Below are 54,525 nucleotides of genomic sequence, written 5' to 3' on the forward strand. Positions count from 1 at the left end.
TACGAGATCCTATGACTCGTCTCGTGGGCTCGGAGATGTGTATAAGAGACAGGCCCCACCCGCACCGCCGCCTTCGCCTCCAGCCCCCCCTGCGGTGTCGCTGCCGTCGAGCAACGCCGACTACCTTCAGAACCCGAAGCCGGTGTACCCCGCCATGAGCCGGCGGCTCGGCGAGCAGGGCAAGGTCATCGTGCGGGTGCTCGTGGGCGTCGACGGCATGCCCAGGGGCGCGGAAGTCAAGAAATCCAGCGGCTTCGATCGGCTCGACGAAGCCGCCGTGGAATACATCATGAAATGCCGGTTCGTGCCCGGCAAAGTCAACGGTGTGGTGCAGGCCATGTCTTATGACGCCCCGGTCAACTACGTACTGAACTAATTTTTCTCTGGAGCAACTTCGTATGGATTCCCAATTTGGCTTGATGAACGTCTGGAACCAGGGCGACTTCGTGACCAAGGCCGTGGCGGTGCTGTTGATCGGCATGTCCCTCGCGTCGTGGATCGTGATCATCGTCAAGGCGCTCGACGTCATTCGCTACAAGCGCCTCGCCAAGCACTCGCAAGACTTCTGGCACAGCGAAGACTTCGCCACCGCGCTGAACAAGCTCGGCACCGACGACAGCAACCCGTTTCGCGCGCTGGCACTCGAAGGCCGCGAAGCCGCAGCGCACCACCGCAACACGAAGGTCCACCTGCACGACACGCTGGACGTGAGCGACTGGATCACGCGCTCCCTGCGCAACGGCATCGACGCATTCACCGCGCGCCTGCAGACCGGCCTCGCCATCCTGGCGTCGGTGGGCTCCACTGCCCCCTTCATCGGCCTGTTCGGCACGGTCTGGGGCATCTACCACGCGCTCATGAGCATCGGCTCGGCCGGCCAGGCGACCATCGACAAGGTGGCCGGCCCGATCGGTGAAGCACTGATCATGACGGCGCTCGGCCTGGCCGTGGCCATTCCGGCGGTGCTGGGCTACAACGCGCTGGTGCGCGGCAACAAGTTCGTGCTGACCAAGCTGAATGCCTTCGCGCACGACCTGCACGCCTACTTCGTGACCGGTGCCCGCGTGCAAAGCGGCGGCAACGAAGCGATCGTGGTTCCGCTCAAGAAGGGCTGAGCATCATGGCTTTCGGAACACAAGACGAACCCGACGAGGTGATGAACGAGATCAACATGACGCCGCTGGTCGACGTCATGCTGGTGCTGCTCATCATCTTCATCATCACCGTGCCGGTGATGAAACACGCCGTCAACATCGACCTGCCGCGCGCCACCAGCGAGCCCGAACAGCCGAAGCCGCAGAACATCCTGTTCAGCATCACGGCAGACGGCAGCTACTACTGGAACGAAGACAAGATCGACGACAGCGCGCTGCCCGCCCGACTGGCCGCCGAGGCCGCCAAGGACCCGCAGCCCGAGCTGCACATCCGCGGCGACAAGGCCGTGCGCTACGAGCGCGTGGCCAAGGCCATGTCCGAAGCCCGCGAAGCCGGCGTGCGCAAGATCGGCTTCATTACGGAACCTGACGCGAAGTGACCTGAATCGCGATTGAAAAAAATCAATCCCGACGATTGACTTTTTATTGCGAATCATTATCATTCAGTCATCGCTTCGACAAGGGAACTCCAGATGCCAGCCACTCCGAATGCCTTTTCTGTTCTGAACCATCCTTCGCTCGACCAATCGGGCGGCGGCCATGCGTCCATCCAGGCAACGCGTCCGGCGCCGCTGGTCGAAAGCGCGGAGCTTCTGAAGGGAAGCAAGACCGTTGGCATCATGCACAACGGTTCCCTGTACCGGCTGCAAGCCACCAAACTTGGCAAGCTGATCCTGACCAAATAGGTCGTTCAGTTCGCCCCTCCCGAGCAAGTTTCATCGTGGGGCGACTCAAGGAGATTCATCTCCGAAGGGTCGTTTTTTGCTAGCCAACGGTTCGCCGACTAGCCAAGCTTTTTTTCACGCTGAAGCATCCAAAAGAAAACGCCGACCTCGAAGTCGGCGTTTTGCTTTGTGCGAGAGAAGGATCAGAGGCCGAGCGCGGCAATGCCTGCCTTGGCGATCTGTGCATCTTCGTTGGACTTCACGCCGCTCACGCCCACGGCGCCGATCACATGGCCGTCCTTCACGATCGGCACGCCGCCTTCGAGCAGGCCCTGCACTTCGGGCGCCGTCAGGAACGCGGTGCGCCCGCCGTTGATGATGTCTTCGTAGACCTTGCTTTCACGGCGGCCCATGGCGGCGGTGTGCGCCTTGGCGGGCGCGATGTGCGAGGACAGCGCAGCGGCGCCGTCCAGGCGCTGCAGCCACAGCAGGTTGCCGGCATCGTCCGAGATGGCGATGGTCACGGCCCAGTTGTTCTTCAGGGCCTCGGCTTCGGCCGCGGCGGCAACGGCCTTGACGTCGGCGAGTTCGAGGAATGATTTGGTCTTCATGGTGTGCTCGGGTTGCGTAAAAACCCGACAGCATAACGGCCACGCCGCCAGCAGTGCCTTCGCGCCGGTGCCAAGCTCGGAAACAAGCTGCACGCGGTCTTTACCGGCACCCGCTCTTGCAGCCCCCTAGAATGCGCCCCAACTGCGTCTTCGCAGCAACCACAGGAGCTCCGGCCATGAACGACCGCGTTACCACCCTAGACACATCCACTGGCTACGGCCAGCCGCTGGCGCAAGCGGAACGCCAGCGCGTGCTGCGCAACACCTACTGGCTGCTCGCGCTGAGCCTGCTGCCCACCGTGCTCGGCGCATGGGTCGGTGTAAGCACGGGCCTCACGCGTTCGCTCACCGGAGGACTCGGCCTCATCGTCTTCCTCGGCGGCGCATTCGGCTTCATGTTCGCCATCGAAAAGACCAAGAACTCCGCCGCCGGCGTGCCCGTGCTGCTGGGTTTCACCTTCTTCATGGGCCTGATGCTGTCGCGCCTGATCGCGATGGTGCTCGGTTTCAAGAACGGCTCGGAACTCATCATGACGGCCTTCGGCGGCACCGCCGGCGTGTTCTTCGTGATGGCCTCGCTGGCCACGGTCATCAAGCGCGACCTGTCGGGCATGGGCAAGTTCCTGTTCGTCGGGGCGATGGTGTTGATGTTCGGCGCCATCATCAACGTCTTCGTCGGTTCGAGCACCGGCATGCTGGTGATCTCGGTGGCCGCCATCGGCATCTTCTCGGCCTACATGCTCTATGACCTGAAGCAGATCATGGACGGCGGCGAAACCAACTACATCACCGCCACGCTCGCGCTGTACCTCGACCTGTTCAACGTGTTCCAGAGCCTGCTGGCCCTGCTGGGCATCTTCGGCGGCGAACGCGACTGAGCGGATCAGAGCCCACCCGTAAAAAGAGCCCCGAGGGGCTCTTTTTTCATTCCAGCTCGAAGACCGCGATCGACTCGACGTGCGCCGTGTGCGGGAACATGTTCACCACACCCGAGAACGTGCAACGGTAGCCCGCCTGGTGCACCAGCAGGCCGGCGTCGCGTGCCAGCGTCGACGGGTTGCAGCTCACGTACACGATGCGCTTGGGCGGCGTCCAGCCGTCGGTGCGCAGTTCGGGCTGCAGGTGCAGGTCGGCCAGAGCCTTGGCGAGGGCGAAGGCGCCTTCGCGCGGCGGGTCGACCAGCCACTTGTCGGCGCTGCCGTCGGCCACCAGCATCGCCGGTGTCATCTCGAACAGGTTGCGCGCTACGAAAGTTGCAGGTGACAACGCACGGCGGGCGGGCGTTGCGGGCTGATTTCGCAAGAAGTTGTCGGTGGCGCGCGCCACCAGCGTGTCGCTCCCCTCGATGCCCAGAACCTCGCGCGCCTGGCTCGCCAGCGGCAAGGTGAAATTGCCCAGGCCGCAGAACCAGTCGATCACGCGCTCGTCCGGCTGCACGTCGAGCAGGCGCAGCGCCTTGCCGACCAGCGCCCGGTTGATGTGCGGATTGACCTGTGTGAAGTCGGTGGGCTTGAACGGCATCGTGACGCCGAACTCGGGCAGCCGATACGCCAGCGGCGCGCCGCCCTCTTCCAGCAACTTCACGGTGTCCGGGCCCTTGGGCTGCAGCCACCACTGAACACCCTCGTTGTGGGCCGCAAAGGCCTTCAGCCGGTCGACGTCGGCGTCCGACAGCGGTTCGAGGTGGCGCAGCACCAGCGCGATGGTGCCGAGCTTCGTGGAGTCGGGTGCGTCGCCGCAGGCCAGCTCGATCTGCGGACAGGTCTGGCGTGCGTCCATCGAGCCGATCAAGGCGCGCAACGGCATCAGCATCTCGCTGATCTGCTTGGGCAGCACCGGACACACCTGCATGTCGGCCAGGTAGCGGCTCTTGCGCTCGTGGAAGCCGATGAGCACCGTGCCCTTCTTGACCACGTGGCGCACCGAGAGTCGCGCACGGTAGCGGTAGTGCCATGCCGGCCCCTCGAGCGGTCGCAGCACGTTCTCGGGGTGCACCTTGCCCAGATGCCACAGGTTGTCTTCCAGCGCGCGCTGCTTCACGGCCACCTGGGCGGCCGCGTCGAGGTGCTGCATCTTGCAGCCGCCGCACGCACCCGTGTGCAGGCCGAAATGCGGGCAGCCGGGACGCACCCGCTGCGACGATTCTCGGCGGATGGCCGTGACCGTGCCTTGCTCCCAGTTGTTCTTGCGGCGGTGCACATTGAACTGCACTTCCTCGAAGGGCAATGCGCCTTCGATGAACACGACCATGCCGTCGGCTTTGTGGGCAACGCCCTGAGCGTCGAGGTCGAGCGACTCGACCTGCAACCACTCTTCACCAGGATTCGCGGGGACTTTCGCGGGCGTTTTGTTTTCTTCGATGGGTTCCGTCATCCCCCGATTGTCTCAGCGTGGACAGCCTCGCTAGAACAACGCGTCCCGCCCGACGCCCGAGCGCGTGAGCTGGCGGCGCATCTTGGCCAGTGCCTCGTTCTGGATCTGCCTGACCCTCTCGCGTGTGAGGCCCAGGCGCACGCTCAGCACCTCCAGCGTTTCGGGCTCGCGGTCGTGCAGGCCGTAGCGGCCTTCCAGCACCTCGCGCTCGCGCGCATCGAGGGCATGCACCCACTGGTCGAGCAGGCGCTCCACCTCGTGTGCGTGCGTCACGCCGGTCGGGTTGCCCTGCTCGTCCTCGGAGGCCACGGTGTCGGCCAGCGTGAAGCCATCGTCGCTGCGCGCATCACCTGCGTCCAGCGAGCGCGGCGCTTCGGACAGGGCCAGCAGGTCGGCCACGGACTGCACGTCGCGTCCAAGCAGCGCAGCAATGTCTTCCACGCGCACGCCGTCGGGCCGGTTCGCAAGGAATTCAGCGTCGCCCTCCAGGGTGCGGCGCGCACGCAGTACCTGGTGCAGCTCCCGCACCACATGCACCGGCAGCCGGATCGCACGGGCCTGCGTCATGACCGCACGTTCGACGGACTGGCGGATCCACCAGGTTGCATACGTTGAAAAACGAAAGCCGCGTTCGGGCTCGAACTTGCCAATGGCATGCATCAACCCGAGATTGCCCTCTTCGATGAGGTCCGACAGCGGCACGCCACGCCCCAGGTAGCTCTTGGCGATATTCACCACGAGCCGCAGGTTGTGCTCGATCATCGACTGCCGGGCGGCGAAATCGCCGGCTCGCGCGGCGCATGCGGCCTGGTACTCCTGCGCCGGCGTGAAGAGCTCTGTGCGCCGAACCTGGCGCAGGTAGATGGTCAGCGCATCCGCGCCTTCGCCGCCGATCGACTCGCTCGAGGCATCGCGAGGCGGTGCACTGTCAGTGCCCAACGGATCGGCCGCCGTGCCGGCGGCAGATGCGTTCTCGTCGGACGGGTCCCGGCGACTGCCCTTGCCCGCCAACCCGCGCACAGGCAGTGTGCGACGGGAGCGAGGGGCAGCCATGGCATCACCGGCCGGGGAGGTAACGCGAAGGATCGACGGGCTTGCCCTGGCGGCGGATCTCGAAATGCAGCTTCACGCGGTCGGCGTCGCTGTTGCCCATCTCGGCGATCTTCTGGCCCTTCTGAACCGACTGGTCTTCCTTCACGAGCAGCGTCTGGTTGTGCGCATACGCCGTGAGGTAGGTGTTGTTGTGCTTCAGGATGATCAGGTTGCCGTAGCCACGCAGGCCGGCGCCCGCATAGACCACACGGCCGTCGGCGGCGGCCAGCACCGGGTCGCCCGCCTTGCCGCTGATGTCGTAGCCCTTGTTCTTGGCTTCGTCGAAGCCCGCGATCAGCGAGCCGCTCGCGGGCCAGATCCAGCCAAGGTCTTCATCCCCCGAATTGCCTGTGCCTGGCGCCGACGGCGACGCCGTGACCGGCGGCTTGACCGGGCTGCTGGCCGGTGCCACAGGCGCCAGGACTGCAGGCGGCGTGACCGGCTTGGTCGTGGCGCTTTCGGAAGAAGGCGCACTGGCCGGCGGCGCCACGGCTACGGCCGTTCCACCCGGCGGGATCACGCGCAGCACCTGGCCGACTTCGATGAGATCGGGGTTGTCGATGTTGTTCCAGCGAACGATGTCCTGCCAGCGTTGACCCGTGTCCGCGCCGATGCGGCGGATGGTGTCGCCGGGGCGAACCGCGTAGTAGCCGGGCTTGCCGTAATTCTCGATGCCTGCCAGCGGCTTGCCGTTGGCATCCGTGGTGATGGGCGGGCCGCCGGGCACTGTGGCGCTGGGGGCGCGCGTCATGGTGCCGCGGTCTTCGACCGGTGCCGGCCCACGCGGTGTGGAACAGCCCGCGATCACGAGCACAAAGGCCAACGTGACGCCAGCGAACCAACTCCGATTGCCAAAACCCTGCATTTGTTATTCCTTCAAGCGATGCCTGATTTTAGGGGGACAAAGTGAACCGCCTCAAGAATGAGACGCTCCAGTCCCCGGGGGGTCTTGTCGATGACGACGAGGGCCTGGCCACCGCTGGCGGAATGTGTAGGAGCCACGATGCGGCCCCCCACCGCGAGCTGATCGATCCAGGCTTGCGGCACGGCTTCGCCGCCCGCGGCAGCGATGATGCCGGCATAGGGCGCGCCCTTCGCGTAGCCGATCATTCCGTCGCCCAGCATCAGGTGCACCGTGGCCAACCGGAAGGGCCGAAGATTCAGGCGGGCGCGCTCGTGCAGGCCGCGCAGCCGCTCGATGCTGTAGACCTCGGAGGCCACGTGATTCAGCACAGCGGCCTGGTAGCCGCAGCCGGTGCCAATTTCGAGCACGCGGCCCAGTTTGTCTTGCGGTTTTCCGGCCAACGCGGGCGCGCCGAGCAACAGCTCGATCATGCGGGCCACCACGCTGGGCTTGGAGATGGTCTGCCCGAGCCCGATCGGCAGGCTCGTGTCTTCATACGCCTGGTTGACCAGCGCGCTGTCGACGAAGCCATGCCGGTTCACCGCGCCCATCGCACGCAACACGCGCGGATCGGAAATGCCCTGCGCCGCGAGCTTCTGCACCATGCGCGCGCGCACCGCGTCTGAGGCCATCGAAGGCGTGGACGGCACCATCGGCTTGGCCGGCACGGCAGGCATGCGCCCGCGCGTGGCGGCCGAGGCGGTGGGAGTCAGGCGAACGGGAAAGCTGGGCCGCTGCGTGGCCATGTCAATTGCCGAACCGGGCCACGGTCTCGCGCCACTGGCCGAGGTTGGCGTGGTCGGTCAGATCGATCTGCAACGGCGTCAACGCAATATGGCCAGCCGCGGTGGCGTGGAAGTCGGTGCCCTCGCCGCTGTCCTTGGCGCCACCTGCGCCGGCGATCCAGTACATGGTCTCCCCGCGCGGGCTGTCCTGCGTGATCACCTTCTCGGCGGCGTGACGGCGACCGAGCCGGCAAACCTTGACGGGCTTCAATTCATCGAGGGGCTTGTTCGGCACGTTCACGTTGAGCAGGAATGCGCTGCCGCCCAGCATCCGCTCACGCTCGATCTGCTGCACCAGACGCCGCGCCACCTGAGCAGCCGCATCCACGTGGGCCCAGCCCTTTTCGATCTGCGAGAACGCAATGGCCGGAATGCCGAACAGGTAGGCCTCCATGGCCGCGCCGACGGTGCCCGAATAGATGGTGTCGTCGCCCATGTTGGCGCCGTTGTTGATGCCGGACACCACCAGGTCGGGCCGGTAGTCGAGCAGGCCCTTGAGCGCGATGTGCACGCAGTCGGCCGGGGTGCCGGTCACGTAGCGAAAACCGTTGTGGGCTTCGCGCACATAGAGAGGTGCGGCCAGGGTCAGCGCGTTCGACTTGGCGCTGTTGTTGTGCTCGGGGGCAATCACCTCGACATCGGCGATGTCCTTGAGTGCGTCGTGCAATGCGACGATGCCCGGCGCCTGGAAGCCGTCGTCGTTGGAAATGAGTATCTTCATGGTGTCCTGGATCGCTCGGATTGTAGGCGTCGGGTGCGTCGCAGCAGGGACAAGCCCGCCTCGGCGCGCCGCCTATCATCGCCCGCATTCATTGCCCCCACCCGACTCACACGAAGGAGACTCGAGCATGCACGCATGGCTTTGCGAAAACCCCACCGGCGTCGACGCGCTGACCTGGAAGGAACTGCCGACACCGACGCCGGGCCCGGGCCAGGTGCTGATCGAAATCAAGGCGGCGAGCCTGAATTTCCCCGATCTGCTGATCGTGCAGAACAAGTACCAGATGAAGCCGCCCCTGCCCTTCGTGCCCGGCTCTGAATATGCCGGCGTCATCCAGGCAGTCGGCGAAGGCGTGACGCACCTCAAGGTCGGCCAGAACGTGGCCTGCCTGTCGGGCACTGGCGGCTTCGCCACGCATACGCTGGCCCCCGCCGCACTGTGCATGCCGCTGCCCGAGGGATTCGGCCACGTCGATGCGGCCGCGTTCATCATGATCTACGCGACTTCGTGGCATGCATTGATGGACCGCGCACAACTCAAGGCCGGTGAAACCGTGCTCGTGCTCGGCGCGGCCGGCGGCGTGGGCACCGCGGCCATCCAGATTGCCAAGGCCGCCGGCGCCAAGGTCATTGCGGCAGCCTCCACCGACGAGAAATGCGAACTTTGCCGCTCCATTGGCGCTGACGCGACGATCAACTACACCACGCACGCGCTGCCCAATGGGTTTCGCGATGCCGTCAAAGCCGCGACCGACGGCAAAGGACCGGATGTCATTTACGACCCGGTCGGTGGTGACTTTGCGGAGCCGGCGTTTCGCTCGATTGGTTGGCGCGGGCGCTATTTGGTCGTCGGTTTTGCGTCCGGCCCCATTCCGTCGCTGCCATTGAATCTGACGCTGCTGAAAGGCGCGTCCATCGTCGGCGTGTTCTGGGGCGATTTCGCCCGGCGCGAGCCCAAGGCCAATGCGCAGATGATGGCTGAATTGGCGCAGTGGTACGGCCAGGGAAAGATCAAGCCGGTGATCGACAGCACGATGCCGATGGCCGAATTGAAGGCTGCGTACGCGCACATGGGTTCACGCGGCGTCAAGGGAAAACTCGTGATGGTGAACTGAGTACGCTCAGGTCGGCATCCAATAAAAAAGCCCGCATGAGCGGGCTTTTTTATTGGGCACCTGCCCAAGGAGGCCGACAGGCACTTACTTGATTTCGTAATCGGTCAAAGATTTGCCAGCCGCCAATGCCTCGGTCACCCAACGCGGCTTGCGGCCACGTCCACCCGACCAGGTTTCGCCCGTCGGGCCGCGGTACTTGGCCGCGGCTTTGGCCGGTGCAACGCCTGCTGCGCGCTTGACGGCACCCACTCGCCCACCCAATTTCAAGTCGGAGGCCGTCAATCCGTATTCGGCAATCTTCTTGCGAAGCTCTTCGATCACACCAGCGCGTTCTTGGTTGCGCATGTCTTCGGCTTGCTTGCGCAATTGCGCAATCTGCTCGTCATGCTTCTTGATCTGGGAATTGATATCGGCGAGTGTCGAAGCCATTTGTTGGACTCCAGAAATTGAAAACGAGCGGATTCTAATTCAGTTTACTTTTGGCACAAGTGTAAAGTCGAACAAAAAAAAGGAATCCTCATTGCATCAATGCAACAACTCGCAACACGAGTGCACCACTGAGGGCGCTTATATGCAGGTAAAAACGGAAGAAGCTGAAGGAGCACGCACCCCAAAAAGAGCGGTCCGGAAATGACAACGCCGGGGCAGGCCCGGCGGTGCGATCCCTTGAGTGCTATTGAGCAATAGCCTGAAGGAAATATCTTTTGGGGTGGCTGATGGGACTCGAACCCACGACGACCAGAATCACAATCTGGGACTCTACCAGCTGAGCTACAGCCACCATAGAGCCTCAGATTATAGCGTTAAAAATCCGGATTTCGACATCTCTCTTCGAAAGACGCGGTTTGAACGCCACATCAACCGGCAGCCGGCGCCAAGGGGCCGCTGGAGGTCACTGCATCCTCGATCTTGATCGATCCGTCGGGCCGCTCATGCGTGCCGATCAGCAGCCCGCTGGCAATGGCATGTGCGCGAAGCGCTTCGACAACCTCGTCCCGCCCCGGCGAATCGGAGAAATCCGGCGCTTGCCCCAATGCGAACAACTGAAATGCATAGCGATGCACGCCGTGACCAGGCGGCGGATCGGGCGGCAGCCATGCGGCCTGCAATGCCGAGTTGCGACCGACGTTCAAACCCGTACCTTCATTGCCCGGACTCGGAATCGACGCTTCCGCCAACAAGCCATCCGTCGGGGGGAGATCGACCACGATCGCATGCACCAGCGGATTGGGTGTCGGGGAATCCGCGTCCTCGACAATCAAAAGAAGCGACGCAGTTCCCGCCGGTAACCCGGTCCAGCGCAACGGCGGCGAAACGCCCTCGCCATCGGGGGCATCGGCGGTACACCGAGGCGGGAGCGGCCCATGATCGACGAAGGCAGCGCTTGTGATTTCGATCGACGCCATGCCTTCGCGCATGCCGAGCGTGTTGAAGACGATCTCGTCCAGACCGGCACGCACGCCGTGCAGCGCGTGACCAATGACATCAGGCAGTTTTTCCAGCATGTCCAAGGTTTAACCCCGCACCGCAAATGCACCTGTAGGACGCCACGCAGCCTGATGGTCACGCAGTCTCGCAGTGACGCAGACAGGCACAACATCCGACCCGCTTTTTCATCGGCATTGGCGGACATGTGCGCCAAAATCGCTCCGCTATCATCAAAACCGATGAGGCATGGCCTGCCGGTACTTCCAATTCACCCTAAAAGGAATTTCTTCATGAGCATCGTCTGGACCATCCTGATCGGGTTCGTCGTGGGTCTTGTGGCGCGCGCCGTCAAACCGGGCGACGACTCCGCGGGCTTCATCGTCACCACCCTCATCGGCATCGCGGGTTCCTTAATCGTCACGTACGTCGGGCAATCCATGGGCTGGTACACCGCGGGCCAGGGCGCAGGCTTCATTGCATCCGTGCTGGGCGCGATCGTGCTGTTGGTGCTTTACGGTCTCATCAAGCGCAAGAGCTGATGGCCTCGCGGCCGCCCCGCGTCAAGCGGGCGACCGCTACGGATGACGTGCCGCGCCGCGTCAAGCGGACGACCGCTACGGATGACGTGCCGCGCCGCATCAAACGGGCGGCCGCCACAGACGCCTTGCCTCGCAAAGCACGCGCCAGGCATCATGTGTATGTGGTCGAGCTCGACGACCGCGTCTGGAATAACGGCCGCTTCCGTCGCGCCAACCCGGACTACCAGCTCGGCAAGCCCTTCGTCTATGTCGGCATGACCGGCCTGGACCCCGACATCCGTTTCGACAAGCACAAGGCCGGCATTCAAGCCAACAGCTTCGTGCAGGCCTTCGGCTTGCACCTGCTCCCCGCGCTGTACGAACGCTACAACCCGTTGACCTACGAGGACGCACGCCTGATGGAGGTCGACCTCGGCATTGCGTTGCGCAAGGCGGGCTACGGCGTGTGGCAGGCCTGAGGCCTTCAGGCGTAGGTGACCCAGTCCTCGTACGCCGGGCCGTCCAGGTGCGGCAACGTGTTGTAGGTGACGAGCATGTGCCGCTTGGGAGTGAAAGCGAACTCCGTCACCGACGAATTACGGATCCGCAGGTTGAGCTCGATCGTCGTCTCCGCAGTCGTGCCGAGCACATGCCCGACCGCTGTGCTGATGGGTCCGCCGCTCGACACAACCAGCACCTTTGCACCGTGATGCTTGTCGCGCACATGGTCGAGGGCTGTCGTGACGCCTGCCAGGAAATCGACATAGCTCGGCATGCCGACCGGCGCCGTGCGGCCATTCATCCATGCCCCCAGGCCCTCTCGCAACAGGCGGAAGTGATGACGGTACATCTCGGGTGAGTCGGGCTTTTCGAGCTTGCCCTCGTGGATGCCGGCGATGACCGCCTCGCTGTCGTACTCGTTGAGTCCGGGCCATGGCAGCACATCGTCGCGCGCCAGGTCCAGGCCCTTGGCAATGCCCTCCCATGTCTGCCGATGGCGCTTCAAGGTGCCGGTGATGACGGCATCGAAGGTCATGCCGCGCTCGCGCCAGTATTCGCCCAGGCGCACCGCCTGCCGGTGCCCGAGCTCGCTCAGGTTGTCATAGTCCGCAGCGCCGAAACTGGCCTGCCCGTGGCGCACGAGATAGAGGGTTCCCATGCGGGCGATTCTGGCAAGAAGCGCTGGCCTGGCTTGTCCCTCGGGCGACCGGTTCGGGCGCACCAAATGAAAAAAGCCCGAGCCGATGGCCCGGGCTTTTTCGCAAACGAAGCGCTGGATCAGCGGCCCGCGGCAACAGGCAGCGTGTCCGCCGGCTTCGGCACCAGGATTTCTGCCTTGAAGCGATCCTTCAGCATGCTGTAGTACGCGGCGTCCTCCGCGGCGGCCACCGACTGGCCGACCTGCGCCTGTTCCTGCTTCGCGAGGTCCGGCGCCGGGGGCGTGCGCGGCACGACCTTGGTCACGCGAACCACGGCATAGCCTTGCGCGCCGAGATCCACACCCACGAGCGCGGGCAGCTTGGCGGCGTCGGCACGCAGCGCGGCGTCGATGACCGGCAGCGGCTGCGATTGCGCTTCGCGGCGCGACACCGTCATCGGCGCGCCGAAGGTCGCACCATCGGCCTTTGCCGTCCACGCCGCGAGCTTCGCCTCGCCCTCGGTCTTGGCAAGCACCGCGGCGCGTTCGGTCACGAGCTGCGCGCGGATCTTGTCCTTCACATCGGCCAGCGGCACCGGATGCGCCGGCGTGTACTGCGTCACACGGCCCGATGCAAGCTGGCTGGAACCGACCTCGATCGCCTCGGTGTTCTGCTTGCGCTGCAGCGAGTCGGGCGCGAACAGCGCGTTCAGGAAGTTGCGGCTGGCCAAGGGGCCGGTGGCGCCGGGTGCTGGCGTGCGCGGCACATTGGTGGCCGTCTGGATCGTGAGCTTGAGCTTCTCGGCCGCCGGCTTGAGGCTGTCGGGCGTCTGGTACACGGCATCGGTGAAAACCTCCGCGGCCTTCGCGAATTCCTGCGTGGCCTGCTGCGCGCGCACCTCGTTCTCGATGGTGGCTCGCACCTTCTCGAAAGGCGGCACCACGGCGGGCTTGATGTCGGTCAGCTGGATGATGTGGTAGCCGAACTCGGTTTCGACGATGCCGCTGATCTCGCCCTTCTTGAGCGAGAACATCGCGTCCTCGAAAGGCTTGACCATCGCACCGCGCGTGACGAAGTCGAGGTCGCCGCCCTTCTCCGCGGAACCCGTGTCCTGCGAGTTCTTTCGCGCCACGTCGGCAAAGCTGGCGGGCGTCTTCTTCACTTCGGCCAGCAATTGCTCGGCCTTGGCCTTGGCCTTTTCGCGGTCGGCAGCGGGCATGCTGGACGGCGCGGTGATCAGGATGTGGCTCGCACGGCGCTCTTCCTTGGTGCCGAAGCGCGCGGTGTTCTGGTCGTAGTAGGTCTTGAGGTCGGCATCGCTCACGACGAGGTTCTTCTTGGCGGCCTCCAGGTCGAGCACGAGGTACTCGATGCTGGCCTGCTCGGGCGCCTGGAACTGGGCCGTATGGTCCTTGTAGTAGGCCTCGACGTCGGCGTCGCTCACCGTCACCTTCGACGCGAAGCTCTCGGGGCTGAAGCGCGCCACCTGGATCTCACGGCTGTCGTAGAACGCGTTGATGGTGGTGGCGGCCAGCGCGGGCGTGGTGAAGGCAGTGCCAGAAACGCCCAGCAGCACCTGCTGCGTGGCCATTTCCGATCGCACACCCGCTTCATACTGCTCGGGGGTACGGCCGGTCACGCGCTGGAAGGCTTCACGGTCGAACTTCCCGTCGGGCGTACGGAACGCCGCCAGGCCTGGGTCCTGCGCGAAGATGCGCGACAGGCGATCTTCGGACACCGACATGTTCGCCTTGGCGGCCGCAGCGGCCAGCACCCGGTCGCGCACCATGCGCTCCAGCGTGGCGTAGCGCAGGGCGTCGGAGTCGAGGACCGTCGGGTCGACGTTGGGCGACTGCTGGCGAATGCGGTCGGTTTCCACGCGGTGCTGCTGGTCCCACTCGGGCTTGGTGATCGGCTGGCCGTCGATGCGGGCCACCTTCTCTTCGCTGCCGCCCTGGTAGCGCTCGACACCGAAGAGCACGAACGAGGGAATGATCAGCAAGAACAAGAAAATCATGACGATCTTGTTGTACTTGCGGAAGAAATCAAACATGCTTGAACACTCTTTTTCGACGGATGTCGGACGGCAATAAAAAAGGCGAACTTGCGGTTCGCCTTTGCATCGGGTGGGTGGTGGGTGCTGAGGGGCTCGAACCCCCGACCTACGCCGTGTAAAGGCGACGCTCTACCAACTGAGCTAAGCACCCCACCGGGAATACTCTCCGAGTCTAACGTCTTAGTTCAGCGCGTCTTTCAGCGCCTTGCCCGGACGGAACTTCGGAATCTTGGCGGCCTTGATTTTAATCGCCTCGCCGGTACGGGGGTTTCGGCCGGTGCGGGCCGCGCGCTTGCCTACTGCGAAAGTGCCGAAACCGACGAGCGAAACCGAGCCGCCCTTCTTGAGCGTGGTACGAATAGCGCCGATGGTGGATTCGAGCGCACGCGTTGCTGCTGCTTTGGAAATATCGGCGTTCTTTGCGATGTGCTCAATCAGTTCGGTCTTGTTCACAAGGGCCCCTTGTAGAAAAAAAGTTGGTCGGCTTCCGTCAGCTGCGACCTGGCCGCGACGTGTGCGACTCGAGAGCCTGGCAGGCCTGACGCCTCGGCAGCGCACTGCCATCGAGGATTACAACCACTGGTCTGCAGGGTGTCAATAAGACACGAGGCCATGCAGATCAGCGGAGCGCGCGATTCTAGGGGCGTTTCGTGAAGCGCTTTTTCGCAGCGGCTTGATGCGGTTCAGAGTGCCTCGGCAATCGCCTTGCCGAGGTCGCTGGTGCTGGCTGTCCCACCGATGTCCGGGGTGCGCGGTGCTCCGCTTTGGGGCGCGAGCACCCGCTCGATGGTCGAGAGAATGGCATCGTGCGCCTGCTTGTGGCCCAGGAACTCCAGCATCATCGCGCCGCACCAGATCTGCCCGATCGGGTTCGCGATGCCTTTGCCCGCGATGTCGGGCGCCGAGCCGTGCACCGGTTCGAACAGCGATGGCGTGGTGCGCTCCGGGTTCAGGTTGGCGCTGGGCGCGATGCCGATGGTGCCGGTGCACGCGGGGCCCAGGTCGGACAGGATGTCGCCGAACAGGTTGCTCGCCACCACCACGTCGAAGAAGTCGGGCCGCTGCACGAAGTGCGCGGTGAGGATGTCGATGTGGAACTTGTCCAGCGTGATGCCCGGATAGTTCTTGGCCATCTCCACCACGCGCTCGTCCCAATAGGGCATGGTGATCGAGATGCCGTTCGACTTGGTGGCGCTCGTGAGGTGCTTCTTCGGCCGCGACTGCGCGAGCTCGAAGGCGAACTTCAACACCCGGTCGACGCCCACGCGCGACATCACGGTTTCCTGCACCACGATCTCGCGCGGCGTGCCCTGGTACATGCGCCCGCCGATGCTCGAGTACTCGCCCTCGGTGTTCTCGCGCACGATGTACATGTCGATCTCGCCGGGCTCGCGCGGCGTGCCGTCGCGGCGCACCACGGGCGCGATGATGCCGGGCATCAGGCGCGCGGGACGCAGGTTGATGTACTGGTCGAATTCGCGGCGGAACATCAGCAGCGAGCCCCACAGCGACACGTGGTCCGCGATCTTCTCGGGCCAGCCGACCGCGCCGAAGAAGATGGCGTCGTGCCCGCCGATCTGGTCCTTCCAGTTGTCGGGCAGCATCTGTCCGTGCTTCTCGTAATAGTCCCAGCTCGAGAAGTCGAAGTGGTCGAACTTCAGGTCGATGCCGAATTTGCTGGCCGCCGCTTCGAGCACGCGCAGGCCCTCGGGCGTTGTTTCCTTGCCGATGCCGTCGCCGGCAATGACTGCAATTCTCTGAGTGCTCTTCTGGGTGCTCATGGTGTGGCTCCTGCGTGTGCTTGTGAGGAAGATGAAAAGAAGGCCAGCGCCTCGGCGAGCAGCTCGTCCGGCGCTTCTTCGGGAACGTAGTGGCCGCACGGCAAGGCACGGCCCGACACATCGGCCGCGCGCTCGCGCCACAGCGCCAGCACGTCGAAGGCCTTGCCCACCGCGCCATGCTCGCCCCACAGCACGCGCAGCGGCTGCGCCAGTTGCCGGCCGGCGGCGATGTCGGCGCGGTCGTGCACGAGATCGATGGTGGCGGAGGCGCGGTAGTCCTCGCAGATGGATTCGGCGGTGCCCGCGATGCTCGCGCAGCGCTCGTACTCGGCCAGCACCTCGGGCGCGAACGGCGCGAGCCCCGCATGGCGCCTGCCCATCACGCTGCGCACGTAGCGCACCGGGTCGGACGCGATCAACGCTTCGGGCAGCGGCGGCGGCTGGATCAAAAAGAACCAGTGCCAGTAGGCCTTGGCGAAGGCTTCTGACGTTTGCTCGTACATCGCGAGCGTCGGGGCGATGTCGAGCAGCAGCATGCGCTCCACAGCTTCGGCGTGGTCTGCCGCCAGCCGGTGCGCCACGCGTGCGCCGCGGTCGTGCGCCAGCACGCCGAAGCGCTCGAAGCCGTGGTGCCGCATGGCGGCGAGCGCATCGAGCGCCATTTCCCGCTTGCTGTACGCCGCGTGGTCGGCGTCGGCCGCGGGGCGACCCGAGTCGCCGTAGCCGCGCAGGTCGACAGCGACCACGGTGAAGCGCTCGGCCAGCGCCGGCGCCACGCGGTGCCAGATCGCATGCGTCTGCGGATGACCGTGCAACAACAGCAGGGGTGCGCCACTGCCGCCGATGCGCCCATGGATGCGCACACCGTCGCGCTCGATGTCAAAGGTGGGAAAGGAAAGAAAGGAGGCTGTCACGGCGACGATTGTGCGTTGCACCTCGGCGATCATCAAGCAACAATCGGCCAATTCATACTTTCCATTCCGGCATGAATCCTCCTTCGATGGACCGCGGCGACCTGGCCCTGGTGGTCGCCATTCGCGACCAGGGCAGCCTCGCGGGCGCGGCCGCAACGCTCGACGTGGTGCCTTCCGTCGTCACCAAGCGGCTTGGCGCGCTGGAGGCACGGCTGGGCCAGCGGCTGTTCGATCGCACCACGCGCCGGCTCAGCGTCACGGCCGAGGGCGAGGCGGTCTGCCTGCATGCGCGAACGCTGCTCGACGGCTTTGCCGCGCTCGAAAGCGAGCTCGGCGAGCGCCAGAACGAATTGAGCGGCACCGTGCGCCTGGCCGCCACCTTCGGCTTCGGCCGGCGCTGGCTCGGGCCGGCGCTGGCCAACTTCCAGGCGCGCCACCCTGCCCTGCAGATCGACCTGGTGCTCACGGAACAGTTGCCAGACCTCGGCGCCGAAAGCTACGACGGCGCGGTGTGGCTCTGGGCCGTGCAGCAGCGCCACACGGCCGACTGGGTCTCGCGGCGCATCGCGCGCAACCAGCGCGTGCTGGCCGCCTCACCCGGCTACCTGGAGCGCCGCGGCACGCCGGCCAGCGTCGAGGCGCTGGCTTCGCACGACTGCCTGGTCGCGCGCGAGAACGGCGACGCCGGCCCGCGCCAGCACGCGCTCTGGACCCTGCGCCATGCGCGCGACGGCAGCACGGCGCGGGTGCGCGTGCAGGGCCCGCTGGCCAGCAACTCGGGCGAGATGGTGCGCGACTGGTGCCTGGCCGGGCACGGGGTCATGCTGCGCAGCCTGTGGGACATCGCGCCGCAGCTCGCAACGGGCCAACTGGTGCGCGTGCTGCCGCACTACGCCATGCCGGACGCGGACATCCATTGGGTCGCTCCTTGGCGCCCGAAGACACCGCGCCGCGTGCGACTGCTGGTCGACCACCTCGTGGAACAGTTTCGCGGCGAGCCCTGGAAGCCGGCCAAGGCCGGCGCGCGCTGACCAGACGCAGGCCATGACAGCGGCCGCTCAGCGGGCGCTGCGCACCACCAGGCTCACGCCCGCGGCGGTGAGCGCGATGCCCAGCACCGTGATCCACGTGATCGGCTCCGAGAACAGCAGCCACGCCATCACCGCCGTGCAGGGCGGCACCAGGTACAGCAGGCTGGTCACGGCGGTGGCCGTGCCGCGCTGGATCAGCATGTAGAGCAGCGAGCTGCCGCCCAGCGACAGCGCCAGCACCGACCAGGCCATTGCGCCGCCCGAATAGGCGTTCCATTCGATGCCCTGCGACTCCATTGCCGCGAAAGGCAGCGTGACCAACAGCGCAGCCGCCATCTGCACCGCGCTGGCACTGCGCACGTCGCAGGGCGCGACGAAGCGCTTCTGGTAGAGCGTGCCCGCCGTGATGGAGACCAGCGCCATCACCGCCAACCCCATCGTCAGCGCATTGACCTCGGCGCCCTGCCCGAGCTTGCGCGACACCACCAGGACCAGCCCCGCGAAGCCCAGCGCGAGCCCGGCCCACTGCCTGCCTGCAATGCGCCCGCCGTTGAACGACATCCACACCGCCGTCAGCACCGGCTGGATGCCGACCAGCAATGCCACCAGCCCCGCGCCCATGCCGGCGTGCACCGCGGCCCAGACGCCGCCGAGGTAACCCGCCTGCATCAGCACGCCGGTGACCGCCAGGTGCGCCCATTGCGCGCGCGCCTTCGGCCACGCAACCCGGGCCAGCGCGACCCACAGCCCGAAGCACGCCAGCGACAACGCATAGCGCACGGCAAGAAACTTGAGGGGCGGCGCATACGGCATGCCGTAGCGCGCGACGATGAAGCCGGTGCTCCAGATCAGCACGAACACCGCCGGCATCGCACGCAGCCAGCCTGCGTGGCGCGCCTCGGCGGCGGAGCTCATTTGGTGCGGGCCCGAATCTCGGGAATGGCCTTCTGCAGGTAATAGACCATCGACCAGACGGTGAGCACCGCCGAGATCCAGATCAGCCACTGGCCCCACAGGCCGGTGTCGATCACCTTGAACAAATGCCCGTCATAGAGCAGGAACGGAATGGCCACCATCTGCACGGTCGTCTTGACCTTGCCGATCATGTGCACCGCCACGCTCTTGCCGGCGCCGATCTGCGCCATCCATTCGCGCAGCGCCGAGATGGCGATTTCGCGGCCGATGATGATCAACGCCACGAACACGTCGGCACGCTGCAGGTGCACCAGCACCAGCAGCGAGGCGCACACCAGGAACTTGTCCGCCACCGGATCGAGGAAGGCGCCGAACGCCGAGGTCTGGTTGAGCTTGCGCGCCAGGTAGCCGTCGAGCCAGTCGGTGGCGGCGAAGACGATGAACATGACCGTGGCGATCAGGTTGCGCATCGGCTCGGCGATCGGCAGGTAGAACACGCCGACGATCAAAGGGATCGCGACGATGCGCGTCCAGGTCATGATGGTCGGTAGGGTCCAGAACATCTCTTGATTGTGTCACGGTGGCATTAACCCTCGACCGCAGGTCTCGCCCCGTCGCCGTCAGTGCAGCGCCTTGTAGATCTCTTCCGCCAGCTCGGAGGCGATTCCCTCCACCGACGCGATGTCTTCCACGCTCGCCGCCGCCACGCCCCGGATGCCACCGAAGCGCTGAAGCAGGCGCGCGCGCCGCTTGGGCCCGATGCCCGGAATGTCCTCGAGCTGGCTGCCGCCCACGCGCACCTTCGCGCGCTTGGCGCGCATGCCGGTGATGGCGAAGCGGTGCGCCTCGTCGCGGATCTGCGCCACCAGCATCAGCGCGGCGGAGTCCTTGCCCAGGTAGACCTTCTCGCGGCCGTCGGCGAACACCAGTTCTTCGAGACCGACCTTGCGGCCCTCGCCCTTCTCCACGCCGACGATCAGCGACAGCGGCAGGCCCAGCTCGCTGAACACCTCGCGCGCCATCGACACCTGGCCCTTGCCGCCGTCGACCAGCACCAGGTCGGGCATGCGCAAGGTGCGGGCCTTCGGCGGCGCGTCGCTGCCTTCGCTCTCGGCATCGCCCGGCGGCAAGGCCTCGGTCTCGGCGGCCATCGCCTCGGCCAGCTTGCCGTAGCGGCGGTGCAGCACCTGTCGCATGGCCGCGTAGTCGTCGCCAGGCGTGATGCCCTCGATGTTGTAGCGGCGGTACTCGCGGTTCTGCATCGCATGGTGCTCGAACACCACGCAGGAGGCCTGCGTGGCCTCGCCCGCGGTGTGCGAGATGTCGAAGCACTCCACGCGCAGGTCGTCCAGGTCGTCCGACGCCAGCTCCAGCGCATCGGCCAGCGCGCGCGTGCGCGCCTGCTGCGAGCCCTCTTCGGCGAGCAGCCGGGCGAGTTGCAGCTTGGCGTTGGTCTCGGCCATCTCGAGCCAGTGCCGGCGCTGCTCGCGCGGCTGGAACACCGCCGTCACGCGCGCGCCGGCCTGCAGCGAAATGGCCTCGATCAGCTCGCGGCTCACCTGCTGGCTCAGCACCAGCGTGGCCGGCACCGGCACGTCGATGTAGTGCTGGGCGATGAAGGCCTCGAGCACCTGCACCTCGATCGGGTCGTCGGCGGCGGGCGTCCCGCCGTCGTCGTCCAGCTCGCCGTGATGGATCTGCGCCGCGTCTTCCACGTGCACCGGAAAGTACGGCCGGTCGCCCAGGTGCCGTCCGCCGCGCACCATGGCCAGGTTCACGCAGGCCTTGCCGCCCTGCACCTGCACGGCCAGGATGTCCACGTCCTTGTCGGATGCGATCTCGATCGACTGCTGGTGCAGCACGCGCGAGATGGCCGACATCTGGTTGCGCAGCTCGGCCGCCTGCTCGAACTCGAGCTTCTCGGCGTGCGTGGTCATGCGCTGTTCGAGCTTGGAGAGCACGAGCTGCGTGTCGCCCATCAGGAAGGCCTCGGCACTGGCCACATCGTGCGCATAGTCGTCGGGCGCGATGTGCCCCACGCAGGGTCCGCTGCAGCGCTTGATCTGGTAGAGCAGGCACGGCCGCGTGCGGTTGGCATACACCGTGTCCTCGCAGGTGCGCAGGCGGAACACCTTCTGCAGCAGCTGGATCGACTCCTTCACCGCCCAGGCGCTCGGGTACGGACCGAAGTAGCGGTGCTTCTTGTCGACCGCGCCGCGGTAGTAGGCCAGCCGCGGGAACGTGTGCGACGCGATCTTCAGGTAGGGGTAGCTCTTGTCGTCGCGAAACAGGATGTTGTAGCGCGGCTTGAGCGTCTTGATGAGGTTGTTCTCGAGCAGCAGCGCCTCGGCCTCGGAGCGCACCACGGTGGTCTCCATGCGCACGATCTTCGAGATCATGTGGCCGATGCGGGTGCCGCCGTGACTTTTCTGGAAATAGTTGGCAACCCGCTTCTTGAGGTTGCGCGCCTTGCCCACATAAAGCACCGCGCCGGCCGCGTCGAAGTAGCGGTAGACGCCCGGCAGTTGCGGCAGGGCCGCGACTTCGCTGAGCAATTGATCGGAATGCACGTCTGACATGGCGGCTATTGTGGCGCGCGGCGCGAAGGCCTTGCGCCGCGCGGGACGGTCACGCCTTGACGGCGTCGACGGGGGCGCCCACGGCGCCGGTGACGCGGCCCATGAACGCCAGGATGCGCCGGCTCACGTCGACGCCCTCCTCGTGCAGCACCCAGTGCCCCGCACCCTCGATGCGCTGCAGCTCGCCCTGGTCGCACAGCGCGATGCTGGGCGCGGCCATCTCGATGCCGAGCGCCTCGTCCTGCACGCCCCACAGCAGCAGCGTGGGCATCGGAATGCGCGCGCCGGCATGGATGCGCGAACGGCTGCGCATCAGCGCGCGGTACCAGTCGAGCATGGCGGTCAGCGCACCGGGCCGGCGCCATGCTTCGCGGTACAGCGCCAGTTCGGCGTCGGAGAAGGCACCGGGCCGGCTGCTCTTCGTCAGCACCCGCGCCAGCCCGCGAAAGTCGCGGCGGCTCAACAGCCTTTCGGGCAGGCGCGGAATGCGGAAGAAATGCATGTACCAGCTGCGCAGGCGCTGCCGCCCGGTCGACATGTGCCGCAGCATCACCGCCAGGTGCGGCGAATTCACGATGACCAGCCGCTCGACCAGTTCGGGGTTGCGCGCCGCCACGCGCCAGCTCACCGCGCCGCCCCAGTCGTGGCCGAGCAGCGTCACCGTGTCGCGGCCCGTGCTGCGGATCAACGCGCAGACGTCGTCGGCCAGCGTCTCGAGGTCGTAGGCGTCCACGCCCTGCGGCTTGTCGCTTTCGCCGTAGCCGCGCTGGTCGGGCACCCAGACGCGGTAGCCCGCCGCGGCCAGCGCGTCGATCTGGCCGGCCCAGCCGCGCCAGAACTCCGGAAAGCCGTGCAGCAGCAGGGCCACCGGGCCGTCGACCGGGCCGGCCTGCACCACATGAAAACGAAGCCCGTTCGCCTGGACGAAGGTGTGCTCGCAAGCGTCGCTCATCGTGCGGTCCTGAGCAGCGGGTTCTGCGTCTTCATGGTCTCTCTCTGCGATGGTCGTTGTGCCGGCCAGCATAGCTGGCACCTGCCGGAACACGGGCACACTCGCGGCCATGCAATCCAGGCGATGGGACATCTTCTGCAAGGTCATCGACAACCACGGCGACCTCGGCGTCTGCTGGCGGCTCGCCTGCCAGCTGGCCACGCTCGGCGAGCGCGTGCGCCTGTGGATCGACGACCCGGCGGCGCTGCGCTGGATGGCGCCCTCGGGCCACGACGGCGTGCAGGTGATCGACTGGTGCGACGCGGCGGCCGTGCACGCAGCCGTGTCGGCGCCGGCGCCCGACGTGCTGGTCGAGGGCTTCGGCTGCGAGCCGGCGCGGGAACTGGTTGCACGCTTCGCCGAAGCGCCGGGCCAGGCCTGGATCAACCTCGAATACCTGTCGGCCGAGCCGTACGTCGAGCGGCTGCACGGGCTGCCCTCGCCGGTCTTCAAGGGTCCGGGCGCGGGGTTGAGCAAGCGCTTCTTCTATCCGGGCTTCACGCCCGCCACCGGCGGCCTGCTGCGCGAACCCGGCCTGATGGAACGGCGGGCGCGCTTCGACCGCGCGCAGTGGCTGGCCGCGCAGCAGATCGCATGGACGGGCGCCGAACGCTTGGTCTCGCTGTTCTGCTACGAGCCGCCCGCGCTGGCCGCGCTGCTGGAGCAGTTGGCGCAAGGCACCGAACCCACCCGCCTGCTCGTGACGGCGGGTCGTGCCACGCAGGCGGTCCAGGCGATTCTTTCAGATGAAAACCCAGCAGTACGCGCACCCACCTTGCAAGGTGCGCTATCAATTTCATACCTCCCGTACCTGACCCAGGCCGACTATGACCACCTTCTGTGGGCCTGCGACCTGAACTTCGTGCGCGGGGAAGATTCGTGGGTGCGCGCGCTCTGGGCGGGCGCGCCGTTCGTCTGGCAGATCTATCCGCAGGACGACGACGCGCACCACGCCAAGCTGAACGCCTGGCTCGACTGGCTGGGCGCCCCGCCCTCGCTGCGGCTTTTTCACCACGCGTGGAATGGCGTCGACAACACCGCCCTGCCCCCGCCGCAAACACAGGGCCCATGGCACGAAACGGTGCTGACGGCCCGCACGCGGCTGCTCGCGCAGAGCGACCTGGTCACGCAACTGCGGGAATTGATCGCCCAAAAAAGCTAAAATAGCGGGCTTTGCGGATTTCGGCCCGGATCTCGACGATCCGAGATGCTCTCCGCGAAACCTGCTCAACCCGCCGTTAGACCTGTACCGCGGGGCCAGACAAACCGGCAAATGTCGAAACGTCGCCGATGGCCCCGTGCACCGAGCGGCCAACATCCAGAGACCCTGTTATGAAAATCGCTCAAGAAATCCGCGCCGGCAACGTCATCATGCACGGCAAGGACCCGATGGTCGTCCTGAAGACCGAATACAGCCGCGGCGGCCGCAACTCCGCCACCGTGCGCATGAAGCTCAAGAGCCTGATCGCCAACTTCAACACCGAAGTGGTCTTCAAGGCCGACGACAAGATCGACCAGATCGTGCTCGACAAGAAGGAGTGCACCTACTCCTACTTCGCCGACCCGATGTACGTGTGCATGGACACCGAATACAACCAGTACGAAGTCGAAGCCGAGAACATGGGCGACGCCCTGAACTATCTCGAAGACGGCATGGCTGTCGAAGTGGTGTTCTACGACGGCAAGGCCATCTCGGTCGAACTGCCGACCAGCGTCGAACGCGAGATCACCTGGACCGAGCCGGCCGTCAAGGGCGACACCTCGGGCAAGGTCATGAAGCCCGCCAAGATCGCCACCGGCTTCGAAGTGCCCGTTCCCCTCTTCGTCGCGCAAGGCGACAAGATCGAAATCGACACGCGCACCGGCGAATACCGCAAGCGCGTCTGAGGCCCTGAGGCTGCGGCCTCACCACTGCCCCTCCCCCCGAAGAGGCTCCGCAAGGAGCCTTTTTTGTCGTCTGGGCACGCGGTTTGCAACGCTGCACAATCACTCGTGTACATCTGTCTGGTTTCTTCATGAACAACACGCACAACCTTCACGACAAACGCCTGGCCGACGCCTGGGCCACGCTGCACTCCCATGCCGACAAGGGCCTGCCGCTGGACCCCGATCCGTCGCGCATCGCCTTCGCCGACCCGGAGTTCCTGCTGCGCCGCGAAACGCGCGGCATCCGCATGCAGCTGGAGCTGATGAAACCCGACCTCGAGCAGCGCGCCCATGGCATCGAGAACACCGTGGTGGTGTTCGGCAGCGCGCGCTTCCGCAGCGAAGAAGACTCGGCCGCCATGATCGCGCAGGCCGATGCCGCCGGCGACACCGTGGCGTCCGAGCGCTGGCGCCGGCTGGCGCGCAACTCGCACTACTACGAGAAGGCGCGCGCCTTCGGCAAGCTGGTCGCGCAGTACAGCAACGACAAGGAGCCGCAGGACAAGCTCTTCGTGTGCACCGGCGGCGGCCCCGGCATCATGCAGGCCGCCAACCGCGGCGCGCATGAAGGCGGCGGCCTCTCGGTCGGCCTGGCCATCGCGCTGCCGATGGAAGAAGAAGCCAACCCCTACGTCACGCCGGCGCTGAGCTTCAAGTTCCACTACTTCGCCATCCGCAAGATGCATTTCATGATGCGTGCGAAGGCGCTGGTGGCGTTCCCGGGCGGCTTCGGAACGCTCGACGAACTGTTCGAGGTGATCACGCTGGTGCAGACGAAGAAGTCGAAGCCGGTGCCGATCGTGCTGTTCGGCTCGGACTACTGGAAGCGCATGATCGACTTCGACTTCCTGGTCGACGAAGGCGTGATCTCCCCCGGCGACGTGAAGCTCTTCGAATACGTGGACGCGCCCGAAGACGCCTGGACCGCCATCAAGCGCTTCTACAAGCTCTGAAACAGGGCTGAGTTCCGTCGGCGCCGACGTCCTCGGCCGGGCGCGGCGCCAGCCCGGGGCCCTGTCAGACCTTCAGGCCCCATGTGGCGCGCGCGCCGAGTGCGACCACGCCGCCCACCACCCAGAAAACGCCGCCGATGCCGATCACCGCGCCGAGCGAGCCGAACAGCATCGGCATCGCGACGCTCGATGCATTGATGGTCATGAGCCGCAAGCCCAGCGCCTCGCCGTGGCGCGCGTGCGGCGTGATCTGGTGCAGCATGCTCATCACCATCGGCTGCACCGCGCCCAGCGCAAAGCCCAGCACCACCGAACAGACGCCCATGGCCAGGGCCGAATCGAGCAGCGGGTAGATCGAGAACACCAGCGCCGTCACCATCGACGAACTCAGGATCACGCTGCGTTCCGATGCGCGCGAGGCGATCACCGGCAGCACGATGCGAATGAGGGCGGCCGCAATTGCAAAGGCGCCGAGGATCGAGCCGATCACCGAGGCGCTGATGCCCCGGTCGTGCCCCAGCACCGGCAGCACGAAGGCATGCACGTCCCAGCTCGACGACTGCAGCCAGTTCACGAACAGCAGGCGTCGGAACATCGGCTCGCGCAGCAGGTCCCAGGCGCGCGTGGGCACGGCGCCCGCCACCGGGGGGGTGGGCGGCGGCTCGTGCGCACCGCGTGCGAGCAACCAGCACAGGATGGGCAACGCCGCCATCACCGCGAACGCGATGCGAAAGGCGAGCATGTCCGCGGGGGCACGCCCCGCATGGTCGATCAGCATGCCGGCCAGGAACGGCCCGACGAAGTTGGCCACCGCGGGCGCGATGGCCAGCCAGCTGAACACGCGCTTGAGCTGCGTCGGGTCGTGCGCCGAGCGCCCCACGTGCCGCTGCAACGCAATGACCGTTGCGCCTGTCGCGCCACCGGTCAGCAAGGCCGCCAGGCACATCACCGGGAAGATGGGAAAGATCACCACGAGCCCCGCGCCCGTCACCGCCGCAATCACCGACAGCCACAGCGGCCGCTTGAAGCCATGCCGATCGGCAAAGCGCCCGGCGGGCAGTGCCAGGAACACCTGGGTCAGCGCGAACAGCGAGATCAGCACGCCGACCGCCGCCGCGCTGTAGCCCTGCTGCAGGGCCAGCAGCGGCGTGGCCAGGCGCATGCCGGCCATGGTCGCGTGCAGGCATACCTGGGCGCCGATCACACGCAGCAGTTCGGAGCCTTTCACGGGGTGTCTTCGCCCTCGGTATCGGTGTCGGTGTCGGTGTCTGTGCCGGACGTGGTCGGCAGCAGCGCCTGCGACTGCGCCTCTGGCAGGGCCTCGACCTTGCGCAGCGCCAGGCGCATCTGCTTGGCGCGCGTGTCGGCCTTGTCGAGCGTGTCGGAGGCCTTGGCCACCTGTTCCTTGATGCGCGCGACCCATTCGCCGTAGCGCTCGAACTCGGTCTTGACCGCACCCAGCACCTTCCAGACCTCGGAGGCCTGCCGCTCCAGCGCCAGCGTGCGAAAGCCCATGTGCAGGCTGTTGAGCATGGCCAGCAAGGTGGTCGGGCCGGCCAGCGTCACGCGATGCTGGCGCTGGATGGCGTCCATCAGTCCCGGCCGGCGCAGCACCTCGGCATAGAGGCTTTCGACCGGCAGGAACAGGATGGCGAAGTCCGTGGTGTGCGGCGCGGCCAGGTAGTTGTCGGCGATCGACCTGGCCTCGGTGCGGATGCGCGCCTCGAGCGCCTTGGCGGCCTGCTCGGCGCCGGCGGCGTCGGCGCGTTCATGCGCATCGATGAGCCGTTCGTAGTCGTCCCGCGGAAACTTGGCGTCGATGGGCAGCCAGACAGGCGCGCCGTCGTCGCCACGGCCTGGAAAACGGATCGCAAAGTCCACCCGCTGCCCGCTGCGCGGCTTGGTCTCGACCTGCTTGGCGTACTGGTCGGGCGTGAGCACCTGTTCGAGCAAGGCTTCGAGCTGCACTTCGCCGAACACGCCGCGCGTCTTCACGTTGGTCAGCACGCGCTGCAGGTTGCCGACGCCCACGGCCAGCGTCTGCATTTCGCCGAGCCCCTTGTGCACCTGCTCCAGCCGGTCGGCCACCTGCTTGAAGCTTTCGCCGAGCCGCGCTTCGAGCGTGCTCTGCAGCTTCTCGTCGACGGTCTTGCGCATCTCGTCGAGCTTGGCGGCGTTGCTCTGCTGCAGCTGCGCGAGCTGGGTCTCCATGGTCGAACGCACTTCGGACAGGCGGCGCGCATTCGAGTCACTCAGGCCTTGGAGCTGCGTGTTGAGCGTGTCGGCCAGCGTCTTCTGCAGCGACGCGAGCTGCAGCGAGAACGCGTCGAGCTGCGCGTTCTGCGTGCGCGTGGCTTCGGCGCCCTGCTGCACCAGCGAGCGCTGGAAGGTGGCGAAGGCCTGCGCGGTTTCCTGGCGCGCGCCGCGCGAACTCTCGGCGATTTCGTGGCGCAGTTCGCGTTCGGTGCGTTCGCTGGCGGCGCCCATTGTGGCCAGCACGCGCAGCAGGTCGCCGTGGTCGGGCGCGGGCTGTCGGCGTGCGAGCAGCCAGATCACCAGCACCAGCTGGACGACCGCGAGTGCAGCCAGTCCGATGAGGATCAGGTCGGAATAGGAATCCAAGGTCGTGGTGCGGTGCCGCTGCTTGCTGTGGTGCCGTGTTTACTTGCTTGCCGGCGGAACGGGCGTCACGGGGGTCAGGGGACCCTTGCCGCCGAAGTACGCGATGAGGTTGTCCGCCGCCAGGTCGGCCATGGCGCGGCGCGTGGGCACGGTGGCGCTCGCGATATGCGGCGTGAGCACCACGTTGGGCACGCTCAGCAGGTCGGGATGCACCTTGGGCTCGCCCTCGAACACGTCCAGCCCCGCGGCGGCGATGCGCTTCTCGCGCAGGGCCACGGCCAGCGCAGCGTCGTCGACGATGCCGCCGCGCGCAATGTTGACGAGCGTGGCGCTGGTCTTCATCAGCGCAAGCTCGGCCGCACCGATGGTGTGGTGCGACGCCGCCGAGTACGGCACCACCAGCACCACGTGGTCGGCCGTCTGGAGCAGCTCCTGCTTGCTCACGTAGCTGGCCTTGCATTCGGCCTCGAGCGAGGCGTCGAGCCGCGACCGGTTGTGATAGATCACCTTCATGCCGAAGCCGTGCGCGCCGCGCTTCGCGATGCCCTGCCCGATGCGCCCCATGCCGATGATGCCGAGCGTGGAGCCGTGGATGTCGGAGCCGGCGAACATGTCGTAGCTCCACTTCTGCCACTTGCCCGCGCGCAGGAAGTGTTCGCTCTCGGTGATGCGGCGCGCGGTGGCCATCAGCAGCGCGAAGCCGAAGTCGGCCGTGGTCTCGGTGAGCACGTCGGGCGCGTTGGTGCCGAGCACGCCGCGCGCGGCCATGGCATCGACGTCGAAGTTGTTGTAGCCCACGGCCATGTTGGCGCACATCTTCAGGTCGGGGCAGGCGTCGAGCACCGCGGCGTCGATGCGCTCGCTGCCGGTGGTGAAGGCGCCCTGCTTGCCTTGCAGCCTTGCAATCAGTTGCTCCTTGCTCCAGCCTTCGTCGGCCTGGTTCGACTCGACCTCGAAATGCTGCGACAGGCGCTCGAGGGTCTCGGGGAAGATCGCGCGTGCGACCAGGATCTTGGGCTTGCTCATGGTGTTGTCTCTGCTCGGAAAGTGGGTCAGCGGAAGAAGAGGAAGGTGGCAACGACGAACAGCGGAACCAGGATGGACCCCGACCACGCCATGTAGCCGAAGAAGCTCGGCATGCGCACGCCGCGGCTCTCGGCGATGGCCTTGACCATGAGGTTGGGCGCGTTGCCGATGTAGGTGTTGGCGCCCATGAACACCGCGCCGGCCGAGATGGCGGCCAGCGTGCTGGCGTAGGTGGTCATGAGGGCGGACGGGTCGCCGCCTGCCGTGTTGAAGAACACCAGGTAGGTCGGCGCGTTGTCCAGGAACGAGCTCAACAGGCCGGTGGCCCAGAAGTACATCGCCGGGTCGGGCTGGCCGTCGGCGCGCGTCACGGCCGAGACGATGGCGCCGAACGGGCCTTGCGTGCCGGCCTTGAGCATCGCGATCACCGGGACGATGGTCAGGAAGATGCCGGCGAACAGCTTGGCCACCTCGGCCATGGGGCTCCACTCGAACTGGTTGTCGGCATGCACCTTGGCCGCGGTGATCTTGAGCGAAAGCAGCGTGATCGCGATGAGGCCCACGTCGCGCACCAGGCCCGGCAGGCCGACCTGTGTGCCCAAGACGTCGAAGCTCACCGCCGACTTCCAGAAACCGCTGATGAGCACGAACGCCACCACGCCGCCCAGCAGCCAGAAATTGACGGCACCATCGAAGCCGATGCGCCGCGTGTCGGGCGTCGGATCCACCGGCAGCACGCCTTCCTTGCGGTAGTAGTAACGGTCGATGCCGTAGAACAGCGCGAGCAGCGCCCCCACGACGAACAGCGTATCGGGCAGGATGTTCTTCGCGGTCCAGAAGAAATCGACGCCCTTCAGGAAGCCCAGGAAGAGCGGCGGATCGCCCAGCGGCGTGAGCGAGCCACCCACGTTGGAGACGATGAAGATGAAGAAAACGACCACGTGCACCCGATGCGGGCGGTTGTCGTTGGCACGAATGAGCGGGCGGATCAGCAGCATCGACGCCCCCGTGGTTCCCATGACGCTCGCGAGCACGGCGCCTATAGCCAGGATGCCGGTATTGAGCCCGGGCGCGCCGTGCAGGTTGCCGCGGATGTGAATGCCCCCCGCCACGGTGAACAGCGCCGTGAGCAGAATGATGAAGGGGATGTATTCCTCCACCAGGGCATGCACAAGCTGCTCGCCGGCCAGCGCAACCCCGTAGGTCGCCGCAAACGGCAGCAGGAAAGCCAGCGCCCAGGCGGCGGCGATCTTGCCGTAGTGGTGATGCCAGAACGTGGGCGCAAGAAGCGGAAACAGTGCGATCGACAGCAGGATGCCGGCAAACGGCGCGCCCCACAGCGGCGAGAGCCTGCCGCCGTCGAAATCAGCGGCCGAAGCCAGGACGGGAAGCAGCGCCAGCGCGGCGGCCGCACTCAGTCGAATCGTTTTTTGCATGGGGGGCTGTACCGTACCAGACCGGGGCGCGGTGCGGGGCAGTACAGCCGTCAGCTGGCAGGTTGTTCGATCTCGAAGACCTGGCGCAGGTAGGCGAGGTATTTTTCGTCTTCGCACATGTTCTTGGACGGCGTGTCCGACAGCTTGGCCACCGGCTGGTCGTTGCAGTGGATCATCTTGATGACGATCTGCAGCGGCTCGTAGCCCAGGTCGTTGGTGAGGTTGGTGCCGATGCCGAAGGCCAGCTGGCAACGACCGCGGAACTGCTGGTAGAGCTCGATGGTGCGCGGCACCGTGAGGCCGTCGCTGAAGATCAGCGTCTTGGTGCGCGGGTCGACCCGGTTGGCGATGTAGTGCGCGAGCATGCGCTCGCCCCACTGGAACGGGTCGCCGCTGTCGTGGCGCGCGCCGTCGAAGAGCTTGCAGAAGTACAGGTCGAAGTCGCGCAGGAAGGCGTTCATGCCGTACACGTCCGACAGCGCGATGCCCAGGTCGCCGCGGTACTCGCGCGCCCAGCTCTCGAAGCCGAAGATCTGGCTGTCGCGCAGCCGCGGGCCGAGCGCCTGGCAGGCCTGCAGGTACTCGTGCGCCATGGTGCCCAGCGGAATCAGGCCCAGCTTCATGGCGTACAGCACGTTGCTGGTGCCCGCAAGCTGCGGCAGCCGTGCGCCCGGCGCGGACTGCACCGCGGGCGAGGTCACGGCGCCGAGCCGGCCGGTCAGGGTTCGCAGCACCTCTTCGTGCCAGTCCTTGGAGAAGCGGCGGCGCGTGCCGTAGTCGGCGATCTTCAGGTCGGTGAGACCTTCGTCCTGCAGCTGCGAGATCTTGGTCTCGAGGCGGCGGCGGCCTTCTTCGAGGTCGGGCTTCTTCTGCGTATTGCGAAAGTACACCTCGTTGACGATGGCCAGCACCGGAATCTCGAACAGGATGGTGTGAAGCCACGGACCCTTGATGCGGATCTCGAGTTCGCCCGAGGGCTGGGGAATGATGTTGATGTACTTCTCGTTGAGCCTGAACAGGCCGAGGAAGTCGACGAAGTCGCTCTTGATGAAGCGCATGGAGCGCAGGTAGGCAAGCTCGGCGTCGCGGAACTGCAGCGAGCACAGGCTGCGGACCTCGTCGCGGATCTGGCCGGCGAACTGCGCCAGGTTCACGCCGGGGTTGCGGCACTTGAAGCGGTACTCGACGCGGGCCCCCGGGAAGTGATGCAGGACCACCTGCATCATCGTGAACTTGTAGAGGTCGGTGTCGAGCAGGCTGTGAATGATCATGGTGCTGGGCGCTGTGCGCAGGCGATGCGGAGTCTCAAACTTTCGGCGGCCGCTGGATTATCACGGGGCGCGTCGGCCTCTGCCTACGGGGGCTGACCTGCACGTCCTACCGGCAGGGGGAATCCACTTGGCGACAGTGATTTCACGGCGGCAAAAGCAGAGCGCCGGAATCCACTGAACCAAGGAGATTCTTATGAACAAGGACACCATCGAAGGCAACTGGAAGCAACTCAAGGGCAAGGTCAAGGAGCAATGGGGCAAGTTGACGGACGACGACTTCGACGTCATTGCGGGCAAGCGCGATCAGTTGCTCGGCCGCATCCAGGAACGCCACGGCATCAGCCGCGAGGAAGCTGAAACGCAGGTCAAGGCATGGGAATCGCGCGATGGCCGCACGCCCGATGCGCTGTGGTTCGAGCGCTATTGAGCGCACCGCCACCGCCTCCCCGCCTGACCCACTGAATTCAATCCAATTCCCGAAGGACCCACTCTCATGAAAAAACATCTCCTCGTGATGGCCCTTGCCTCCACCTGTTTCATGGCCACGCAAGCCAGCGCCATGACCAAGGACGAATACAAGGTCGCCAAGGAAAAGGTCGAGGCCGACTACAAGGTCGCCAAGGCCCAGTGCGACACGATGAAGGACAACGCCAAGGACGTCTGCCAGAAGGAAGCCAAGGGCAAGGAAGACGTCGCCAAGGCCGAGCTCGAGCAGCAATACCAGCCGAGCGACAGCCACGCCCGGAAGGTGGCCGAAGAGAAGGTGAAGGCCACCTACGAAGTCGCGAAGGAAAAGTGCGACGACCAGAAGGGCGACGCCAAGTCGGCTTGCCAGAAACAGGCCAAGGCCGACGAAGCCCAGGGCAGGGCCGACATCAAGGCCATGAAGAAGACGATGTAAGGGTCTGAAGCCTCGGAAAAGAACAACGGCGCCCTCGGGCGCCGTTTGTCATGGGGCGTCGGTCAGACGCGAAGCGAGTCGACCACCTGCTGCAACGCGTCGGGCAGCGGCACGGGGCGCTGCGTGGCGCGGTCCACGTACACATGGATGAAATGGCCTTGCGCTGCAGCCGCCTCGGAGCCTTCGGCGAACAGCGCGATTTCGTAGCGCACGCTCGAACGGCCAGCCTGCGCCACGCGAATGCCCGCTTCCACGGTCTGCGGGAAAGCGATCGGGGCGAAGTAGTTGCATTGCGTCTCGACCACGAAGCCGATGGTCTGGCCCTGGTGAATGTCGAGCGCGCCGCGTTCGATGAGCAACGCGTTCACCGCGGTGTCGAACCAGCTGTAGTACACGACGTTGTTGACGTGGCCGTACATGTCGTTGTCGGCCCAGCGCGTGGGGATGCTGCGAAAGGCGCGGTAGCTGCTGCGCGCGTGGGGAGTGGGTTTGGTGGGGGCGCTCATCGCGCGGCATTCTGCCAGCGGCCGCGGCGCTCGATGGCCGCATTGAAGACAGTCGGACACGCCCATGCACGGCCCGTTTTTTGGCCACGCGGCCAAATTTAGAAGAAGGCTTCTAAATTGCTGCATAGCAGCAAAAACCCCTTGATCGCAAAACTCAGCTGCCTATACTTGAGGCCATGCTGCAGCGCAACATAGACGGCGAGACAGCGCAACGTGACCCGACCACTCAATCCCTTCTGGAGATACCAAATGGCCCTGACCGCTGACCAAATCCTCGCCGCCCAAAAAGCAAACCTCGAAACCCTGTTCGGCCTGACCACCAAGGCTTTCGAAGGCGTCGAGAAGCTCGTCGAACTGAACGTCACTGCTTCCAAGGCCGCCCTGGCCGAAGCCCAGAGCACCGCCCAGGCCGCCCTGAGCGTCAAGGACGCACAAGAACTGCTGACGCTGCAAGCCAGCCTGTTCCAGCCGCTGGCCGAAAAGACCGCCGCCTACAGCCGTCACCTGTACGACATCGCCCAAGGCACCGGCGCCGAGTTCTCCAAGGCTTTCGAAGCCAAGGCCTCTGAAGCCCAGCAAGCCTTCGTCGGCCTGGTCGACAGCGCTTCCAAGAACGCCCCCGCCGGTTCGGAAACCGCCGTCGCCGTCATGAAGAGCGCCGTGGCTGCCGCCAACAACGCTTTCGAATCGGTTCAAAAGGCCGTCAAGCAAGCGTCGGACGTCGCCGAAGCCAACTTCAATGCCGTGTCGTCGCAAGCCGTTGCCGCTGCGAAGACCGCGACCGCTTCGCGCAAGCGCTGAGCCGCCGACCACCACCAGTTGTCTCCTTGGGTCCTCACGGATCCAATTCAGGGCCTCATCCTCGGATGGGGCCTTTTTTTTTCGTCTTCGATAATGACGGCCTCATCTCAGGAGACTTTCAATGCAGATCGACGGCAAGGTTTTTATCGTGACCGGTGGCGCTTCGGGCCTCGGCGAAGGCACGGCGCGCATGCTGGCGGCCAACGGCGCCAAGGTGGTGATCGCCGACATGCAGGCTGACAAGGGCGAGGCGGTTGCCAAGGACATCGGCGGCGTCTTCGTCAAGTGCGATGTGAGCCAGGAGGCCGACGGCCAGGCCGCGGTGGCCGCCGCGCTCAAGCTCGGCAAGCTGGTGGGCCTGGTCAACTGCGCGGGCATCGCGCCGGCCGAGAAGACCGTGGGCAAGAACGGCCCGCACGCGCTGGCGGTGTTCAGCAAGACCGTCACGGTCAACCTGATCGGCAGCTTCAACATGATCCGCCTGGCGGCCGACGCCATGGGCAAGAACGAGCCCGAATCCACCGGCGAGCGCGGCGTGCTCATTTCCACCGCCTCGGTCGCGGCCTACGACGGCCAGATCGGCCAGGCCGCCTACGCCGCCTCCAAGGGCGGCGTGGTCGGCATGACCCTGCCCATCGCGCGCGACCTGGCGCGCAGCGGCATCCGCAACATGACCATCGCCCCCGGCATCTTCGGCACGCCCATGCTGTTCGGCATGCCGCAGGACGTGCAGGACGCACTGGCCGCCAGCGTGCCCTTCCCTTCGCGCCTGGGCACGCCAGAGGACTACGCCAAGCTGGCCAAGCACATCATCGAGAACGACATGCTCAACGGCGAAGTGATTCGTCTGGACGGAGCGATTCGACTGGCTCCCCGCTGAGCTCACCCTTCGGTGGCTTCACGCTGCCGGTGCGGTCCAGGCGCTCGTAGTTCGCGATCACCTGGGCCCCCAGCAGCACCAGCGTGGCCGCGATCTCCAGGCTCAGCAGCACCACGATCGCCGTGGTGAGCGAGCCGTAGACCACGTTCACCTGCGACAGCGTCGAGAAGTACCAGATCAGCACGCGCCGCGTGAGCTCCCACAGCAGCGCAGCCGTCACCCCGCCCAGCAACGCATGGCGCAGCGACATGCGCCCGGCCGGCATCACGAGGTAGAGCGAGGTCAGCATGAAGATCTCGCCGCCCAGCCCCAGCAGGTAGAGCAGGAGGCCCGAGATGCCCGACAGCGACCAGCTGCGTCCCAGCAGGTCGACGCTTTCCCGCCCCACCAGTTGCAGCGCACCCGACACCAAGGTGACCAGCAGCAGCCCGACGCACAGGCACAGGATGTAGACGTAGGGCATGGCCACCGACACCAGGAAGTGGCGCTTGTGGTCGGCCTTGCGGTGGTGAAAGATCACCGCCATCGCGCTTTCGAGCACGCTGAAGGCCAGCGAGCTGAAGAAGATCATGGTCACCAGCAACACCGGCCCGAGCACGTCGCGGTGGTCCAGGAAGCTCGACAGCTCGGTCACGATGGCCTTCGACTGGCCCGGCAGCAGCCACCCGAGGTACTGCCCGATGGTGCGCAGCAACTCCGCCTGGTCGATGACGTGCGACAGCGCAATCACGCTCACGATCAGCAGCGGCACGATCGACAGCAAGGCGTAGTAGGCCACCGCGCCTGCGAGCAAGAGCCCCTGGTTGGCGCGAAATTCCTTGAGCGCCTCCCAGCCGAACCGCAGGGGGTGGCGCAGCAGCGGCGCGGCGTGTTGCAGGGGGTTGGGCATCGTCTTGCGTGGATTTCGGACGCTTTCAGTATGCCGTCGGCCCGCAGGCATGCCGCCGCTTGCGTATGATTTGCCGCTCTTCGCCTACATGACCATCCCCGCTTCATTCATCCAGGAACTCATCGCGCGCGCCGATGTGGTCGAAATCGTCGGCCGCTATGTGCAGTTGAAGAAGGCCGGCGCCAATTTCATGGGGCTGTGCCCGTTCCACGGCGAGAAATCGCCCTCCTTCTCCGTCAGCCCGACCAAACAGTTCTATCACTGCTTCGGCTGCGGGGTGCATGGCAACGCCATCGGCTTTCTCATGGAGCATGCGGGCATGGGCTTCGTCGAGGCGGTGCACGACCTGGCCGGGCAGTATGGCCTGCAGGTGCCCGAGGACGACGCCTCCCCCGCCGAGCGCGCCCGCGCCGCCACCCAGCGCCAGAAGCAGGCCACGCTGACCGACGTGCTCGAAAAGGCCGGAGACGCCTACCGCAAGCAGTTGCGCCAGGCGCCGGGCGCCATCGGATACCTCAAGGGCCGCGGCGTCTCGGGCGAGGTCGCCAAGCAGTTCGGCATCGGCTACGCGCCGGCCGGCTGGCGCTCGCTGGCCAGCGTGTTCCCCGACTACGACGACCCGCTGCTCGCCGAAAGCGGGCTGGTGATCGTCAACAACGAGGAAGGCCAGCTCAGCGAAGCCGAGGCAAAGCGCTACGACCGCTTCCGCGACCGTGTGATGTTCCCCATTCGCAACGTGAAGGGCGAATGCATCGGCTTCGGCGGCCGCGTGCTGGGCGACGAAAAGCCCAAGTACCTGAACTCGCCCGAAACCCCCGTGTTCAGCAAGGGCCGCGAACTCTACGGCCTGTACGAGGCGCGCGCCGCCTTCCGCGACCGCGGCTATGCCCTGGTCACCGAGGGCTACATGGACGTGGTGGCACTGGCCCAGCTCGGCTTTCCGAACGCGGTGGCCACGCTGGGCACCGCCTGCACGACGGAGCACGTGCAAAAGCTCTTCCGCTTCACTGAGTCGGTGGTGTTCAGCTTCGACGGCGACGCCGCCGGCCGCCGCGCCGCGCGCAAGGCGCTCGACGGCGCCCTGCCCTACGCCACCGACGTGCGCAGCATCAAGTTCCTGTTCCTGCCGGCCGAGCACGACCCCGACAGCTTCATTCGCGAACACGGTGCCGAGGCCTTCGCCCGCTTCGTCACCGAGGCCACGCCGCTGTCGCGCTTCATGCTCGAGGCTGCCCGCGAAGGCTGCGACCTGACCACCGCCGAAGGCCGCGCGCACATGACCAGCAACGTGCGTCCGCTGTGGAGCGCGATGCCCGACGGCGCGCTCAAGCGGCAACTGCTGAGCGAAATCGCAACGCTGGTGCAGCTCGACGCGCCGGCACTGTCGGACCTGTGGGCGTCCACGCCCGGCCCGCGCAAGGCCGGCGGCGCGCCCGCACAGCAGCGCCACAACGAGCCCGGCGGCTACGACAGCGGGAGCGGCGACGACCACTACCCCGACATGCCCCCGCCGCAGGAGTACGACCCGTCGCGCTATGAAAGCGATAGCAAGCCCAAGTTCCAGCAGCGCAAGTTCGTCAAGGGCAAGCGCTGGGGCGGCAAGTTCGAGGAGCCCATCGAACCCCTGCGCGGGCGCGGCGCCCCCCCGAGCCGCCCGGACGTCGCGGTGCGGCTGCTGCTGTCGAACATGGCGCAGTGGGACGCGCTGTCGCACGAGCTCCACGTGATGCTGTGCGAGTTGCCCGGCCTGCACGGTGCGCTGTTCACCTGGCTGGACAGCCAGCTGCACGAACACGGCGTGCAGCCGTGGGCGGCGCTGCGCGAAGGCATGCGCGAGATGGATTTCGAAGCATTGGCCGAGCGGCTGATGTCGGTGTCCGAGGCCGGCCCCGCGCCCGAGGGCGAGGAGGCCCAGCACCTGGCCGAAGCCGCGCGCGAACTCGCCAGCGTGCTCGATTTCATGCTCGACGATTGCCTCAAGGCCCAGCAAAGCGAGGCCATCGCCGCCGTCGGCAAGGACCCGAAAGCCCTGGAGCGCTACAAGGCGCTGGAAACCCGGCGGCTCGAATTGCGGGCACGAATTCGCTCTTCCGGTGCAGAAACCACTTGAAATTTTCGCAACGGGCTATAATGTAGGGCTTCGCAACTGGCGAAATTAGGCAAGAGCGACAGCAGCACCTCCGGGCCGACCCTCAGCGCAACGCACTCCACCGGTAAATTCCGGCGGAAAGGGTCAATAACCGCAAGGACTGCACACCAAATGTTCGCCCGACATCTTGCCTGTTGAGGAATTAATTCCTCTTTCCCAATTGTTTTAGTCCGTGCCTGTGCACGGGCTGTGGTGGCGCCGTCCGTGTGACGGTGCGCCTGTGATTTCGCTTGTCTTTTCTTTCCGTAACGAGGTCGTATGCCCAGTTCAAAGAAGCCTGCTCCTTCACTTGCCAAAAGCGTCGCCACCAAGCCCGCAGCAGAAAAACCGTTGAAAGCCGGCGCCAAGCCAGCAACTAAGACGGGTGCCGTCGCATCCAAAGCGGCAGCCGCAACGAAAGTGAAAACCGTGCCCACGAAATCGACCTCTCTCGACGATCCCAAGAAGGCAGCCGCCCCAGCCGCCAAGAAAGCCGGCCGCCCGCCCAAGGCCGCCGGCGCTGCCGCGCCCGCCACCGGCGCCAAGCGCGGCCGCAAGCCCAAGGCCGACAAGGACGCGCCCGAGAACGACATCGACCTGTCGGACATCGAGGAAGACATTGCCGGTGACGAGCCCGTCGCGGCCACGACGACCGAAGAGAAGGTCAAGCCGCTGCGCATGAAGATCAGCAAGGCGAAGGAACGCGCCTTGATGAAGGAGTTCGGCCTCGACGAGACCGTGCTCTCCGAAGAAGACCTGGCCAAGCGCCGCTCGCGCCTGAAGACCCTGATCACGCTGGGCAAGACCCGCGGCTACCTCACGCACGGCGAAATCTCCGACCACTTGCCCGACAAGCTGGTCGACGCCGAGACCATGGAAGTCGTGGTCACCATGCTCAACGACATGGGCGTGGCGGTGTACGAGCAGACGCCCGACGCCGAGACCCTGCTGCTGAACAACACCGCGCCCACCGCCACCACGGTGGAAGAAGCCGAGGAAGAAGCCGAAGCGGCCCTGTCCACGGTGGACAGCGAATTCGGCCGCACCACCGACCCGGTTCGCATGTACATGCGCGAAATGGGCACGGTCGAGCTGCTGACGCGCGAAGGCGAAATCGAGATCGCCAAGCGCATTGAAGGCGGCCTGATGGCCATGATGGAAGCCATTTCGGCCTCCCCCGCCACCATCGCCGAAATCCTGCGCCTGGCCGCTGAAATCCGCGAAGGCAAGGTCGTCATCTCGACCATCGTCGACGGCTTCTCGAACCCCAACGAGGCCGACGACTACGTGGCCGAAGAAGACTTCGACGAGTTCGACGAGGAAGACGACGACGACGGCAAGGGCGGCTCCAAGGCCCTGACCAAGAAGCTCGAAGAACTCAAGAACGAGGCGCTCGCGCGTTTCGACCGCATCGCCGGCATGTTCGAGAAGGTCCACAAGATCTACGACAAGGAAGGCTACGGCACCCCCGCGTACGTCAAGGCCCAGGAGTCCCTGTCCGAAGAGCTGATGACCATCCGCTTCACGGCCAAGACCATCGAGAAGCTGTGCGACCTGGTTCGCACGCAGGTCGACGACGTGCGCAAGAAGGAACGCGAGCTGCGCCGCATCATCGTGGACAAGTGCGGCTTTCCGCAGGACGAGTTCATCCGCGACTTCAGCGGCTACGACAAGAACGGCAACCGCATCGCGTCGAACCTGCTGAACCTGAAGTGGGTCGAGAAGCAGGCCGCGGCCAACAAGCCCTGGAGCGCCGTGCTCGCGCGCAACATTCCGCCGGTGCAGGAACTGCAGCAGCGCCTGGCCGACATCCAGTCGCGCGTGGTGGTGCCGCTGACCCAGCTGAAGGACATCAACAAGCGCATGAACGAAGGCGAATCGTCTTCGCGTGACGCCAAGAAGGAAATGATCGAGGCCAACCTGCGCCTCGTGATCTCCATCGCCAAGAAGTACACCAACCGCGGCCTGCAGTTCCTCGACCTGATCCAGGAAGGCAACATCGGCCTGATGAAGGCGGTCGACAAGTTCGAATACCGTCGCGGCTACAAGTTCTCGACCTACGCCACGTGGTGGATCCGCCAGGCCATCACCCGCTCGATTGCCGACCAGGCGCGCACCATCCGCATTCCGGTGCACATGATCGAGACGATCAACAAGATGAACCGCATTTCGCGCCAGCATTTGCAGGAGTTCGGCTTCGAGCCCGACGCCGGCATCCTGGCCGCGAAGATGGAGATTCCGGAAGACAAGATCCGCAAGATCATGAAGATCGCGAAAGAGCCGATCTCCATGGAAACACCCATCGGCGACGACGACGATTCGCACCTGGGCGACTTCATCGAGGACAGCAGCAACACGGCGCCCATCGAAGCCGCGATGCAGGCCGGTCTTCGCGATGTGGTCAAGGACATCCTCGACAGCCTCACGCCGCGCGAAGCCAAGGTGCTGCGCATGCGCTTCGGCATCGAGATGAGCACGGACCACACGCTGGAAGAAGTCGGCAAGCAGTTCGACGTGACCCGCGAGCGCATCCGCCAGATCGAAGCCAAGGCGCTGCGCAAGCTGAAGCACCCGAGCCGCAGCGACAAGCTGCGCAGCTTCATCGACACCCTGTAATCCGGGTTCGCTGAAGCCAAAGCGCCCGCCTTGCCCCTCACCGGGGCGGCGGGCGCTCTCTTTTTTGCAGACGACACACCCACACGTACAACGGAGCTGCCCTTTCCATGAATCCCGACGCAGACAAACTCTGGAAGGCCCCGCGCTGGGCGCTTGCCGTGCTGCTGGCCGTGCTGGGCATGCTCGGGCCCTTTTCCATCGACACCTACATCCCGGCCTTCTCGGGCATTGCGCAGTCGATCGGCGCGACGCCGGCCGAGATGCAGCAGACGCTCTCGGCCTACCTGTTCGGCTTCGCGTTCATGAACCTGTTCCACGGCGCGCTGTCGGACAGCTTCGGGCGCCGGCCGGTGGTGCTGTGGGGCCTGGCCGTGTTCACCATCGCCTCGCTGGGCTGCGCGCTGTCGCAGAACATCACGCAGCTGGTGCTGTTCCGCGGCCTGCAGGGCCTGTCGACGGGCGCCGGCATCGTGGTCTCGCGCGCGGTGATCCGCGACATGTTCCCGCCCGCCGAAGCGCAGCGGGTCATGAGCCAGGTGACCATCTATTTCGGCGTGGCGCCGGCCATCGCCCCCATCGTGGGCGGCTTCCTGTTCGTGCACGCGGGCTGGCACGCCGTGTTCTGGTTCCTGGTGGCGGTGGGCGTGGTGCTGTTCGCGGCCAACTACAAGCTGCTGCCCGAAACCCTTCACAAGGACCACCGCCAGCCGTTCCAGGTGCGCCACTTGATGCGCGGCTACCGCGACCTGTGCTCCGACCCGCGCTTCCTGCTGCTGGCCTTTGCGAGCGGCGTGCCCTTCAACGGCATGTTCCTCTACGTGCTGGCCGCGCCCGCGTTCCTGGGCGACCACCTGGCGCTGCAGCCGCAGCAGTTCTTCTGGTTCTTCCTGCTGACCATCGGCGGCATCATGCTCGGCGCGCGTGCCAGCGGGCGCATGGCAGGCAAGGTGGCACCCAAGCGGCAGATCCGCGACGGCTTCCTCATCATGCTGGTGACCTCGGTGGTCAACGTGGTGGCCAACTTCTTCTTCGACGCGCACGTGGCGTGGGCGCTGTGGCCGCTGGCGGTATTCGCCTTCGGCTGGGCGCTGATGGTGCCGGTGGTCACGCTGCTGGTGCTCGACCTGCATCCCGAGCGCCGCGGCATGGCCTCGTCGCTGCAGGCCGTGATCGGCTCCACCGCCAACGGCGTGGTGGCCGGCGCCATTGCGCCGCTGGTGATGCATTCGACGCTGGCGCTGGCGCTGACCTCGCTGAGCATGCTGGTCATCGGCCTGGTCGCCTGGGTATGGCTGCACGGCCGCTGGCCCGAGATCGGGCGGCTGGTGGCCCACGAAGGCTGACAACGCAGCGCGCGGCGATGCGGTTCGATGCATTCCTGGCCCATGCCCGCGCTTGGCTGCCGGGCCGCACCACCGTCGATGCGCGTGAACGTGTGCGCGCCGTCGCGGGCGCCGGGCTCGGCCTGCTGGTCACGGCGCTGCTGTCGCATTGGCTGGCCGGCCCGCTGCATGCCAGCGTCTGGCTGATCGCGCCGCTGGGCGCCAGCGCCGTGCTGGTGTTCGCAGTGCCGGCGAGCCCGCTTGCGCAACCCTGGGCGGTGATCGGCGGCAACACCTTGTCCGCGCTGGTCGGCATCGCCTGCGCCAACTGGATTCCCGAGCCCGCCACGGCGGGCGCGGTGGCGGTGGCCCTGGCCATCGGCCTCATGTTCGGCGCACGCTGCCTGCACCCGCCCGGCGGTGCCGCGGCGCTGCTGGCGGTGCTGACGCACACCACGCACTTCTCGTCCGCCCTCTTCCCCTTCTTCACCAACTCGCTGCTGCTGGTGCTGGCCGGCGTGGCCTACAACTCACTCACCGGGCGCCGCTATCCGCACGTGCAGGTGGCACGCGCACCGGCGGCCGACGCGCGCTTCAGCCAGGCCGACATCGACGCCGTGCTGGCGCGCTACAACCAGGTGCTGGACATCAGCCGCGACGACCTCGAATCGCTGATCCAGCAAACCGAGCTGGAGTCGTACAAGCGGCGCCTGGGCACGTTGCACTGCGCCGACATCATGTCGCCTGCTCCCGTGTCGGTGGAGTTCGGCACGCCGCTGCAGGAGGCCTGGGCGCTGATGCACGAGCGCCGCATCAAGGCCCTGCCGGTCACCGACCGCACGCGCCGCGTGGTCGGCATCGTCACGCAGGCCGACTTCTTCCGGCAGCTCGACCTGCAGCACCACGAAGGCATTGCGGGCAAGCTGCGCGACCTGATCCGCGCCACGCGCACCGTGATGTCCGACAAGCCCGAGGTGGTCGGCCAGATCATGACGCGCCAGGTGCGCGTGGCCAGCGCCGACCGGCCCGTGGTCGACCTCGTGCCGTTGTTCTCCGAGGGCGGGCACCACCACATTCCCATCATCGACGGCGAGAAGCGGCTGACGGGAATGATCACGCAGTCGGATTTCGTGCGGGCGTTGTACCGGGCAGTAGGCCCGGCATAGGGCCTTTGGTATTTCTCCCTACCCTCCCGGGGGAGGGTCGGGGTGGGGGCACGACGGCCTCCACGACAACGCAGCGCCTCATCGAAGGCCGCTTGCCCCCATCCCCGCCTTCCCCCGGGAGGGGAAGGAGCAAGACCTTCACTCCAGCACCACGTTCGCTTTTTTCACCAGCGCCGCATAGCGCGCAGCCTCGCTGCGGAAATACGCCGCCGCCTGCGCCGCCGTCGTCGGCTTGATGACGTTCCCCTGCTTGTCCATCGCCTCGCGCACCTCGGCGCTCGTGAACGCAGCGGCCACGGCATCGTGCACGCGCTGGATGTCCGCCGCCTGCATCTTCGGCGGGCCGATCACCGCGAACCAGCCTTCGACCGCGTAGTTCGGCAGTCCCTGCTCCGCGATCGTCGGAATGTCGGGCGCAGCCGGCGAGCGCGTGGCGCCGCACAGGCCGATGGCGCGCAGCGCGCCGCTCTTGATGTGCGGCTGCACCGCCGGCAGGGCCACCACGCCCATCTCGACCTGCCCGCCGATCATGTCGGTCACCATCGGGCCCGTGCCCTTGTACGGAATGTGCCGCGCCTTCACGCCGGCCTCGTCCATGAACATCTCGCCGGCGAGGTGAATGATGGTGCCGTTGCCCGACGACGCGTAGTTGTAGCCGCCGGGCCTGGCGCGCAGCAGCGCCACCAGCTCGGGCACGTTCTTCGCGGGCAGCTTGGGGTTGGCCACCAGCACCAGCGGCGTGGCGCCGACCACGCTGATGGGCGTGATGTCGTTGATGGCGTCGAACGGCATCTTCTTGAACACCGCCGGGTTGATCACGTGGTTGTTGGACACCATGCCCAGCGTGAACCCGTCGGGCGGCGCCTTGACGATGGCGGCCGCGCCGGTAATGCCCCCCGCGCCGGGCAGGTTCTCGATCACCACCGGTTGGCCGAAGGCCTTGCCGAGCGCCACCGAGGCGGCGCGCACGATGGTGTCGACGCCCGAGCCCGCGCTGATCGGCAGGATGAAGCGAATGGGCTTGTCCGAACCCTGCGCCAGCGCGGGGCAGGCGGCCACGGCGGCGGCGCACGCGCCGAAGCCGAGGACCGTACGGCGGTTCAGACGGTTCAGACGGTTCATCGAGGAAAGTGTGGGATTCATGGTCTTGTCTCTCTTTATTTGTGTTCGGAAGAATCGTCGCGCGCAGCTCAGGCCACGGCTGAATCGGCCTGCAGGGCGTCCACCTGCTCGCGTGCATAGCCCAGCTCGGCCAGCAACTCGCGCGTGTGCTCGCCCAGCGTCGGCGGATGCAGCCGCACGCCGAGCCGGTCGCCGCCCAGCGTGATCGGGAACAGCGTGGTCTGCGCCATTTCCCCGGCACGCTCGCCGTCCGGCAGGCGGATGTCCGCGAGCCCGCCTGTGGCCTTGAGGTGCGGATCGTCGTACAGGTCCTGCGGCCGCACGATCGGCGCGAAGGGCAGGCCCCTGGCCTCGAAGATCGCCGACAGTTCCGCCGCCGACCAGTCCGCCAGGCGCGCGCGCAGGTCGGCCAGCAGCGTCGGGCGCATCCGCACGCGGTCGTTGTTGGTCAGCAGCGCCGGGTCGGCCTTCAGGTCGGCGAAGCCCAGCGCGTCGCAGAAGGTCTTCCACTGCGCGTCGCTCACCGCGGCCAGAAAGATCTGCTCGCCGTCCTTCACGGTGAACACGTCGTACAGCGCCCAGGCCGAGATGCGGTCGGGCATCGGCGCCGCGGCCTGCCCGGTGATGGCGTACTGCAGCATGTGCTGTCCGACCAGGAACACGTTGTTCTCGAACAGCGCCGACTGCACCTCCTGGCCCTTGCCGGTCTCGGCGCGCTGCATCAGCGCGGCGATGGCGCCGATGGCGCCGAACATGCCGCCCATGATGTCGTTCACGCTGGTGCCCGCGCGCAGCGGGTCGCCCGGCCGGCCCGTCATGTAGGCCAGCCCGCCCATCATCTGCACCACCTCGTCGAGCGCCGTGCGGTGCTCGTACGGGCCGGGCAGGAAGCCCGTGTGGTTCACATAGACGAGGCGCGGGTTGAGCTTGCCGAGTGCGGCGTAGCCCAGACCGTACTTGTCCATGGTGCCCGGCTTGAAGTTCTGCGCCACCACGTCGGCCGTGGCGCACAGGCGCAGCGCGGCTTCCAGCCCCTGCGGGTGGCGCAGGTCGAGGGCGATGCTCTTCTTGTTGCGGTTGAACATGGGAAAGAAGCCCGCGCCCGCGCCCAGCAGGTGCCGCGTGCGGTCGCCGTCGATGGGCTCGACCTTGATCACCTCGGCGCCCAGGTCCGCCAGCACCATGCCGCAGGTCGGGCCCATGACCATGTGCGTGAACTCCACCACGCGGACGCCGGCCAGCGGCAGGCGTTTTTCCTCGGTGGTTGCCGTGCTCATGCCGCGACCCCTTCCGCAACCGCGAAGGTCTTCGGAAAGCCCGCGCGCCACACCGTGCCCTGCAGCGTCTCGCCGTCGAGCCACCCGGCCACGCGCCGGCGCAGGTCGAGCAGCTTCGGCAGGTCGACGCCGGTGGCCACGCCCATGCTCTGGAGCATGAAGACGAGGTCTTCGGTATCGACGTTGCCGCTGGCGCCGGGCGCATGCGGACAGCCGCCGATGCCGGCCAGGCAGGCGTCGAAGCGCGTGATGCCGACCTCCAGCGCCGCGTACACGTTCGCCAGCCCCATGCCGCGCGTGTCGTGGAAATGCCCGCACCACAGCCGGTCGCCCGCGATGCGCAGGGCGCGCTCGAACAGGCTGCGCACCATGGCCGGATCGGCATAGCCGACGGTGTCGGCCAGGCTCACGCGGTCGGCGCCGGCATCGAGCAGCGCCTGCATCAGCCGCAGCACTTCGTCAGGCTCGACGCGGCCCTGCAGCGTGCAGCCGAAGGCCGTGCCCACGCCGCCGTCGATCAGCGTCTTAGAGCCCGCCGCGTCGCGCGCCGCGCGGATGCGGCCCACCTCGGCCACCACCTCGTCGGGCGTCTTGCGCAGGTTGGCCAGGCTGTGCGCATGGCTGGCCGAGAGCGGCACGATCATCAGGTCGGCATCGCCCGCAATGGCACGCTCCGCACCCTTGAGGTTGGGCACCAGCACCGAGGCGAAGAGCCCCGGCAGCGTCTTCGCGAAGGCCAGCAGTTCGGCCGTGTCGGCCAGTTGCGGGAGCAGGTGCGCGGGCACGAAGGAGCCGACCTCGATCTCGCGCTGGCCGGCGGCGTGCGCGTCGCGGATCCATTCGAGCTTGCGGGCGGTGGGCAGCACACGGGCGATGCTCTGAAGGCCGTCGCGCAGCCCCACTTCGCGAACGACCGCGCGCGGCGGCAGGAAGGGGTGAATCAAAACTTTGTCTCCGTCGTGAGGGTACGGCGTCGATGTTAGAAGTTCCCGTTCGGTTCAGAAGGTATATTTTGGAAGCCGTTTGCTTCCAATACGGAACACCACGAAAACATCTAGGAGAGCACATGCGCGACCTCGACCTCACCTCCCTGCGCCTGTTCGTTTCCGTCTGCGAAACCCGCAGCATCGCGCGCGCCGGCGAGCAGGCCAGCATCGTCGGCTCGGCCATCAGCAAGCGGCTGGCCCAGCTGGAAGACGCGGTGGGCACGCCGCTGCTGCTGCGCAAGCGCCGCGGCGTGGTGCCGACGCCGGCCGGCGAAACCCTGCTGGAGCACGCGCGCGCCATGCTCGGCAGCGCGAACCGCATCGAGCGCGACATGGCCGCCTATGCGGGCGGCGCGCGCGGCCATGTGCGCATCCTGGCCTCGGCCTCGGTCATGGCCGAGTCGCTGGCCGAAGACGTCGCGGGCTTTCTGCAGGACCCGGCGAACCGCAACATCCGCGTGGACATGGAAGAGCGCGTGAGCCCGGAAATCGTGCGCGGCATCCGCGAGGGCAGCGCCTCCATCGGCCTGTGCTGGGACGCCGCCGACCTCGAGGGGCTGGAGCGGCGCAGCTACCGCAGCGACCACCTCGCCATCGTCGCGCACCCCTCGCACCCGGTGGCGCGGCACGACGCGGTGCGCTTCGAGCAGGTGCTCGACCACGAATTCGTCGGCATGCCCGCGCTGAGCGCCGTGCAGCTGATGCTCGCGCGCGAGGCGGCGGTCGCGGGCAAGCCGCTGGTGTACCGGGTGCTGGTGTCCAACTTCGACGCCGCGCTGCGCGTGGTGCGCGCGGGGCTGGCGATCAGCGTGGTGCCGGCGGAAGTGGCGCGGCCCTTCACCGAGGCCTTCGGCCTGCGCTTGATGCCGCTGACCGACGCCTGGGCGCGGCGGCGCTTCGCGATCTGTTTTCGCGGCGGGGCGGCGCTGTCGCCGTCGGCGCAGCTGCTGGTCTCGCACCTGGAGCGTTGCGCCACGGACTGAGCTTCATTCGTCCGGAATCAGAAACTATTCGTTGCCCTGGAGGTGGTTTTTATTTCAGTTCCCGCAACCTAGCATCGGCGCACTCTCACCCTTCATCGCACACAGAAAGACCGCCAATGTTCCGCAGAGCCCTCCTCTCCACCGCCGCCCTCGCCGCCCTCACCGCCCTCGTGGGCATCGCGCCGCTGGCGCAAGCCGCCCAGCCGCTGAAGCTGGATGTGTACAACCCCGGCACGCAATCGATGTTCCCGGTGTCGTCCGAGATCGTCACCGGCCAGACCGAGGCCGTGCTGATCGACGCGCAGTTCCAGCGCAACGACGCCGAGGCGCTGGTGCAGAAGATCAAGGCCACGGGCAAGAAGCTCACCACCGTCTACATCAGCCACAGCGACCCCGACTACTACTTCGGCCTCGACGTGGTCCAGGCCGCCTTCCCCGACGCGAAGATCGTCGCCACGCCGCAGACCGTGGCCGCCATCCAGGCCTCGAAGGACGGCAAGCTCGCGCACTGGGGCCCGATCCTGAAGGACAACGCGCCCAAGGCGCTGGTGGTGCCCGACGCATTGGCCGGCGACAGCCTGACGCTCGAAGGCCGCAAGATCCAGGTCGTCGGCCTCGACAGCCCCACGCCCGAGCGCAGCTTTGCGTGGATCCCCTCGCTGAAGGCCGTGGTCGGCGGCATTCCCGTGTCCGCCAACATCCATGTGTGGGTGGCCGACACGCAAACGCCGCAATCGCGCCACGACTGGCTCAAGACGCTGGACCGCATCGCCGCGCTGCACCCCAGGACCGTCGTGCCCGGCCACTACCTGCCGAACGCGAACGGCTCTGCGCCGTACACGGTGGCTTCGGTGAAGTTCACGCGCGACTACCTGAAGGCCTTCGAGGTCGAAGCCGCCAAGGCGAAGGACTCGGCCGCGCTCATCGATGCGATGAAGAAGCGCTACCCCACGCTGCAGGACACCTCGTCACTGGAACTCGGCGCCAAGGTCGTCAAGGGAGAAATGAAATGGCCGCAATGAGCGACACCGCCAATGCAGGCGCGACCCTGCACTACATCTTCGATCCGCTGTGCGGCTGGTGCTACGCCGCCGCGCCGCTGGTGGCCGCGGCGCGCGGCGTGCCGGGCCTGAAGGTCGCGTTCCATGGCGGCGGCATGATGACCGGCGCCAACCGCCGCGCCATCACGCCGCAGTGGCGCGAGTACGTGATGCCGCACGACAGGCGCATCACCGAGATGACGGGCCAGCCTTTCGGCGAGAACTACTTCGAGGGACTGCTGCGCGACACCGGTGCGGTGATGGATTCGGAACCGCCGACCACCGCCATCCTCGCGGCCGAGTCGCTGCGCGCGGGCGGCGGGCTGGACATGGTCCATCGCCTGCAGCAGGCGCATTACGTCGAAGGCCGCCGCATCGCCGATGCCGATGTGCTGGCCGAGATGGCCGTCGACATCGGCTTCGACGCCGACGCCTTCCAGGCCGCCTTCGCGCGACTGTCGGGCGAAGCGACCGCGCAGCACATCGCCGAAAGCCGCGAGATGCTGCAACGCGCAGGCGGCCAGGGCTTTCCGACCTTCGTGCTGGCGCAGGCCGACGGCCGCGCCACCCGCATCGACGCGGGCGCCTGGCTGGGCCGCGCCGACGACTGGAAGGCCAAGCTGTCGGCGTTGGCGGCGCAGGCCGAACGCGTCTAGCGCGCGACGCCCAGCAGGCGGTCCAGCACTTCGGGCTGCGTGCGCAGGGTCGAGGCCTTGTCGGTGTGCACGATGGTCCCGTGGTCCAGCACCACCGCCTCGTCGGAGATCGCCAGGATCGCCTGCGGATGCTGCTCGACGATGATCGCGGCCAGCCCCTCGTCCTGCGTGATGCGGCGGATGGCGCGCAGCAGCTCTTCCACGATGATGGGCGCGAGCCCTTCGAGCGGCTCGTCGAGCAGCAGCAGCCTGGGGTTGAGCACCAGCGCGCGGCCCACGGCCAGCATCTGCTGCTCGCCGCCCGAGAGCTGCGTGCCAAGGTTGCTCTTGCGCTCGGCCAGGCGCGGGAACATCTCGTAGACGCGCTGCGCATTCCAGGGATTGGAAGTCCCTCCGGGCCTGCCGGGGCGCTCCACCGCCGTGAGGTTCTCGTGCACCGTGAGCGACTTGAAGATGTTGCGCTCCTGCGGCACCCAGCCGATGCCGGCGGCCGCGCGCTGGTGCGGTGCCAGCTTGTGCAGCGCCTGACCGCTCAGCGTGATGGTTCCGCCGTGCTGGCGCGTCGCGCCCGCGAGCGTGTTGATCAACGTCGTCTTGCCTGTGCCGTTGCGGCCCAGAAGCGCCAGCGTCTGGCCTTCGCCCAAGGCAAACGCCACATCGTGCAGCACCACGGCCTCGCCGTAGCCGGCGCTCAGGTTCTCGATGCGCAAAAGTTCAGACATGGACAGCTTCTCCATGGCCCAGATAGACCTCTTTCACCTTCGGATCGTTGGCGATGGTTTCGGGGTCGCCTTCGGTCAGCAGCGTGCCGTTGACCAGCACGGTCATGCGGTCGGCGAAGCTGAACACCAGGTCCATGTCGTGCTCGATGAGCAGCACCGACACGTCGGCCGGCAGCGCGGCCACGGTCTGCAGCAGCTCTTCGCGCTCGCCGGCGGGCACGCCCGCCACAGGCTCGTCGAGCAGCAGCACGCGCGGCTCGCAGGCCAGCGCAATCGCAATTTCCAGCAGGCGGCGCTTGCCGTAGGCCAGGTGCTTCACCTGCTGCAGCGCCACGTCGCCCAGGTGGAACTGCTCCAGCAGTTGCCCCGCGCGCTCGGCAATCGCCTTGCTCGCGCCCAGCGGGCGCCACCACTGCGCGCCGATGCCCTGGTGTTGCGACACCACGAGCGCCAGCGTTTCCAGCGGCGTCATCGAGTCGAACAGCTGGTTGATCTGGAAGGTGCGCACCAGCCCGCGCGCCACGCGCTTGTGCGGCGCCAACGTGGTGATGTCCTCGCCCAGCAGCGTGATGCGGCCTTCGGTCGGCGTGAGCACGCCCGTCAGCTGGTTGATGAGCGTGGTCTTGCCCGCGCCGTTGGGGCCGATCAGCGCATGGCGTGCGCCGCGCTTCAACTCCATCGTCACGTTGTTGGTGGCCGTGATGCCGCCGAAGCGCATCACGAGGCCGTGGGTGGAGAGCACGGTGTCGGTCATGCCGCGCCACCTTTCTTCTTGCCTGCGCCGAACCACGTCCAGGGCTTGAGCAAACGCTCGCGCCCCACGAGCACCAGCAGCACCAGGATCAGCCCGATCCAGAACATCCAGTACTGCGGCGTCACGGCCGACAACCAGGTCTGCAGCAGCTTGAAGACGATCGCACCCGCCACGCCGCCATACAGCCAGCCCACGCCGCCGATGACCAGCATCAGCAGCACGTCGGCCGAGCGGTCGAAGGCCAGCACGTCGAGCGATGCAAAGCCGGTGGTCTGCGCCAGCAGCGCACCCGCGGCACCCGCAACGGCGGCCGCGATGGTGTAGACCGTGGCCAGCCGCGACACCACCGGAATGCCGATGGCCATCGCGCGCAGCCGGTTGTCGCGAATGGCCTTCAGCGTGGCGCCGAACGGCGAATGCACCAGCCGGCGCATCAGCAGGAACAGCACCAGCATCACGGCCAGCGAATACCAGGCGGCCGTGCGGCCGTACAGGTCGAATTCGAAAAAGCCGAGCACCGGCCCCATCACCACGCCCTGCAGGCCGTCGGCGCCGCCGGTGAGCCAGTCGAGCTTGTTGGCCAGTTCGAGCAGCAGCAGCGCGGTGCCGAGCGTGACCATCAGGCGCGTGAGGTCGCTGCCGCGCAGGATCGTCACGCTGGCAACCAGGCCGAGCACGGCCGACAGCACGGTCGCGAACACGAGCCCCACGGTCGGGTCGGGCATGACGAGCTTGGCGAACAGCGCCGCCGCATACGCGCCGAAGCCGAAGAAGGCGGCATGGCCCAGCGACACGATGCCGGTGTAGCCCAGGATCAGGTCGAGCGACATCGCGAACAGCGCGACGATGGCGATCTCGTTGACCAGCAGCGAGTGCGAAGGCATGACGAGCGGCAGCGCGAAGGCCGCGGCCCAGACCACGAATTCGAGTGGGCGCCAGCGGGCCTTGCGCAGCAGGGCCGACTGGAAGTCGGCCGCGGAAGAAGGAGCGCTCATTCAGCGGCCTCCCTTGCGCGTGAACAAGCCCTGGGGGCGCCACATCAGGATCAGGATCATCAGCAGGTAGACGGTGAACGCACCCATCTTCGGAATGAAGTACTTGCCCGCCACGTCGGCAATGCCCAGCAGCAGCGCCGCCGCGAGCGGCCCGGTGATCGACGAGGTGCCGCCGACCGAAACCACGATCAGGAAATAGATCATGTACTTGAGCGGAAAGGTAGGGTCCAGCCCAAGGATCTCCGCGCCCAGCGCGCCGCCCAGGCCCGCGAGGCCGGAGCCCACGGCGAAGGTCAGCAGGAACACGATGTTCACGTTGATGCCCAGGCCCGCCGCCACGCGCGGGTCGTCGACCGCCGCGCGCAGCCGGCTGCCGAAGCGGGTCTTCGACAGGATGAGCTGCAGCACCACGGTGAGCACCGCGCACACGCCGATGATGAACAGCCGGTAGTGCCCCATGCCCAGCATGAAGGCGCCGTCGCCGATCTCGGTGCGCCCGCGCAGCCACTCGGGCAGTTGCACGTTCTGCTGCGACGAGCCCACGAAGTAGTCGATGGCCGCCACCGCCATGAAGGCCAGGCCGATGGAAAACAGCACCTGGTCGAGGTGCGACTTGCCGTACATGGGCCGGTAGAGCGTGCGTTCGAGCAACGCCCCTGCGAGGCCGACCACGATGAACGCGAGCGGCAGGCAGGCCAGGAAAGGCAGGCCGAGCTTCTGCATCGCGAACACGGTGAGGTAGCCGCCGGCCATGGCGAAGGCACCGTGCGCGAGGTTGATGAAGTTCATCAACCCGAGCGTCACGGCGAGGCCGACAGCCAGCACGAAAAGCAGCATGCCGTAGGCGATGCCGTCGAAAAGAATGGTCAACATATCAGCGATTCACCAGCTTGCCGCACAGCACGGCGCCTTCGAAAAACACCGCGGCACCGGCTTTGCCGGCCCGCGGTGCTGCCCCACGCAGGGGGTAGGAGAAGCGACACGAAGTGCGCGCAGCCCGGGGCGAGCCTTACTTGGTCTTGCCCGGATCCTTCACGCTCTTGATCACGTCGAACTCGACGTTGTAGAGCTGCCCGTCCTTCTTCTCGACCTTGCGCAGGTACACGTCCTGCACCACGTCGCGGGTCTGCGCGTCGATCATCATCTGGCCGCGCGGGCTCTCGAAGACCTGGCCCTTCATGGCGGCCAGCAGTGCTTCGCCGCCGCCCGCACCCTTGGTGGTCTTGAGCGCTTCGTAGATCACGCGCATGCCGTCATAGCCACCCACGGCCATGAAGTTGGGGCGCAGCTTGGGGTTGGCCTTTTCGAAGGCTTCCACGAACTTCTTGTTCATGGCCGAAGGGTGCGCCGCCGAATAGTGGTGCGAGGTGACCACGCCCAGCGCGCCGTCGCCCATGTCGTTGAGTTGATCGTCGTCGGTCACGTCGCCGGTGGCGATGAGCTTGATGCCGGCCTTGTCCATGCCGCGCTCCAGGAACTGCTTCATCACCGCCGCGCCCGCGCCCGAGGGCACGAACACGAACAGCGCGTCGGGCTTGGCGTCGCGCACCTTCTGCAGGAACGGCGCGAAGTCGGGGTTGCGCAGCGGCACGCGCAGCTTGTCGATGACCTTGCCGCCGTTGAGCTGGAAGCGCTCGCTGAAGAACTTCTCGGCGTCGTTGCCCGGGCCGTAGTCGGCCACCAGCGTCACGACCGTCTTGATGCCGTTCTTGGGCGCCCAGTCGCCCATGGGCACCGACACCTGCGGGAGCGTGAAGCCCGAGCGAATGATGTAGGGCGAGGCCTCCGTGATGCTCGAGGTGGCCGCGGCCATCACGAGCTGGGGCGTCTTCGACTGGGTGGCGATGGGCGCCACGGCCAGGGCCAGCGGCGTCAGGCCGAAGCCGGCCAGCACGTTGACCTTGTCGTTCACCACCAGTTCCTGCGCCAGGCGCTTGGTGACGTCGGGCAGGCCGGTGTCGTCCTTGACGATCAGCTCGACCTTCTTGCCGGCCACGGTGTCGCCGTTCTGGGCCATGTACAGGCGAGCGGCGGCTTCGATCTGGCGTCCGGTGGAGGCCGACTGGCCGGTCATCGGCAGGATGAGGCCGATCTTGAACTTGTTGTCCTGGGCGCTGGCCAGCGACATTGAAAGCGCGAGCGCCGACAGGGCGGCGGTCTGGATGAGATGGCGTCTTTGCATGTTTTTCCTTCAGGGACGGAACTCGAAACCGGGGCTATTTTCAACACTTTGCAACATTCGGCGAAGCAGGCAATCACCTACCCGGCCTCCTTCGCAGGCCTTTGTTGCGCGATCAACAAATGAACTGCGCGATGATCGCGCAAGGCGGCGCGAACCCGGTCGCCCGGGTGTTGCGGCCTCAGTGGTCGGCGCGGTACGCGGAGTCGAGCGTGAGCGTACCCACGGCGCGTGACACGCAGGCGCAAATGCGCGTGGTCGACTCTTTTTCGTGCTCGCTCAGGAACACGTCGCGGTGATCGATCTGGCCGTCGACGGCCAGCACGTCCATGGCGCACAGGCCGCATTCGCCGCGCTTGCAGTCCCACAGGGTCTGCACGCCCGCGGCGTCGAGCGCTTCGAGCAGGGTGCAGTCGGCCGGCACGGTGATCGTCAGGTCGTGGCGGGGAATGTGCACCTGGAAGGGCTGGGTGGCGTAGCGGCCGCTGCTGCCGAAGGTTTCGAAGCGCAGGTCCTCGATGGGGCGGCCGGCCGCGTGCCAGGCGCGCTTGAGCGCTTCGAGCATCGGCACCGGGCCGCAGGTGTAGAGCTGCCCGC

56 protein-coding genes, 2 tRNA genes and 1 pseudogene (1 of these 59 only partly in view) are annotated in these 54,525 nt (G+C 66.4%); 23 read left to right on the forward strand and 36 right to left on the reverse strand.

From position 1 onward, the window contains the following. From AC0IYU_RS13360 to hemP, 4 genes are all read left to right on the forward strand, one after another. On the forward strand, positions 1-376 hold a 376-nt coding region (locus tag AC0IYU_RS13360), incomplete at its 5' end, for an energy transducer TonB (protein ID WP_472117464.1). Positions 377-398: 22 nt separating this feature from the next. Beyond that, the gene (locus AC0IYU_RS13365) at positions 399-1,115 is read left to right on the forward strand and encodes a MotA/TolQ/ExbB proton channel family protein (protein WP_435435618.1); all 717 of its coding nucleotides are present in this window, start codon (positions 399-401) and stop codon (positions 1,113-1,115) included. 5 nt (positions 1,116-1,120) lie between these two features. Then, positions 1,121-1,534, forward strand: coding sequence for an ExbD/TolR family protein (locus tag AC0IYU_RS13370; protein ID WP_435435617.1), 414 nt, complete (start codon positions 1,121-1,123; stop codon positions 1,532-1,534). A gap of 93 nt (positions 1,535-1,627) precedes the next feature. Then, complete coding sequence (gene hemP, locus AC0IYU_RS13375; protein ID WP_435483377.1) at positions 1,628-1,840, forward strand: hemin uptake protein HemP; 213 nt, start codon at positions 1,628-1,630, stop codon at positions 1,838-1,840. Between the two features lie 182 nt (positions 1,841-2,022). Here hemP and AC0IYU_RS13380 read toward each other — a convergent pair whose 3' ends face one another. Next, a complete protein-coding gene (locus AC0IYU_RS13380) occupies positions 2,023-2,430 on the reverse strand; it encodes a GlcG/HbpS family heme-binding protein (RefSeq protein WP_007830736.1) in 408 nt (135 codons plus the stop codon). A gap of 176 nt (positions 2,431-2,606) precedes the next feature. On the opposite strand from AC0IYU_RS13380, the gene AC0IYU_RS13385 reads away from it, so the two are divergent. Next, positions 2,607-3,308 carry a Bax inhibitor-1/YccA family protein gene (locus AC0IYU_RS13385; protein ID WP_435435615.1) on the forward strand — a complete coding sequence of 234 codons (702 nt, stop codon included), beginning with the start codon at positions 2,607-2,609 and terminating at the stop codon, positions 3,306-3,308. Between the two features lie 46 nt (positions 3,309-3,354). On the opposite strand, the gene rlmD is transcribed toward AC0IYU_RS13385, so the two are convergent. From rlmD to surE, 5 genes are read right to left on the reverse strand one after another with little or no spacing between them, the layout of a single operon-like run. Continuing rightward, complete coding sequence (rlmD, locus tag AC0IYU_RS13390; RefSeq protein ID WP_472117467.1) at positions 3,355-4,803, reverse strand: 23S rRNA (uracil(1939)-C(5))-methyltransferase RlmD; 1,449 nt, start codon at positions 4,801-4,803, stop codon at positions 3,355-3,357. A 30-nt stretch (positions 4,804-4,833) separates the two neighbouring features. Beyond that, complete coding sequence (locus AC0IYU_RS13395; protein WP_472117470.1) at positions 4,834-5,856, reverse strand: sigma-70 family RNA polymerase sigma factor; 1,023 nt, start codon at positions 5,854-5,856, stop codon at positions 4,834-4,836. Positions 5,857-5,860: 4 nt separating this feature from the next. Then, entirely contained in the window at positions 5,861-6,760 is a 900-nt protein-coding gene (locus AC0IYU_RS13400; RefSeq protein WP_472117473.1) for a peptidoglycan DD-metalloendopeptidase family protein, read from the reverse strand. Between the two features lie 11 nt (positions 6,761-6,771). Continuing rightward, positions 6,772-7,545 (reverse strand): protein-L-isoaspartate(D-aspartate) O-methyltransferase, encoded by a 774-nt coding sequence (locus tag AC0IYU_RS13405; protein WP_472117476.1) that lies wholly within the window; start codon positions 7,543-7,545, stop codon positions 6,772-6,774. Between the two features lies 1 nt (position 7,546). Beyond that, positions 7,547-8,305, reverse strand: a complete 759-nt coding sequence (gene surE / locus AC0IYU_RS13410; protein WP_472117479.1) for a 5'/3'-nucleotidase SurE — start codon at positions 8,303-8,305, stop codon at positions 7,547-7,549. A 127-nt stretch (positions 8,306-8,432) separates the two neighbouring features. On the opposite strand from surE, the gene AC0IYU_RS13415 reads away from it, so the two are divergent. Further along, positions 8,433-9,419 carry an NADPH:quinone oxidoreductase family protein gene (locus AC0IYU_RS13415; protein ID WP_472117482.1) on the forward strand — a complete coding sequence of 329 codons (987 nt, stop codon included), beginning with the start codon at positions 8,433-8,435 and terminating at the stop codon, positions 9,417-9,419. An 84-nt stretch (positions 9,420-9,503) separates the two neighbouring features. Here AC0IYU_RS13415 and AC0IYU_RS13420 read toward each other — a convergent pair whose 3' ends face one another. The 3 genes from AC0IYU_RS13420 to AC0IYU_RS13430 form a co-directional block, all read right to left on the reverse strand. Continuing rightward, the gene (locus AC0IYU_RS13420; protein WP_472117486.1) at positions 9,504-9,848 is read right to left on the reverse strand and encodes an H-NS histone family protein; all 345 of its coding nucleotides are present in this window, start codon (positions 9,846-9,848) and stop codon (positions 9,504-9,506) included. Between the two features lie 276 nt (positions 9,849-10,124). Further along, positions 10,125-10,200: transfer RNA gene (locus AC0IYU_RS13425), tRNA-His, on the reverse strand. Positions 10,201-10,276: 76 nt separating this feature from the next. Continuing rightward, complete coding sequence (locus tag AC0IYU_RS13430) at positions 10,277-10,924, reverse strand: YbhB/YbcL family Raf kinase inhibitor-like protein (RefSeq protein WP_472117489.1); 648 nt, start codon at positions 10,922-10,924, stop codon at positions 10,277-10,279. A 213-nt stretch (positions 10,925-11,137) separates the two neighbouring features. Between AC0IYU_RS13430 and AC0IYU_RS13435 the strand changes: the two genes are divergently transcribed. Both AC0IYU_RS13435 and AC0IYU_RS13440 read left to right on the forward strand, forming a co-directional pair. After that, positions 11,138-11,386, forward strand: a complete 249-nt coding sequence (locus tag AC0IYU_RS13435; protein ID WP_435435604.1) for a GlsB/YeaQ/YmgE family stress response membrane protein — start codon at positions 11,138-11,140, stop codon at positions 11,384-11,386. Between the two features lie 125 nt (positions 11,387-11,511). Beyond that, the gene (locus AC0IYU_RS13440) at positions 11,512-11,844 is read left to right on the forward strand and encodes a hypothetical protein (protein ID WP_435483369.1); all 333 of its coding nucleotides are present in this window, start codon (positions 11,512-11,514) and stop codon (positions 11,842-11,844) included. A gap of 5 nt (positions 11,845-11,849) precedes the next feature. Here the strand turns inward: AC0IYU_RS13440 and AC0IYU_RS13445 are convergent, their stop codons facing one another. The 6 genes from AC0IYU_RS13445 to AC0IYU_RS13470 form a co-directional block, all read right to left on the reverse strand. Beyond that, a complete protein-coding gene (locus AC0IYU_RS13445; RefSeq protein WP_472117493.1) occupies positions 11,850-12,524 on the reverse strand; it encodes a histidine phosphatase family protein in 675 nt (224 codons plus the stop codon). 119 nt (positions 12,525-12,643) lie between these two features. After that, positions 12,644-14,557 (reverse strand): SurA N-terminal domain-containing protein, encoded by a 1,914-nt coding sequence (locus tag AC0IYU_RS13450; protein ID WP_472117496.1) that lies wholly within the window; start codon positions 14,555-14,557, stop codon positions 12,644-12,646. 78 nt (positions 14,558-14,635) lie between these two features. Beyond that, positions 14,636-14,711, reverse strand: a tRNA-Val gene (locus AC0IYU_RS13455). Between the two features lie 29 nt (positions 14,712-14,740). After that, positions 14,741-15,013 carry an HU family DNA-binding protein gene (locus AC0IYU_RS13460; RefSeq protein ID WP_099796196.1) on the reverse strand — a complete coding sequence of 91 codons (273 nt, stop codon included), beginning with the start codon at positions 15,011-15,013 and terminating at the stop codon, positions 14,741-14,743. Positions 15,014-15,243: 230 nt separating this feature from the next. Further along, complete coding sequence (locus AC0IYU_RS13465) at positions 15,244-16,341, reverse strand: tartrate dehydrogenase (RefSeq protein WP_472117499.1); 1,098 nt, start codon at positions 16,339-16,341, stop codon at positions 15,244-15,246. Continuing rightward, positions 16,338-17,255, reverse strand: a complete 918-nt coding sequence (locus AC0IYU_RS13470; protein WP_472117502.1) for an alpha/beta fold hydrolase — start codon at positions 17,253-17,255, stop codon at positions 16,338-16,340. Before AC0IYU_RS13470 ends, AC0IYU_RS13465 begins: the two co-directional genes overlap by 4 nt. Before the next feature lie 71 nt (positions 17,256-17,326). Here AC0IYU_RS13470 and AC0IYU_RS13475 point away from each other — a divergent pair, with 71 nt between their 5' ends. After that, on the forward strand, positions 17,327-18,286 hold the full coding sequence (locus AC0IYU_RS13475) for a LysR substrate-binding domain-containing protein (protein ID WP_472117505.1): 960 nt from the start codon (positions 17,327-17,329) through the stop codon (positions 18,284-18,286). 27 nt (positions 18,287-18,313) lie between these two features. Here AC0IYU_RS13475 and AC0IYU_RS13480 read toward each other — a convergent pair whose 3' ends face one another. Genes AC0IYU_RS13480 through AC0IYU_RS13495 form a run of 4 tightly spaced genes read right to left on the reverse strand, consistent with a single transcriptional unit; the run spans position 18,314 to position 22,732 of the window. Continuing rightward, a complete protein-coding gene (locus AC0IYU_RS13480) occupies positions 18,314-19,201 on the reverse strand; it encodes a DMT family transporter (protein WP_472117508.1) in 888 nt (295 codons plus the stop codon). Beyond that, on the reverse strand, positions 19,198-19,764 hold the full coding sequence (pgsA, locus tag AC0IYU_RS13485; RefSeq protein ID WP_435483362.1) for a CDP-diacylglycerol--glycerol-3-phosphate 3-phosphatidyltransferase: 567 nt from the start codon (positions 19,762-19,764) through the stop codon (positions 19,198-19,200). The genes AC0IYU_RS13480 and pgsA overlap by 4 nt, the downstream gene beginning before the upstream one ends. A 57-nt stretch (positions 19,765-19,821) precedes the next feature. Beyond that, positions 19,822-21,780: an excinuclease ABC subunit UvrC gene (uvrC, locus tag AC0IYU_RS13490; RefSeq protein ID WP_472117511.1), complete on the reverse strand. Its 1,959-nt coding sequence runs from the start codon at positions 21,778-21,780 to the stop codon at positions 19,822-19,824. Between the two features lie 49 nt (positions 21,781-21,829). Further along, complete coding sequence (locus AC0IYU_RS13495) at positions 21,830-22,732, reverse strand: alpha/beta fold hydrolase (RefSeq protein WP_472117514.1); 903 nt, start codon at positions 22,730-22,732, stop codon at positions 21,830-21,832. 109 nt (positions 22,733-22,841) lie between these two features. Between AC0IYU_RS13495 and earP the strand changes: the two genes are divergently transcribed. From earP to AC0IYU_RS13510, 3 genes are all read left to right on the forward strand, one after another. Next, positions 22,842-23,933 carry an elongation factor P maturation arginine rhamnosyltransferase EarP gene (gene earP / locus AC0IYU_RS13500; RefSeq protein WP_472117516.1) on the forward strand — a complete coding sequence of 364 codons (1,092 nt, stop codon included), beginning with the start codon at positions 22,842-22,844 and terminating at the stop codon, positions 23,931-23,933. 170 nt (positions 23,934-24,103) lie between these two features. Further along, positions 24,104-24,658 (forward strand): elongation factor P, encoded by a 555-nt coding sequence (gene efp / locus AC0IYU_RS13505; protein WP_028258883.1) that lies wholly within the window; start codon positions 24,104-24,106, stop codon positions 24,656-24,658. A 128-nt stretch (positions 24,659-24,786) separates the two neighbouring features. Further along, the gene (locus tag AC0IYU_RS13510; protein WP_435483358.1) at positions 24,787-25,650 is read left to right on the forward strand and encodes an LOG family protein; all 864 of its coding nucleotides are present in this window, start codon (positions 24,787-24,789) and stop codon (positions 25,648-25,650) included. Positions 25,651-25,714: 64 nt separating this feature from the next. On the opposite strand, the gene AC0IYU_RS13515 is transcribed toward AC0IYU_RS13510, so the two are convergent. From AC0IYU_RS13515 to pncB, 5 genes are read right to left on the reverse strand one after another with little or no spacing between them, the layout of a single operon-like run. Then, a complete protein-coding gene (locus tag AC0IYU_RS13515) occupies positions 25,715-26,878 on the reverse strand; it encodes an MFS transporter (RefSeq protein WP_472117519.1) in 1,164 nt (387 codons plus the stop codon). Further along, positions 26,875-28,272: a DNA recombination protein RmuC gene (locus AC0IYU_RS13520; RefSeq protein ID WP_472117522.1), complete on the reverse strand. Its 1,398-nt coding sequence runs from the start codon at positions 28,270-28,272 to the stop codon at positions 26,875-26,877. The genes AC0IYU_RS13515 and AC0IYU_RS13520 overlap by 4 nt, the downstream gene beginning before the upstream one ends. A gap of 39 nt (positions 28,273-28,311) precedes the next feature. Further along, entirely contained in the window at positions 28,312-29,298 is a 987-nt protein-coding gene (locus AC0IYU_RS13525; RefSeq protein ID WP_472117525.1) for a 2-hydroxyacid dehydrogenase, read from the reverse strand. Positions 29,299-29,324: 26 nt separating this feature from the next. Further along, positions 29,325-30,734, reverse strand: coding sequence for a sodium:proton antiporter (locus tag AC0IYU_RS13530; RefSeq protein WP_472117527.1), 1,410 nt, complete (start codon positions 30,732-30,734; stop codon positions 29,325-29,327). Positions 30,735-30,784: 50 nt separating this feature from the next. Next, positions 30,785-32,005 (reverse strand): nicotinate phosphoribosyltransferase, encoded by a 1,221-nt coding sequence (gene pncB, locus AC0IYU_RS13535; protein WP_472117530.1) that lies wholly within the window; start codon positions 32,003-32,005, stop codon positions 30,785-30,787. Positions 32,006-32,198: 193 nt separating this feature from the next. Between pncB and AC0IYU_RS13540 the strand changes: the two genes are divergently transcribed. Further along, positions 32,199-32,432 carry a CsbD family protein gene (locus tag AC0IYU_RS13540; RefSeq protein ID WP_435435583.1) on the forward strand — a complete coding sequence of 78 codons (234 nt, stop codon included), beginning with the start codon at positions 32,199-32,201 and terminating at the stop codon, positions 32,430-32,432. Between the two features lie 66 nt (positions 32,433-32,498). Beyond that, a complete protein-coding gene (locus AC0IYU_RS13545) occupies positions 32,499-32,906 on the forward strand; it encodes a hypothetical protein (RefSeq protein WP_472117533.1) in 408 nt (135 codons plus the stop codon). A 62-nt stretch (positions 32,907-32,968) separates the two neighbouring features. Here AC0IYU_RS13545 and AC0IYU_RS13550 read toward each other — a convergent pair whose 3' ends face one another. Then, positions 32,969-33,412 carry an acyl-CoA thioesterase gene (locus tag AC0IYU_RS13550; RefSeq protein ID WP_472117536.1) on the reverse strand — a complete coding sequence of 148 codons (444 nt, stop codon included), beginning with the start codon at positions 33,410-33,412 and terminating at the stop codon, positions 32,969-32,971. 249 nt (positions 33,413-33,661) lie between these two features. Here AC0IYU_RS13550 and AC0IYU_RS13555 point away from each other — a divergent pair, with 249 nt between their 5' ends. Both AC0IYU_RS13555 and AC0IYU_RS13560 read left to right on the forward strand, forming a co-directional pair. After that, complete coding sequence (locus AC0IYU_RS13555) at positions 33,662-34,213, forward strand: phasin family protein (protein WP_435435580.1); 552 nt, start codon at positions 33,662-33,664, stop codon at positions 34,211-34,213. Between the two features lie 121 nt (positions 34,214-34,334). Next, the gene (locus AC0IYU_RS13560; protein ID WP_472117539.1) at positions 34,335-35,093 is read left to right on the forward strand and encodes a 3-hydroxyacyl-CoA dehydrogenase; all 759 of its coding nucleotides are present in this window, start codon (positions 34,335-34,337) and stop codon (positions 35,091-35,093) included. On the opposite strand, the gene AC0IYU_RS13565 is transcribed toward AC0IYU_RS13560, so the two are convergent. Next, positions 35,041-35,982, reverse strand: coding sequence for a YihY/virulence factor BrkB family protein (locus tag AC0IYU_RS13565; protein WP_472117541.1), 942 nt, complete (start codon positions 35,980-35,982; stop codon positions 35,041-35,043). The two genes, AC0IYU_RS13560 and AC0IYU_RS13565, sit on opposite strands and share 53 nt — an antisense overlap. An 88-nt stretch (positions 35,983-36,070) precedes the next feature. Between AC0IYU_RS13565 and dnaG the strand changes: the two genes are divergently transcribed. Then, positions 36,071-38,092, forward strand: a complete 2,022-nt coding sequence (gene dnaG, locus AC0IYU_RS13570) for a DNA primase (RefSeq protein WP_472117544.1) — start codon at positions 36,071-36,073, stop codon at positions 38,090-38,092. Here the strand turns inward: dnaG and AC0IYU_RS13575 are convergent. Beyond that, complete coding sequence (locus AC0IYU_RS13575) at positions 38,020-38,547, reverse strand: hypothetical protein (RefSeq protein ID WP_472117547.1); 528 nt, start codon at positions 38,545-38,547, stop codon at positions 38,020-38,022. The genes dnaG and AC0IYU_RS13575 overlap by 73 nt on opposite strands. Here AC0IYU_RS13575 and rpoD point away from each other — a divergent pair. The 3 genes from rpoD (at position 38,540) to AC0IYU_RS13590 (ending at position 43,214) form a co-directional block, all read left to right on the forward strand. Continuing rightward, entirely contained in the window at positions 38,540-40,726 is a 2,187-nt protein-coding gene (gene rpoD / locus AC0IYU_RS13580) for an RNA polymerase sigma factor RpoD (protein ID WP_472117551.1), read from the forward strand. The two genes, AC0IYU_RS13575 and rpoD, sit on opposite strands and share 8 nt — an antisense overlap. A 107-nt stretch (positions 40,727-40,833) precedes the next feature. Beyond that, positions 40,834-42,069 (forward strand): multidrug effflux MFS transporter, encoded by a 1,236-nt coding sequence (locus AC0IYU_RS13585; protein ID WP_472117553.1) that lies wholly within the window; start codon positions 40,834-40,836, stop codon positions 42,067-42,069. A gap of 17 nt (positions 42,070-42,086) precedes the next feature. Further along, a complete protein-coding gene (locus tag AC0IYU_RS13590; protein ID WP_472117556.1) occupies positions 42,087-43,214 on the forward strand; it encodes an HPP family protein in 1,128 nt (375 codons plus the stop codon). Positions 43,215-43,352: 138 nt separating this feature from the next. On the opposite strand, the gene AC0IYU_RS13595 is transcribed toward AC0IYU_RS13590, so the two are convergent. From AC0IYU_RS13595 to AC0IYU_RS13605, 3 genes are all read right to left on the reverse strand, one after another. Continuing rightward, entirely contained in the window at positions 43,353-44,336 is a 984-nt protein-coding gene (locus AC0IYU_RS13595) for a tripartite tricarboxylate transporter substrate binding protein (RefSeq protein WP_472117560.1), read from the reverse strand. 68 nt (positions 44,337-44,404) lie between these two features. Next, positions 44,405-45,613, reverse strand: a complete 1,209-nt coding sequence (locus tag AC0IYU_RS13600; protein ID WP_472117563.1) for a CaiB/BaiF CoA transferase family protein — start codon at positions 45,611-45,613, stop codon at positions 44,405-44,407. Next, positions 45,610-46,557 carry a hydroxymethylglutaryl-CoA lyase gene (locus AC0IYU_RS13605; RefSeq protein ID WP_472117566.1) on the reverse strand — a complete coding sequence of 316 codons (948 nt, stop codon included), beginning with the start codon at positions 46,555-46,557 and terminating at the stop codon, positions 45,610-45,612. Before AC0IYU_RS13605 ends, AC0IYU_RS13600 begins: the two co-directional genes overlap by 4 nt. Positions 46,558-46,679: 122 nt before the next feature. Between AC0IYU_RS13605 and AC0IYU_RS13610 the strand changes: the two genes are divergently transcribed. From AC0IYU_RS13610 to AC0IYU_RS13620, 3 genes and pseudogenes are all read left to right on the forward strand, one after another. After that, the gene (locus AC0IYU_RS13610) at positions 46,680-47,582 is read left to right on the forward strand and encodes a LysR family transcriptional regulator (protein ID WP_472117568.1); all 903 of its coding nucleotides are present in this window, start codon (positions 46,680-46,682) and stop codon (positions 47,580-47,582) included. A gap of 116 nt (positions 47,583-47,698) precedes the next feature. Beyond that, a pseudogene (locus tag AC0IYU_RS13615) lies at positions 47,699-48,598 on the forward strand (MBL fold metallo-hydrolase); the annotation flags it as partial. After that, the gene (locus tag AC0IYU_RS13620; protein ID WP_472117571.1) at positions 48,592-49,278 is read left to right on the forward strand and encodes a DsbA family protein; all 687 of its coding nucleotides are present in this window, start codon (positions 48,592-48,594) and stop codon (positions 49,276-49,278) included. The pseudogene AC0IYU_RS13615 and the gene AC0IYU_RS13620, both read left to right, overlap by 7 nt. Here the strand turns inward: AC0IYU_RS13620 and AC0IYU_RS13625 are convergent. The 6 genes from AC0IYU_RS13625 to AC0IYU_RS13650 form a co-directional block, all read right to left on the reverse strand. Next, positions 49,275-50,000, reverse strand: a complete 726-nt coding sequence (locus AC0IYU_RS13625; protein ID WP_472117574.1) for an ABC transporter ATP-binding protein — start codon at positions 49,998-50,000, stop codon at positions 49,275-49,277. The genes AC0IYU_RS13620 and AC0IYU_RS13625 overlap by 4 nt on opposite strands. Beyond that, complete coding sequence (locus tag AC0IYU_RS13630) at positions 49,993-50,754, reverse strand: ABC transporter ATP-binding protein (protein WP_472117576.1); 762 nt, start codon at positions 50,752-50,754, stop codon at positions 49,993-49,995. Before AC0IYU_RS13630 ends, AC0IYU_RS13625 begins: the two co-directional genes overlap by 8 nt. Further along, positions 50,751-51,749: a branched-chain amino acid ABC transporter permease gene (locus AC0IYU_RS13635; protein ID WP_472117578.1), complete on the reverse strand. Its 999-nt coding sequence runs from the start codon at positions 51,747-51,749 to the stop codon at positions 50,751-50,753. The genes AC0IYU_RS13630 and AC0IYU_RS13635 overlap by 4 nt, the downstream gene beginning before the upstream one ends. Beyond that, positions 51,750-52,622: a branched-chain amino acid ABC transporter permease gene (locus AC0IYU_RS13640; RefSeq protein ID WP_116907984.1), complete on the reverse strand. Its 873-nt coding sequence runs from the start codon at positions 52,620-52,622 to the stop codon at positions 51,750-51,752. A 136-nt stretch (positions 52,623-52,758) separates the two neighbouring features. Further along, positions 52,759-53,931 (reverse strand): ABC transporter substrate-binding protein, encoded by a 1,173-nt coding sequence (locus tag AC0IYU_RS13645; protein WP_435483338.1) that lies wholly within the window; start codon positions 53,929-53,931, stop codon positions 52,759-52,761. 178 nt (positions 53,932-54,109) lie between these two features. Beyond that, on the reverse strand, positions 54,110-54,525 hold the end of the coding sequence (locus AC0IYU_RS13650; protein ID WP_435435564.1) for a PDR/VanB family oxidoreductase. 571 nt of this gene lie beyond the right edge of the window; the window shows 416 of its 987 coding nt (coding positions 572-987); the start codon falls outside the window, past its right edge; the stop codon is at positions 54,110-54,112.

This window comes from Variovorax sp. AC103 (genome assembly GCF_979254005.1).

Excerpts from the sequence above, each read along its gene's own strand:
- AC0IYU_RS13495 (WP_472117514.1), bottom strand. The coding sequence starts at position 22,732 with ATGAGCGACGCTTGCGAGCACACCTTCGTCCAGGCGAACGGGCTTCGT.
- AC0IYU_RS13430 (WP_472117489.1), bottom strand. The coding sequence starts at position 10,924 with ATGCTGGAAAAACTGCCTGATGTCATTGGTCACGCGCTGCACGGCGTG.
- pncB (WP_472117530.1), bottom strand. The coding sequence starts at position 32,005 with ATGATCATTCACAGCCTGCTCGACACCGACCTCTACAAGTTCACGATG.
- AC0IYU_RS13530 (WP_472117527.1), bottom strand. The coding sequence starts at position 30,734 with ATGCAAAAAACGATTCGACTGAGTGCGGCCGCCGCGCTGGCGCTGCTT.
- AC0IYU_RS13450 (WP_472117496.1), bottom strand. The coding sequence starts at position 14,557 with ATGTTTGATTTCTTCCGCAAGTACAACAAGATCGTCATGATTTTCTTG.
- AC0IYU_RS13590 (WP_472117556.1), top strand. The coding sequence starts at position 42,087 with ATGCGGTTCGATGCATTCCTGGCCCATGCCCGCGCTTGGCTGCCGGGC.
- AC0IYU_RS13385 (WP_435435615.1), top strand. The coding sequence starts at position 2,607 with ATGAACGACCGCGTTACCACCCTAGACACATCCACTGGCTACGGCCAG.
- hemP (WP_435483377.1), top strand. The coding sequence starts at position 1,628 with ATGCCAGCCACTCCGAATGCCTTTTCTGTTCTGAACCATCCTTCGCTC.
- AC0IYU_RS13620 (WP_472117571.1), top strand. The coding sequence starts at position 48,592 with ATGGCCGCAATGAGCGACACCGCCAATGCAGGCGCGACCCTGCACTAC.
- AC0IYU_RS13640 (WP_116907984.1), bottom strand. The coding sequence starts at position 52,622 with ATGTTGACCATTCTTTTCGACGGCATCGCCTACGGCATGCTGCTTTTC.
- earP (WP_472117516.1), top strand. The coding sequence starts at position 22,842 with ATGCAATCCAGGCGATGGGACATCTTCTGCAAGGTCATCGACAACCAC.
- AC0IYU_RS13510 (WP_435483358.1), top strand. The coding sequence starts at position 24,787 with ATGAACAACACGCACAACCTTCACGACAAACGCCTGGCCGACGCCTGG.
- AC0IYU_RS13565 (WP_472117541.1), bottom strand. The coding sequence starts at position 35,982 with ATGCCCAACCCCCTGCAACACGCCGCGCCGCTGCTGCGCCACCCCCTG.
- AC0IYU_RS13595 (WP_472117560.1), bottom strand. The coding sequence starts at position 44,336 with ATGAACCGTCTGAACCGTCTGAACCGCCGTACGGTCCTCGGCTTCGGC.
- AC0IYU_RS13435 (WP_435435604.1), top strand. The coding sequence starts at position 11,138 with ATGAGCATCGTCTGGACCATCCTGATCGGGTTCGTCGTGGGTCTTGTG.
- AC0IYU_RS13480 (WP_472117508.1), bottom strand. The coding sequence starts at position 19,201 with ATGAGCTCCGCCGCCGAGGCGCGCCACGCAGGCTGGCTGCGTGCGATG.
- AC0IYU_RS13395 (WP_472117470.1), bottom strand. The coding sequence starts at position 5,856 with ATGGCTGCCCCTCGCTCCCGTCGCACACTGCCTGTGCGCGGGTTGGCG.
- AC0IYU_RS13545 (WP_472117533.1), top strand. The coding sequence starts at position 32,499 with ATGAAAAAACATCTCCTCGTGATGGCCCTTGCCTCCACCTGTTTCATG.
- AC0IYU_RS13525 (WP_472117525.1), bottom strand. The coding sequence starts at position 29,298 with ATGAGCAAGCCCAAGATCCTGGTCGCACGCGCGATCTTCCCCGAGACC.
- surE (WP_472117479.1), bottom strand. The coding sequence starts at position 8,305 with ATGAAGATACTCATTTCCAACGACGACGGCTTCCAGGCGCCGGGCATC.
- AC0IYU_RS13420 (WP_472117486.1), bottom strand. The coding sequence starts at position 9,848 with ATGGCTTCGACACTCGCCGATATCAATTCCCAGATCAAGAAGCATGAC.
- AC0IYU_RS13415 (WP_472117482.1), top strand. The coding sequence starts at position 8,433 with ATGCACGCATGGCTTTGCGAAAACCCCACCGGCGTCGACGCGCTGACC.
- AC0IYU_RS13645 (WP_435483338.1), bottom strand. The coding sequence starts at position 53,931 with ATGCAAAGACGCCATCTCATCCAGACCGCCGCCCTGTCGGCGCTCGCG.
- AC0IYU_RS13475 (WP_472117505.1), top strand. The coding sequence starts at position 17,327 with ATGAATCCTCCTTCGATGGACCGCGGCGACCTGGCCCTGGTGGTCGCC.
- rlmD (WP_472117467.1), bottom strand. The coding sequence starts at position 4,803 with ATGACGGAACCCATCGAAGAAAACAAAACGCCCGCGAAAGTCCCCGCG.
- AC0IYU_RS13560 (WP_472117539.1), top strand. The coding sequence starts at position 34,335 with ATGCAGATCGACGGCAAGGTTTTTATCGTGACCGGTGGCGCTTCGGGC.
- AC0IYU_RS13365 (WP_435435618.1), top strand. The coding sequence starts at position 399 with ATGGATTCCCAATTTGGCTTGATGAACGTCTGGAACCAGGGCGACTTC.
- AC0IYU_RS13610 (WP_472117568.1), top strand. The coding sequence starts at position 46,680 with ATGCGCGACCTCGACCTCACCTCCCTGCGCCTGTTCGTTTCCGTCTGC.
- AC0IYU_RS13380 (WP_007830736.1), bottom strand. The coding sequence starts at position 2,430 with ATGAAGACCAAATCATTCCTCGAACTCGCCGACGTCAAGGCCGTTGCC.
- AC0IYU_RS13465 (WP_472117499.1), bottom strand. The coding sequence starts at position 16,341 with ATGAGCACCCAGAAGAGCACTCAGAGAATTGCAGTCATTGCCGGCGAC.
- AC0IYU_RS13540 (WP_435435583.1), top strand. The coding sequence starts at position 32,199 with ATGAACAAGGACACCATCGAAGGCAACTGGAAGCAACTCAAGGGCAAG.
- AC0IYU_RS13555 (WP_435435580.1), top strand. The coding sequence starts at position 33,662 with ATGGCCCTGACCGCTGACCAAATCCTCGCCGCCCAAAAAGCAAACCTC.
- efp (WP_028258883.1), top strand. The coding sequence starts at position 24,104 with ATGAAAATCGCTCAAGAAATCCGCGCCGGCAACGTCATCATGCACGGC.
- AC0IYU_RS13585 (WP_472117553.1), top strand. The coding sequence starts at position 40,834 with ATGAATCCCGACGCAGACAAACTCTGGAAGGCCCCGCGCTGGGCGCTT.
- dnaG (WP_472117544.1), top strand. The coding sequence starts at position 36,071 with ATGACCATCCCCGCTTCATTCATCCAGGAACTCATCGCGCGCGCCGAT.
- AC0IYU_RS13635 (WP_472117578.1), bottom strand. The coding sequence starts at position 51,749 with ATGAGCGCTCCTTCTTCCGCGGCCGACTTCCAGTCGGCCCTGCTGCGC.
- AC0IYU_RS13600 (WP_472117563.1), bottom strand. The coding sequence starts at position 45,613 with ATGAGCACGGCAACCACCGAGGAAAAACGCCTGCCGCTGGCCGGCGTC.
- AC0IYU_RS13630 (WP_472117576.1), bottom strand. The coding sequence starts at position 50,754 with ATGACCGACACCGTGCTCTCCACCCACGGCCTCGTGATGCGCTTCGGC.
- AC0IYU_RS13445 (WP_472117493.1), bottom strand. The coding sequence starts at position 12,524 with ATGGGAACCCTCTATCTCGTGCGCCACGGGCAGGCCAGTTTCGGCGCT.
- AC0IYU_RS13550 (WP_472117536.1), bottom strand. The coding sequence starts at position 33,412 with ATGAGCGCCCCCACCAAACCCACTCCCCACGCGCGCAGCAGCTACCGC.
- uvrC (WP_472117511.1), bottom strand. The coding sequence starts at position 21,780 with ATGTCAGACGTGCATTCCGATCAATTGCTCAGCGAAGTCGCGGCCCTG.
- AC0IYU_RS13625 (WP_472117574.1), bottom strand. The coding sequence starts at position 50,000 with ATGTCTGAACTTTTGCGCATCGAGAACCTGAGCGCCGGCTACGGCGAG.
- AC0IYU_RS13400 (WP_472117473.1), bottom strand. The coding sequence starts at position 6,760 with ATGCAGGGTTTTGGCAATCGGAGTTGGTTCGCTGGCGTCACGTTGGCC.
- AC0IYU_RS13370 (WP_435435617.1), top strand. The coding sequence starts at position 1,121 with ATGGCTTTCGGAACACAAGACGAACCCGACGAGGTGATGAACGAGATC.
- pgsA (WP_435483362.1), bottom strand. The coding sequence starts at position 19,764 with ATGTTCTGGACCCTACCGACCATCATGACCTGGACGCGCATCGTCGCG.
- AC0IYU_RS13405 (WP_472117476.1), bottom strand. The coding sequence starts at position 7,545 with ATGGCCACGCAGCGGCCCAGCTTTCCCGTTCGCCTGACTCCCACCGCC.